We start from the raw sequence: 57671 nt of genomic DNA on the forward strand, positions 1-57671 counted from the left end.
GACCCACGCGTTCCCATCTCGAACACGACCGTTAAGCCCTCCAGCGTCGATGGTACTTGAACCGAAGGGTTCTGGGAGAGTAGAACGTTGCCAAGCACAATAAAGAGCCTTTTTGAGAGAAATCTCGAGAAGGCTCTTTTCTCATTTTCACCAATGCAAAGAACCCGCATCAAGGGGATGCAGGTGATTGCCGTAACTCCTTCTACTTTTACTGCATATAACAGGATGTATCCTTTGATGTAATCTTGATAAGTCCATTTTTCCGATAGGGACGAAAGCGGAAGAGCATCCATAACCGCGGCATCATGATCCAAAAATGAAAGATGGCCAAGTATTTTAGCCAAATATGGGGAATCCATGGGTACAGGATTGCAATGTAAGCTAGACCGATCCAGAATAAGTGCAGCTGTACTTTGCTCACTAATCGAATTGAGGCATTGCCGTCAGGCAAGATCCCGCACCAGAAGATCCCCCATTTGAAGGACCACCCTCTCATGGCGCTTCCAATCGTAAATTGAAAGTAAATGCGCACCAGCAAGGTATGAGCGATAATTAGAATCGGATAGCTAATTAGAATAGCTAGCCAATTCGTTGTATTCAATTGATAGAGTAGTATCGTAACGAGCAGGAGAAAATAGAGAATTATCTTATATACTGCATGGTGCATTCTTTTCATTAAAGTGTAACTATAGATTGTAGAGTTTTTGGAGAGAGTTGGATCTTGTAACGACATGATGACCTCCGTAAGACAATAGAACGTAATATAAGTCTATATCGGCAGAAACCTTCCAAAATATGAGTGCATAGCTAGTTTAGGAGAAATGAGCTTCGGATATACTAATATAATAAAGGATATGCTTACGAAGAAAGTTTTCTTACGAAAACTCTAAGGAGTTGAGGTGATCAGATGGAGGAGAATCGGATCGGGGTATGTATGATTTGTGAGCAGCAGCGAATTGGCGGGATTCGAATTATTACGGCCTTTATATGCGATGAGTGCAGTAGTGAAATGGTTAGAACCGATGTTAGAGATCACAAATATCCTTTTTTTGTGAAACAAATGAAAAAAGTACTTTATACGGATCATGCGAGAACATACACGAACTAAGAGAAAAGCTTCTAGCTAGAAGCTTTTTTGTTTTTTCAGCGGCTATAATCTACTATAGGGGTATCATATAGATCGTTGAAGGAGCAGAATGAATGTCTATGTTTGAAAATAGGAAATCAATAGCCCCCTTATATGAGGCAATGATAGCACACAATCAGAGTCAGCCGTCTAGCTTCCATGTTCCCGGACATAAATCCGGACTGGGAGTTTTAGATGAAGCAAAGCCATTTTTACAAGCGGTGATGTCCATCGATTATACCGAGATAACTGGGCTTGATGATTTACACCATGCTGAGGGAGCTATATTGGAGGCAGAGCAGCTTGCCGCGGATTGTTTCGGAGCTGAGGAGACTTATTTTCTCGTAGGTGGAAGTACGGCGGGCAATCTAGCCATGATTACGTCGGTCTGTGAACGGGGCGATTTGATCTTAGTGCAAAGAAACGTCCATAAATCCGTCATTCACGGACTCATGCTAGCCGGCGCAAGAGCGGTTTTTTTATCTCCTGCATGGGATCATGAGACCGGAACAGCAACTGGCATACATATAGAAGATGTAAAGCTGGCACTTAGACGATATCCTGAGGCAAAAGCCCTCTTACTGACGAATCCAAACTATTACGGACTGGGAGTAGATCTCAGACCATTCGCTCAGCTTATGCATGAACAGGATAAGTTACTGCTTGTGGATGAAGCGCATGGGGCGCATTATGGCTTTCACGAGGAAGTTCCGGCTTCCGCGTTATCAAGCGGGGCTGATGTCGTTGTACAGTCAACGCATAAAATGCTCACTGCGATGACGATGGGAGCTATGCTGCATGTAAAGGGGCCGCGCATAGATCGAGTAGCCATTAAACAGCGGTTAGCCATGCTTCAGAGCTCCAGTCCGTCCTATCCGATTCTAGCTTCGCTTGATTTAGCGAGAAAGAGAATGCATACGGAAGGTAAAGCGTGGATCAGCCGAGGGCTTGGGGTTGTCAAAGAGTTCAGGGCGCTGCTTAATGAGCTAAAAACATTCGGCTATCATTCATATGACTTTCCTAACGTAAAAGATCATGGGTTTTCGACAGCGGATCCCTTCAAAGTGAGTATTTACGACAAAACAGGTACGTTATCGGGCTCAGATCTTCAAGATCTTCTCGAAGCTTGCGGCTGTTTCGTTGAGATGGCAGATGCACGGAATGTCTTGCTCGTATTTTCGCCAGCATCCAGCAGGGATGATGTTTGGAGGGTCTACCAAGCCTTGGCTAACATTAATTTGGACGAACAGTTGCAAAAGAAGGAACTTCTAGAGCCTATCTCGAATATAAGTATATTACCCCCAGATACACAAATTTCGACGCCAATCGCCTTTGATTTGCGAGATTTGCGGAAAACAGGGTCTAACGAGTCCTATGTAAGTACAGTCACGATCCAAGATGCCATTGGAAAACGTTCTGCGGACATGGTAATTCCTTATCCGCCGGGAATTCCATATTTGTACCCGGGCGAAACCATCACAGCATCGGTTGCCGAAGCGCTGGAGCAGCTTGCCATGAACGGAATCCGGTTCCAAGGCACCGCATTTGGACAGACACAAAAGCTAAAGATATACACATAACCATACATCATCTGGTAACACAGCATTCAGGAGGACAGAGTGGAAGGGATATTCATAACGTTTGAAGGGCCGGACGGCGCAGGGAAAACAACGCAATTACGAAGATTGGCCGAGGAGCTTAGGCAAATGGGACATGAGGTCGTGGTTACGAGGGAGCCTGGGGGTACGGCGATTAGCGACAAGATTCGCAGCATCATTTTAGATCCTGTTCATGAAGAGATGGTCGATCAGGCAGAAGTGCTGCTGTACGCGGCATCCAGGGCGCAGCATGTACATGAGCTCATTTTACCGGCGCTCAAAGCAAACAAAATCGTCTTGTGCGATCGATTCATTGACGCCAGCATTGCTTATCAAGCGTATGGTCTGGGTGCGGACTTAGAAACGGTCAGAGAAGTGAACCGGTTTGCCAGTTCCGGTTTGCAGGCGACACGGACATACATTCTGGATGTACCCGTGGAAGTGAGCTTGGCTAGACTGCACCAAAGAGCGGCTGGAACGGAAACTGCTGCACAGCAATTAGATCGGATCGAGCAAAAAAACGTTGAATACCACAGCCGAGTGCGTGCGGGATTTCATCAAATTGCAGCCGATCATCCGGAGCGTGTACGCGTTGTGAATGCGGATCGCAGCCAGGATGAAATTGTCGCAGACATATTATCGGATTGTAACCGTTTGCTAAAGGAACATCTTTCCGTCTAAGGCAAGAAACCCATTATTAGTTTATAATGAAGAGGAGGAATCACCCATGAAACTAGTCGTTGCCGTTGTTCAAGACAAAGACAGTAACCGTCTCTCTAATGCGTTGATTAAAGAGGGTTTTCGCGCTACGAAGCTAGCAAGTACAGGTGGCTTTCTGCGAGCCGGAAATACAACCTTTATGATCGGTACCGAGGATGAGAGGGTACAAGAGGTTATGCAGGTTATCCGTGCCAATTGCAAAATTCGGGAGCAGCTTGTCACACCGGTTTCGCCTATGGGAGGAACGACGGATTCCTACATTCCATTTCCTGTGGAAGTTCAAGTGGGTGGAGCAGCTGTATTCGTACTGCCTGTAGAACGATTTGAACATTATTAATTCAATCTGGAGCACGTAAGGATGGATGAGTCTTGAAAATTAATCCGGGGTGGCAGCCCATCGGTAAGAACGTCAAGGTCAACGAGAACGTCCCGCCGCCACAGCTGGCACCCCGGAATTTCTCGGACATCATGCAGCAGCACGATGAGAAGTTTTCGCAGGAGCAGCTGAACAAAATGATGCAGCAAATAACGCTGCAGGGCGATCGTTTGGCGCGATCGATGACTGTTCGGGAGCTGCGTCAGTACAAACTGCTGATCAAGCAGTTTCTCGAAGAAACCGCGCGTCGCGGTGTGAACTTAAGAGATACGAAGGGCTGGGATCGGCGCGGCCGTTCGAAACGATATAAACTTTTGGAGGAAATCGATCGGGAGCTGCTGGCTTTGGCGGATGAGCTGCTGGAGACCGAGCAGGGGCGGATTGATATTTTGCAGAAAATCGGAGAAATCCGAGGGATGTTGATTAACCTGTTATTTTAAATGGACCGAATGGAGAAGACCACTTATGTCCTTCCAAGCAATACCCGGACAAGCAGCGGCCAAACGGTTGCTGCAGAACGGGCTGCGACAGGACAAGCTGTCGCATGCGTATATTTTTAGCGGACCGGTTGGCACCGGCCGTTCAGAAATGGCGCTGGCTCTCGCCAAAGCTATTTACTGTAAGCATTCAGTTGATGATGCGTGTGGAGAATGTCTGGAATGCCGCAAGGTGGAACATCGTAACCATCCGGACCTGCACGTGGTAGAGCCGGAAGGCGCGTCGATTAAGATCGAGCAAATTCGTGATTTGCAAAAAGAGTTTGCTTACCGGGCTACAGCCTCGGGAACCAAAATCTACGTCCTTCATCATGCTGAAAAAATGACCGTTCAGGCTGCCAACAGCTTGCTGAAGTTTCTTGAAGAGCCAACCTCGCGTGTCGTTGCGATTCTTATTACTGAGAACGGGAATGCGCTGCTGCCAACGATTCAATCTCGTGCACAATGGATCAGTTTTACACCCCTGCCTCGTGATGAAATGGTGCTGACATTGTTACAAGAGGGGTATCCCGCAGCGCTGGTGCAGCCGGCTGCTCATTTAACGGCAGGATTACGTGCGGCAAGGGAACTTATCGCGGCAAATTGGTTTGCAGAAATGAGAACCGTAGTGTTACAATTAGCGAAGGAGACGCTCACACGTTTCCCTTCTTCTATGATTACGGTTCAGCACAAGATTGTGAAGACAGAGCTGGCGGATCACATGTCGAGTTTGTTTGACCTGTTGATTCTCTGGTTTAAAGATATGGTGCAGCTGCGCCTTGAGCGCAGGGACAAGCTTGTTTATAACGACCAGCTGGACTGGATGGGCTCCCTCGCATTCAGCCGGGACGTCTCCGATTGGGTGCGTATGATGGAACAAGCGGTAGATCTGCAAAAACGTCTACGCTTTAACGCCAATTCACAGCTGGTTATCGAGAAAATGCTCGTGGAGATGCAGGGGGTGTAGCATGTATTCGGTAGTTGGCGTCCGCTTTAAGAAAGCGGGTAAAATATATTATTTCGATCCGATCGATCTGCCTATAGAAAAAGAAAGCGCCGTAATTGTTGAAACCGCACGCGGCGTGGAATATGGCAAGGTTGTTGTCGGGAAAAAGAACGTCAGGGAAAATGACGTGGTTCTGCCGCTGAAAAAGGTGATCCGCATCGCGGATAACTCGGATGCCGATTTGGTGGAAGAGAACAAAAAAGCAGCCAAGGATGCGTTCCAAACGTGCCATGAGAAGATCAAAGACCATAATCTTAAGATGAAGCTCGTGGACGTAGAGTATACATTTGACCGCAATAAAATTATTTTTTATTTCACAGCTGAGGGACGTGTAGATTTCCGTGAGCTCGTAAAGGATTTGGCCAGCATTTTCCGGACTCGGATCGAGCTGCGTCAAATCGGTGTACGGGATGAAGCCAAAATGCTTGGCGGTATCGGTCCGTGCGGGCGAATTCTTTGCTGCTCTTCGTTTTTGGGCGATTTTGAGCCGGTATCGATCAAGATGGCGAAGGATCAGAATTTGTCGCTAAACCCGACGAAGATTTCCGGACTTTGCGGACGGTTAATGTGTTGTTTGAAATATGAGCACGATAACTATGAAAGTGCCAAAGACTCGCTGCCGACCGTAGGCAGACATGTCATTACTTCATTTGGTAACGGAAAGGTACTCGGTTTGAATATTAACGAGCGTACCGCTAAGGTTCAGTTGTTTGACCTTGGTAAAGTGTTGGATTTGCCTTTCGATGATGTGGTAGAACAAGAGTAGAGGCTTATTACCGCGAGAAGCTGCGACGTAAGCATGGATGGCACTAGAGGTGAAATCGTGGATAAACAGGATATTTTCGAACAGATTGACGGTATCGAAGAAAGAATGGGCGCCACTTATGAAGAGCTTGGTGCCTTAAAGAAAAGAATCATTTTACTCATTGAAGAAAACAAGCGACTAAGCATTGAAAACCAGCAGCTTCGCAAGCTGATTCGGCAAGAGGAAACGATTGTAGAGCAGCCGGTAGGATTGGCCAAAGAGCCGCCTCCCCTCGTTGGCGCCGGTTACGATAACTTGACCCGTTTGTATAATGAAGGTTTTCATATTTGCAATGTCTATTATGGACACCTTCGAACTGAGGGAGATTGTTTGTTTTGCTTATCCTTTTTAAATAAATAAGTCCGTTTGACCGTAGGGGTGCATGCCTTACGGTTTTTTTCAATAGAAGAACCGGAAAGGAAATGACGGAGAAAACGTATGAAGCAAGTTCCTTTATTGCCCACAGAACGTATTGATGATTTATTGACGCATAATTTGAAAATTATACAGAGTGAGCAGGTATTTAGCTTCTCACTTGATGCCATATTGCTTGCGCGATTTTGCAGTGTAGCTCCTAAGGGGCGTATGATTGATTTATGTACAGGCAACGGCGTTGTACCGCTGTTATTAACAACGCGAACTCGCGCGGAAATCTGGGGAGTAGAAATCCAAGAAAGATTGGCTGACATGGCGGTTCGCAATACGTTGCTCAACGGATTAGAAGAACGGCTGCATATGATTCAAGGGGATCTGCGAACGATTGTGCAGACGCTCGGACACGGGCAGTTTGATACGGTTACCGTGAATCCTCCCTATCTTCCCGTACCAAATGGCGAGCAAAATATCAATGAACATATCGCCGCAGCGCGACATGAAATTCATTGCACGCTGGAGGATGTCATCACAGCAAGCGCCAAGCTGGTCAAGTCTGGCGGTAAAGTGGCAATGGTGCACCGGGCGACGCGACTCGTCGACATCATATGTTTGATGCGGCAATATCGATTGGAGCCGAAGCGCATCAGGTATGTACATGCACGAGCCGGCGAAGAAGCAATGATGGTGCTGGTCGAGGGTTTGAAGGATGGTAAGCCGGAAATTCGGACGCTGGCGCCGCTTATTGTATATGATGAGAATCAGGAGTATTGCCAAGAATTGAAGGAAATCTATTACGGGGGCAGAACCTCTTTGATGTAAATGAAAAAAATAGGAAAGATGGTGGTTGCACTGGGTTTCAATGTGCAAAAAAGTTACCGAGATGATAGGCAAGGCGTAGGTACCTTATACTTGGTCGCAACGCCGATCGGCAATCTCGAAGATATGACCTTTCGCGCGATCCGCACGCTGAAGGAAGTGGACCTCATTGCCGCGGAGGACACGCGGCAAACGCGTAAGCTGCTGACGCACTTCGAGGTCGCCACGCGACTCGTCAGCTATCACGAACACAACAAGCAGGCAAGCGGACCGGAGCTCGTCCGCTTGCTGCTTGAAGGGCAGAGCATCGCGCTGGTCAGCGATGCGGGATTGCCGGCCATCTCCGATCCAGGTTACGACCTGGTGAGGATGGCCGTGGAGCAGGGCGTGCCGGTGGTGCCCATCCCCGGCGCGAATGCGGCCCTGTCGGCGCTGATTGCATCAGGCCTGCCGACAGAGCGGTTTACCTTCGTCGGATTTCTCCCCAGGGAGAAAAAGGATCAGACGAAGGTGCTGGAGGAGCTGCAGCTGGCGCAGGGCACGCTGCTGTTCTATGAATCGCCGCACCGCGTGGATAAAACACTTGCCCGCATGGCGGAAGTGTGGGGGGCGGAGCGCCGGGTTTGTCTCGCCCGCGAGCTGACGAAGCGGTACGAGGAATTTGTCCGCGGCACGATCGCCGAGTGCCTCGCGCATTTAGAACAGTACCCGCCGCAGGGCGAGTACTGTATTATCGCCGAAGGTACCTCGGCTGCAGCGGCGGCAGAGGCGGCCGCCGGCTGGTGGGAGCCGCTGACGCTGAGCGAGCACGTCGAGCATTACGAGCAGCGCGGCAGCGAGCGGAAGGACGCGATGAAGCTGGTCGCGGCGGATCGCGGGCTGTCCAAGCGCGATGTGTACAACGCGCTGCTTGAGCGTTGATGGTGCTCGATTAGGCCGCCGCCACAGCCAGTCTCCAAAAAGCCAGACAAAAAAAGATCTCTAATCCGTGGCCTAGGCCAACTGATTAGAGATTAGAGGAGATATGAAAAAGGTTAGAATTACCATAAGGGATTAGTGCTACTTCTATTATATACTATTTTTCTTATTTTGTCACAGGTGTTGGCATTTCTGATAAACAAATATGGCAAACAATTTTTCCTTTGAAATAGGTTACATTCTCGGCATTGCCGCAGAAGATACATGCAGGCTCATATTTTTTCAGCATGATGCGTTCGCCATCTACATAAATTTCCAAAGCGTCTTTCTCGCCAATACCTAGTGTGCGGCGAAGCTCAATTGGAATAACAACACGACCTAATTCATCGACTTTCCTTACAATACCAGTGGATTTCAACATATATATGCCCCTTCCATTTTATAAATATTTTATCAATATCGTCATCTTTCGACATATCGTCTTGTTTTATGATACCAACCATTCCCAAAATAGTCAACCATATTTTCATATTTTTATACCTATTTACACGAAAAAAGTCACGGTTGACCAAGATTATCAAAATCCTGAAAAACCTTATATATCAAGGCTTTGTAAGTCCTATCTTACAAACTTGTATAGAATAATAGAGCTAATTGGCAGGTATGTATGGGTTCTAAGTTAGTTGTAAAATTGGAATATAGAAACGACACAATTCGACAAATAATGTCGAAAATATGTCGAATTTGATAAAGAAAGGCAGTGAAAAGGATGAAAGAAGAAAAAGTGTTTAAGGATCCGGTTCATAAGTATATTTACGTGCAAGACGCTACGATTTGGGATTTAATTAACACGAGGGAGTTTCAAAGGCTTAGGCGTATTCGGCAATTAGGCACTTCCTATTTAACGTTTCATGGTGCCGAACACAGCAGATTTTCTCATTCTCTTGGCGTATATGAAGTCACCCGTAAAATCATTTCGCAGTTCGAGCGTAATCATTACGAGGATTGGCCGAAAGAGGAACGGCTGCTCTGTCTATGCGCGGCATTGCTGCACGATTTGGGCCATGGTCCTTTTTCACATTCGATTGAGAAGGCTTTCGGCACGAGACATGAGGACTGGTCTTGCCGAATTGTGCTGGGAGATACGGAAGTGAATAAGGTGCTCAGCCGGATTTCTCCGGATTTTCCGAAGAAAGTCGCCGGTGTCATCTGTAAATCCTACAGTGAAGAAATTGTGGTTAGCCTCGTTTCCAGCCAGCTTGATGCGGATCGGATGGATTATTTGCTGCGCGATGCTTATTTCACGGGCGTTAACTATGGAACGTTCGATCTGGAACGAATTCTTCGTGTTATCAGGCCTTACAAAGGACATATTGTGGTAAAAGATAGCGGGATGCATGCCGTTGAGGATTATCTGATGTCCAGGTACCAGATGTACTGGCAGGTCTATTTCCATCCGGTGACCCGAAGTGCGGAGATTTTGCTGCACAAGATTTTTCAGCGTGCTAAACACCTATATGAGGATAACTATACTTTCGGATTTATGGTAGAGCCGATTTTACACCTGATCCAGAATCGACTATCGCTAGAGGATTACTTGCTGCTGGATGAGTCTGTGATGCAAACGATGTTAACGTTCTGGATTATGGAGCAAGATCCTGTCCTCGTGGATTTGTGCAAACGTTTCTTGGATCGCAGGCTGTTTAAATACAGCACTTTCGAAGAGGGGAACAAACGTCTGATTCAGCGAATGGAACAGGCGATGCAGGAGAATGGGCTGGATCCTTCATATTATATGGAGATCGATTTCCCGTCCGATCTTTCTTATGATGTATACCGTCCCGGCGAAAGCGATGAGAAGCTGCCGATCCTGCTATTGGATCATAAGGACAACCTGACGGAGATCACGCATAAATCAGAGATAGTCCGCTCCATTAGCGGCATCCATATGGGTAAACATCATATATATTATCCGGAAGAGCTGCTTGAAGGCTTGAATACGACCACTTATTTAGATCTATGGACGCTGCTAGGCAAGCAAGAATAATGCATACATGATGCTTGGATATACATAAAAAAGGAGAAAACCATGCTAACCGATTCACATACACATTTAAATGCAGAACAGTTTAACGAAGATCGGGATGAGGTCATTCAAAGAGCGCTGGATGCCGGCGTAACCCGCATCGTGAACGTCGGCTTTAACCGGGAAACGATTCCGGGTTCGATCGCCCTGGCTGAACAATATGATTTCATCTATTCGACGGTGGGTTGGCATCCGGTTGATGCAATACATATGCAGCCTGGCGATCTGGAATGGATTGAGGAGCTTTGCAAGCACGAGAAGGTTGTCGCTATTGGGGAAATTGGTCTCGACTACTACTGGGATACGTCACCTAAAGATGTACAGAACCGGGTGTTTCGCGAACAAATCCGGCTTGCGCGTAAATTGGGGATGCCGATTGTCATTCATAATCGCGATGCGCATCAAGATATTCTTCAAGTGCTGAAGGAGGAAAAAGCAGCCGAGGTCGGCGGCATCATGCATTGTTTCTCCGGAAGCTGGGAGACGGCCAAGCAATGTTTGGATATGAACTTCCATATCTCCTTCGGCGGGCCGGTCACGTTCAAGAACGCGAAGCAGCCCAAGGAGGTATTGGCCCAGGTTCCACTGGACCGGTTGCTGATTGAGACGGATGCCCCTTACTTGACTCCGCATCCATTTCGCGGCAAGCGCAATGAAACATCTTACGTTCGGCTGGTCGCCGAGACGGCCGCAGAAATTCGCGGCATGACGGTAGAGGAAATTGCCGAGATTACGACGAATAACGCCATTCGATTGTTAGGTCTGAAGTGAATCGGCGGCATGAAACTTGCGGCGAAGCACGATACCGCAAATAAATGAAATCATGGCGACACTGAGCAATGGCACAAGCGCATAACTAAGCGATGATCGGATTAGCAGTGGGATCGCAAGAACGCAAGTTTGCGCTAGCAACACGCACCAGACTAGAAAAGCGAGCGCTCCTGCCCTCAGGTTGCGATTAAGCGGGTACATCTCTAGCCAGAACGTGTAACGATGGGCGCGTGCAAGCGAAGTCAGCTGAACGATCGAAATCAGGATAACGACGAAGAAGATAACACCTCTTGCCAACTCACTGCTGGAGACGAAGATGGCAAGCATCCCTATTAAAGTAATGCGCAGCACGATGGTGAATAGCTCCGTACGGAGCAATGTTTTCGTATAGATATACATATAAGTGGCGTCCTGTTTAAAAGGCACCCACCTTGTGATCCCGCTGATCCATCTTCGGCGGGTTATTCGCGTACCCAACTGCGGTACGTCCACGAACCAATTGAAAAATGCATACAGCCGTGCTTGCTGCTGTTTTTCTTTGGCAATCAGATAATCCCAGCCGATGAGGAACTTGGATGCAAAATAAGCAGCAGACAGCCAGATGAGAATGAGGATTAGCGCAGTGCCGCTTGCCCACAACAAATTGGATTGAAATTGCAGATAAACGACAACAAGAGTACCTAACCAACGAAAGGTGATCGAAGCCATTCTCACGCGATGATCTGCGAATCGGCTTTCCTGCCAACTCCCAAGCAAGTTCGCAGCTTTCATCAGTATGAGGAATCCGAGCATGAGCCAAATTGGTTGTACGGCGTTTCCTGCGCAATGATGATATAAAGGCCAAAGCACCACCCAAGCGATCAAAGTCCAAAAGGCTTGCAAAGCGAAGCTATATATGAAGGCATTGCGAAAATAGGTCCCCATTCGATGCTCGATGCGAAGCAGGAACATGCGATCCGCATGGCGCAGCAAGGTGCGAATCGGACTGGATGAAAGCAGGGGGACGAGCAGCAGAAGGACGATCCATATATAAGGATAATTTGTCGGAAGACGCTGCAGTATTTTCGCATAATAATAAGAAGAAATAATGACAAGAAACAACATGAAGCCCAGGAAGTTACTGCGCGCCGCATATTGCCAGTATCCCATGGATTCCTTCATATAACGTTCGAAGCGCTGCTGCCATAGGATTTGGGTGTTAACATCCATGTTTTTCATAAAGAATCACCTTGCACGAGTTGATAAAATATGTCGTCTAATGACGCTTGATGGAGGCCTGTTTGCACGCGCAATTCGCCTAAATCTCCTTGGGCTGCCATGTGCCCTCTGTGCAGTACGACATAGTTGTCGCAATACTTCTCGATGGTTGACAAAATATGCGAAGAAATGAGGAAACTGGCGCCTTTTCGCTTCATTTTGACCATCAATTCCAGTAAGGAGCGAATAGCTAGCGGGTCTAACCCGAGGAAGGGCTCATCGATGATATATAAGGAAGGCTCGATTAAGAAAGCGTTCATAATCATGACCTTTTGCTTCATACCTTTAGAGAGGTGACTGGCGAAGCTGTTCAGCTTGTCCTTCATTTGAAACTCTTCTAACAACGCTTCGGATCTCGACAAATACGCATCTTTCGACAATCCGTAAGCCATAGCGGTCAATTCCAGATGCTCCCGTATCGTTAACTCCTCATACAGCTCAGGGCTTTCGGGGACATAAGCATAAGCTGCGCGGTAGGGGATTGGGTCATCGGCTAAAGTGAGACCGTTAATTCGGATACTGCCCTTCTGGGGTTTAAGCAGACCGAGAATGTTCTTGATGGTCGTACTTTTCCCTGCGCCGTTCAGTCCAATTAGCCCCATCATCTCTCCTTGCCGAATCGAAAATGAGAGCTCATGGAGGACAGGCTTGCCTGGTAAATAACCTCCGTAAAGAGAGTCAACTTGTAAAATCGGGGCCATCTCATCGCCTCCCTGTTTAGCAAATTATTGGTATTTTTAAGTCATTTTTATCCAATCCTATTATAAACAAATTCACAAATTAAGCCTAATTTAGGCGTAAGATAGATGAAAATAAGCGTAATCGTGTGTTATAATGAGAAAAACGTACCAATAACCCATATTTGTTTATTAAAATGTCCGTAATTCCTGATTTTCGTCCTTTTTATCCAGAATCGATCACTTTACAGCAGAAGATTTACAGCGTAATATACTTTTCATAATAACTTAATAACCAATTTGCCATTTTTCCATTCGCTGAGTTCCATTATGGGAACGGGGGAACCGCTGTGAGCCAACGGATACATACCGTGCCGGGGTGAACAGATTGAGTATCAGGGGTGAATCTTGGTGTTTGCTTCGCAAACACTTAGTAGGGCGACTCTCACGTCCGAATCCGTCAGCTAACCTCGTAAGCGTTCAAGAGGGGTAACGATTGTCGTGCTATTTGTATTTCACATGCAAACTAAGCCACGGGAAGAGTCCTCTTCCCGCTGGCTTTTTCATATTTCTGAGGATATTTACAGCCATGGGCTCATAGGATGATGAATAGCAAAGGGGGTGGGACTACCAGGGGAGTCGGACATGGACCGCACTGCTACTGGGTAAACTCCGCTGAACAAGCTGGAGGGGAACCATTAAGTTACTACAAATAAACTTAGTCGCGTCAAATCTGATCATGCGTAACACTCGACGGCGGGGCTTTGAAGGAGGACCGAAGAAGTGGGCAGTATCTCATTAACAGAGACCCATGTAAAACGATCATCCAGCATGTCCTTCGCATTGCGATGGAAGCATGAAAACTTGCGTTTGATTTTAAGCTTAGCTATGATCTCAATCGCGATGACTTTCATGTTTTTGGTGTTGTTGTACGGTACGGCTACCAAGAGCGTATCCGTGGTTGTGAATGGACAAGAAACCGTTGTGCATACGAAGCAATGGGTCCTGCAACGCCTACTGGATGAACAAGCCATTAAGATTGGTGAACACGATGTCGTTTCCGCGTCTCTTACGACCACAATCAAGGGCGGCGAGAAATTCGTCATTGACCAGGCTTCGCCAATTCAACTGACTGCTGATGGAAAGACCACCACTGTTTACACAACTGCAAGAACGGTAGAAAGTGCATTGCAACATTTAAATATTGCACTTGGGGAATTCGACAAAGTAACTCCCGGACCGATAGCCTCTCTATCTGCCGGCGATGAAATCAAAATCGTTCGCGTGAAAAAAGAGACAGAGGAAGTAACCGAACCGATTGCGTTCGATACGGAAAAGAAGAGCGATGCATCGCTGCTCAAAGGTAAGGAGCAAACCGTCCAAGAGGGTAAAGAAGGCGTACTCCTGAAAAAGAAAGAAAAGATTTACGAAGACGGTGTTTTAGTCTCGGAAGCAGTTGTGGATGAACAGGTTCAAACGGAAAGTGTAAATAAAATCGTTGCGGTGGGCACGAAAAACCCAGTCGTCGTTTTGTCGGCTTCATCCCCTAGCGTGGATGAAATTTCCAAGAACGGCGTGAAGTTCGGGTATAAACAAATCCTGAAGAATGTGAAGCTGACCGCTTATTCGGCAGGCGTGGCATCGACAGGTAAATCTGAAGGTTCTCCTGGTTATGGTAAAACATACACAGGAACGACCGTTTCGGAAGGCAGAACCATTGCCGTCGATCCGAAGGTGATTCCTCTGGGTTGGTGGGTATACATCGATGGTATCGGCTTCCGCCGCGCTGAGGACATCGGCAGCGGTGTAAAGGGTCAAATGATCGATGTTTATTATGAAGATGAAGGCTATGCCAATAAATTCGGCACGAAGCAAGGCTATACGGTCTATGTGGTTGGACCGAAGAAGCCAACGGAGAATTAAGGAGTAAACGGCTGTCTCAGCGGGTAGAATGAAATCTATAAGGCCGGCAGCCTGGATGAAAGAAGAGGGACCCCCCTCTTCTTTTTCTGCGTTTGATAAGTACTAATCAGGTTTATCATAATGGATGGCGAAGTTGTTGGATCCTTGGTATAGGGAAAGGGATATCTTATGATTAAGGAAGTAATCGTCGTAGAAGGCAAGGATGATACGGCGGCGATTCGCCGAGCGGTCGAGGCGGATACGATTGAAACAGGCGGGTCCGCCATCGGACAGGCTGTATTGAAGCGGATTGCGCTTGCACAGCAACGCAGAGGCGTTATTATATTCACGGATCCGGATCACGCAGGTGAGCGGATTCGGAAGATTGTGGCGGCCAAGGTGCCCGGCTGCAAGCATGCTTTTATTACGCAGGAGCAGGCTGCGTATAAGGGCGATATCGGCGTCGAGAATGCGACGCCCGAGACGATCCGGCAGGCGCTGGCCAGCCTGCGTACGGAATACGACGGCGCCGTCTCCATGCTGACGATGGAGGACTTGATGGCGGCAGGGCTCATTGTCCACCCTGAAGCGGCTTCCCGCAGGCTTATGGTGGGTAAGAAGCTCGGGATCGGCTACTGCAACGGCAAGCAGTTCTATAAACGTTGCGCGATGTTTCAAATAACGCGCGAGGAATTTGAGGCGGCGTTAGAGGTTTTGAAGTAACAGCTTCCGGGAGACTTTGGTGCAATGAGTGAAGTCTCAGGCGGCTTAATGATTTTGCAAGTTTAATTAAGAACCTATAGATAAAAAGAGGGCTATAAGATGAATACATTCAATCGCGTGACATCCGAAGATGTCGCAACTCCTAGCAAGACGAAAGAAATTCTAAAGCGTCATGATCTTGTATTGAAAAAAAGTCTAGGTCAGAATTTCTTGATTGACCATAATATTTTGCACAAAATCGTGTCCGCCGCCGAGCTCGGCCCGGACAAGGGCGCACTGGAGATCGGCCCCGGCATCGGGGCGCTCACCCAGCAGCTCGCCAAGCTGGCCGGCCGCGTCCTGGCCATCGAGATCGACCAACGTCTGCTGCCCATCCTGGGCGAGACGTTGGAGCCTTACCCCCATGCGACCGTCGTGCATGGGGATGTGTTAAAGCTGGATCTGCCGGAGTTGTTCCGGCAGCATTTTGCGGGCGTGGATGGCGTTAGTGTTGTCGCCAACCTGCCCTACTACATCACGACGCCGATCATCATGAAGCTTCTCGAAGAGAAGCTGCCGCTTGAGAATATCGTCGTGATGATTCAAAAAGAAGTGGCCGACCGCATGGCGGCCCGCCCGGGCACCAAAGATTACGGCAGCCTCAGCATTGCCGTCCAGTTCCACTGCGAGGCGGAGCTCGTCACGATCGTGCCCCGCACAGTATTTGTCCCGCAGCCGAACGTCGATTCCGCCGTGATCCGGCTGCGCGTTCGCAAAACTCCGCCGGTCGAGGTGGCGGACGAGGCCTTCTTCTTCGAAGTCGTCCAGGCGTCCTTCGTCCAGCGGCGCAAAACAATCTACAATAACCTCGCGGCGCGGTTCTTTACCAAAGAAACCAAAAGCGAGCTCGAAACGCTTCTGCTCGCCAATAACATCGATCCTCAGCGCCGGGGCGAGACGCTGAGCATGGAAGAGTACGCGCGCTTGTCGTCGGCTCTCCTCGCGCGCGGCTGCAAATAACCCGCACCAAATGCCCAGTTCCGCCATAGGATATGCCTAGGAGGGGATTGAGCGATGAGGCAAGGAGACTTTGTTACCCGTAAATCCTATGGCGGTGACGTCATTTTTAAGATCGAACGCATCGAGCAGTTAAAGGCGGTGCTGCGCGGCGTCGATTATCGGCTGCTAGCGGATGCGCCGCTGACGGACTTGATGGCGGCTAGCGCCGCTGGAACGTTGGACGATCCAAGATTGGGCACATCGCAATTTCGCGAATCCATTCGGCGATTAGCGTTATCTCAGGCTCAGATGCAGGAGAAGAACGAACTCTCCCTAACCCATAAATATAAGGCCGGTTCCAGCTATTTTGAAGTACCCGGGAAAGTACTTCATTTGGATGGAGATCCGGCTTATTTGCGTAAAAGCATGCAGCTTTATGGGGAATTGCGAGTGCCCGTGGAGGGGTATTACATTCCGGAGCCACAGATGCCGGACGCATTGTACCGGCTGTTGCCCCAAATTAAGCCCGAAATTGTCGTTATAACCGGTCACGACGGCATATTGAAGCACCGTAATAGCGGAGAACTGCACAATTTAAGTAACTATAAGAATTCACAACATTTTGTGAATGCCGTACAGATCGCAAGGCAGTATGAGCGGAATCGGGATTCCATGATTATCGTAGCAGGGGCCTGCCAGTCTCATTTTGAAGCGTTACTGCGGGCAGGAGCTAATTTCGCAAGCTCGCCGGCGCGCGTCTTGATTCACGCCCTGGACCCTCTTTGTATCGCGGCTAAGCTCTCTTATACCTCGGTGAAGGATACCATTTCAATGCTCGATATTGTGGATCTAACCGTTACCGGATTGGAAGGTTTAGGCGGCGTGGAGACGCGGGGGAGCTACCGGATGGGTATTCCCGGCATTCAGAATGTGCAGGGAAAGGCGCAAATGCAGTGATTTTTGAATTGTATGAAAAGGCACCTGACTGGCATTTGACTCGAGAGAGTCGATTGCGCGGGAGGTGTTCTTTTTTTTAGGAGAGGAAGGAATGAGAAATATGTGAATAATTTGCGAACTTTGGAGACAACCTATAAGCTAGGTAACTAAAAAATTAGGTGAATATGCCGTTGACAATACGATTGTCGGACTGATATAATATTTGCCCTAGTTTGACATGCCTGTCCGAATCGGTTATAATTGACTAGGAAAGAGGTGGTAGTTGACAATGGCAAAAAATGCGCTGTTGGAGATTAAACGCAGTTTGGAGCCCCATGTCGGGCAGAAGATCATGTTGAGAGCAAATGGTGGCCGTCGAAAGACCATCGAGCGTTCCGGTGTTTTAGAAGAAACCTACCCTTCTGTGTTTATTGTGAAATTGGACCAAGAGGCGCATGCCTTCAAGAGAGTGTCCTACAGCTATGCCGATATCCTCACCGAATCCGTAGAAGTTACTGTTTGTAATGATGACGGACAGGTTCGTATCACCTACATCCAACATTAGCTTAAAGCGTTATGCGTTACTATATGAACAGACCCTGGGGGTCTGTTTTTGCATTTTGTATGGAGACTGCCAATGCGCGACATACTATGTGTAAGGAAGCAAAACTCAGCATATGCTTACGTAGAAAGTTTTACAAAAGCAAAACTCAGCATATGCTTTCGAAGAAAGTTTTACTAAAGTAAAACTCTAAGGAGGTTTCTTATGGGTCGCAGAAGAGGCGTCATGTCAGAAAGTTTTAAATATGAGTTGGCCAAAGATTTAGGATTTTATGATGTGGTGCAGCGTGAAGGTTGGGAAGGCATTCGTACCAAAGATGCAGGAAATATGGTCAAACGTGCGATTCAAATTGCAGAAGAGCATTTGGCGAAGCAATACACGTCCTCGGCTCCTGTAAGTTATGGTTCTGCCGCAACCGGTTATAGCCAACCGAACTACTCAGCGCCTAATACTCCTGCGAATTACGCTCAACAAGGCTATGGACAAGGCGTATATGGATCGACGCAACAAGCGTACTCTAACTATATACCAAATAACACCGCGGGGACGTACAACGTGAATACGTCAATTCCTTATCAAAATCAGCCGTCTGTTCCGGCCATGGATCAGGCTTTGGCGGCAAATCAGCAAGCTGGCCAGGCGGGACAGCGTTCCTATTACAGCTAAAGCGAATGCTTTAGCTTTTCTTTTGCGCTTTTGTTATAATATTTTAACGGCAAACGAGCAAAAGAAGGTGATCCGATGAAGATTTTTGAAAAAGCACCGGCTAAAATCAACCTATCCCTTGATGTTTTACATAAAAGAGAAGACGGTTACCACGAAGTCGAGATGGTTATGACGATGGTAGATCTGGCGGATCGCATCGAAATGCAGGAGCTGCCCCGGGATACGATCATTATTTCCAGTCAGGCTGGCTATATTCCGCTTGATGAAAAGAATTTGGCGTTCCAAGCGGCCAGATTAATTAAGGATCGATATGACGTTAAACAGGGCGTATATATCCATCTGGACAAAAAGATCCCGGTCGCCGCAGGTCTGGCGGGAGGCAGCAGCGATGCCGCAGCGACCTTGCGCGGGCTTAACCGGCTTTGGCAGCTGAACATACCTATGGAAGAGCTGCAGAAGCTCGGAGCTGAGCTCGGATCGGATGTGCCCTTTTGCGTGACAGGCGGGACAGCAGTGGCCAGAGGACGTGGCGAAAAACTGGTGCCGATCGCTTCGCCGCCTCAATGCTGGGTCGTTTTGGCCAAGCCCCCGATCAATGTTTCCACCTCGGAGATTTATGGGAAGCTGAACGCCCGCGAGATTAAGAAGCATCCCTCAACGGCTAATGTGCTGGAGGCGATCCGAGAGAAGCGGTTCGACCGGCTCTGCGACGAGCTCGGCAATATGCTTGAGGAAGTGACGCTGGACTTGTACCCAGAGGTGCGGCACCTGAAAGAATGCATGCAGAAGCTGGGCGCGGACGGTGTGTTGATGTCAGGCAGCGGGCCGACTGTATTCGGGCTCGTCTCCAAGGAAGCGAAGGTGCCCCGTATTTACAATGGGCTGCGAGGCTTTTGCAAAGATGTATACGCGGTGCGGATGTTAACGTGATGGATGGTTGAGAGAGCCCTAGGAAGGGCTCTTTTTTGCCGAAGTCATGGAAGGCGTTTTCATAGTTGTCATTATGTCAACTTAGTGTTAAGTTCGTGTTAATATAATTTTCATGAGATGCTTGAATAAATACGTATAAAAATGGTATATTTTCTTTATATTATTCGGATTTAGGGGGGTAGGGCGATGAAAAAGTTGAAAAGGAGCGCTAGGCTGGTGGAAATGACGCAATACTTGTTATTTCGCCCCCATTCGTTAATTCCTTTAACGACTTTTGCCGAGCGTTACAACTCAGCTAAATCCTCGATCAGTGAAGATTTGGCCATCATCAAGGAAGTATTTGAAGAAGAAGGTTTGGGCGAACTGCATACGCTGGCAGGAGCAGCCGGAGGAGTGAAATTCACGCCAAAGATGCCGAAGGAAGCGTCGCTGAAGTTTATCCAGAATCTATGTTTACAGCTGCAGCAGCCAGAACGGATTCTTCCCGGAGGCTATTTGTATATGTCTGATATTATGGGGCAGCCTCATTATTTGAATGAAATCGGAAAAACGTTTGCATCTGCGTTCGCAGGACGGGACATCGATGTTATTATGACCGTTGAGACGAAAGGCATACCGCTTGCCTATGCGACGGCTTCTTATATGAACCTTCCTGTCGTTGTTGTACGCAGGGATACGAAGGTGACCGAAGGATCTGCCGTAAGCATCAATTATGTGTCCGGATCCAATAAGCGAATTCAAACGATGTCGCTCGCAAGACGAGCGCTGAGAGAAGAATCGAAGGTGTTAATCATCGACGATTTTATGCATGTAGGCGGGACAATTCACGGTATGATGGATCTGCTTGCTGAATTTAAAGCTTCGGTCCAAGGCGTAGGCGTGTTTATGGAGTCCTGCGAGGTGGAAGAGCATCTAATCGATGATTATGTATCGCTGGCCCGATTGTACGGTGTTGATTCCAAGACGAAGCAAATAACTGCGGAGCCGGGCAATTATTTTGACGGCAATAAAGGAGACTTGTAACGATGGAGTTCATTTCAACTCAAGCAGCCCCTGCGGCTATCGGTCCTTACTCGCAGGCGGTAAAGGTAGGTAATTTGCTTTTCACTTCCGGACAGATTCCTCTTGGCCTCGACGGACAAATCGTTCAAGGCGGCATCAAGGAACAGGCTCATCAAGTGTTTGCTAACCTGAAGGGTGTCCTTGAAGAAGCTGGAACCCATTTTGCTCATGTGGTCAAGGCGACGGTGTTTCTCAAAGATATGAATCAGTTCGCCGAGCTCAATGACATCTATGCTTCGTATTTTGGCGACCATAAGCCGGCTCGCTCGACCGTCGAAGTGGCACGATTGCCTCGGGATGTTTTTGTCGAAATTGAGTTAATTGCTGAGATTCCTGTCGAATTTTAACAAAAAGATTAAGATCATATAAATTTATAGAAAATTTCAAAAAAATAAGAAGGAATTTGCCCCAAAATGTGGAATTATACACCCAAGTCTCAGCGATGGAAAAAGGTGGTGAACACAAGTGCAAATTACAGATGTAAGACTCCGCCGGGTCAACTCCGAGGGGAGAATGAAGGCGATTGCTTCCATTACCATTGACAACGAGTTTGTTGTTCATGACATCCGAGTCATTGACGGCAACAACGGCATGTTCGTGGCTATGCCTAGCAAGCGAACTCCAGACGGTGAGTTCCGTGACATCGCTCATCCCATTTCTTCAACAACCCGCGAAAAGATTCAAGCTGCGGTATTAGCTGAATACGATCGTGCAGCTGCTGAAGAAGAAGTGATAGAGGAAGGCGCTTAAATCTGTTTACCTAGAGAGCCCGCGAGGCTCTCTTTTCTTTTTGCGAGAATTAAGCTATATTGGGTGAAGTAATTGAATACAAGGAGTTGAACATCTCTTGAAGCTCATGGCTATTGTACTGGCAGCAGGCCAGGGAAAACGAATGAAATCGAAGCTGTACAAAGTGCTCCATCCGGTCGTCGGCAAACCGATGGTGGGCCACGTTGTGGACACGCTCAAGCATATAGAAGCAGCTAGAACATTAGTGATTGTTGGTTACGGGGCGGAAGCGGTTCAGGATTACTTAGGTGATCGCGTAGAATACGCGCTGCAAGAGCAGCAGCTTGGCACAGGACATGCAGTTCTGCAAGCTAAGGATGCACTTGGCTCCGAAGAAGGCATGACCATTGTGATTTGTGGCGATACGCCGCTTATTTCGGAGGAAACTTTGAAAAGCATGATCGGGCTGCATCAAGATTCGGGAGCCTCTGCGACGATTCTCACAGCGAAGCTGGATAATCCGTTTGGCTACGGCCGCATCATTCGCGGCGAAGATAATCGTGTGGCACGTATAGTGGAGCAGAAGGACTGTACGCCGGAGGAAGCCGCTGTGCAGGAAATGAATACAGGCACTTATATTTTTGATAATCGTAAGCTTTTTGATGCTCTTGCTTCGGTTACGAACAATAATGTTCAAAATGAGTACTACCTCACGGATGTTATCGGTATTTTGGCAGGTCAGGGGGAGGTTGTACAGGGCTACTGCATGGCTGATGTGACAGAGTCGATCGGCGTGAACGACCGGGTGGGGCTTGCAGAAGCCGAACGTTTGTTCAAAGAGCGGATCAACCGTCAGCACATGTTGAACGGAGTTACCATAATCGATCCGGCTAATACGTATATTGAAGTGGGCGTCACGATCGGCATGGATACCGTACTGCTGCCAGGAACGATTTTGCGTGGCAGGACTGTTATCGGTGACAATTGTACGATCGGACCGCAAACGGAAATTATCGATTCGACGATTAATGACGAAGTAACGATTAAGCAGTCTGTTCTGCAGGATGCTTATGTGGATAGTAATGCGAGTGTCGGGCCTTTTGCTTATTTAAGACCAGGTGCGAAGATCGGCAAGCATGTTAAAGTCGGCGATTTCGTCGAGATTAAGAACGCGACCCTTGGTGAAGGTACGAAAGTATCCCACCTGAGCTACGTGGGTGATGCCGTTGTCGGTATGAACGTTAACATCGGCTGTGGTGCGATTACGGTTAATTACGACGGATTTAACAAGAATTTGACCGAAATCGGAGATGACGCGTTTGTCGGCAGTAACGTGAACCTGATCGCTCCCGTACGGATCGGTAATGGTGCATACGTGGTTGCAGGCTCTACCATCACACATGGGGTGGATGACGGGGATCTGGCGATTGCAAGAGAAAGACAGACTAACAAACCGGGCTATGCAGATAAGATTAAAGCGCGCATGAAGGCGAAGAAAAATAACAAAGGGTAAGGGCCGCCCACACTCTATGGTATTAAACACGGAAAAACCGCGCGAAGGCTTTGGATGGAACCTCCTGTGGTTGGGTACGCTATGACTAGTGTTTATCCAACTCTTAGGAGGTTCTTTTTTGATATGGCATTGACGTTAAAGGCAGAAGCCCGTAAGGAAACGACCAAATCTGACATTAAGCAGCTGCGTTCTCAGGGTAAAATTCCGGGCGTAGTCTATGGCAAAAAGGTCCAATCGACGGTCATTGCGATCGACCAGAAGGAGTTGCTGGCGCTGCTGCGTACAAATCCGCATGCCATTGTCGAGATGGACATGCCGGACGGCGGCGGTAAGCAGCCTGTGATGATTAACGAAGTGCAGCGCGGCAAGGTGCATCGGGAGCTGCTTCATGTGGATTTTCATCAGATTAATATGGACGAGCCTGTGAAAACGGTCGTCACTCTCGAATTTACCGGCGAGGCGGAAGGTATCAAAGAAGGCGGTATTTTGCAGATTCAACTCCATGACTTGGAGATTCGCTGTCTGCCTAACCAGATACCAAACTCAATTCCCGTTGATATCACGAATTTGGGGCTTGGAGAGAACCTGCTGGTTTACCAGATCTCGGTTCCGGCAGGGATTGAGGTCAAGTCTGATCTAAACGACCTCGTCGTTACGATACTTGCGCCTCAGAAAGAGGTTGAGCCGGAAGAGGCTCCTGCTGCGCAGGAAGAGAAGGCTGGGCAAGCTGAGGCGGCAACTGAAGCTGCGAAGGAAGAACAGACGGTATAAAGACGTGGCGAAACAGAGGGTGCCCTTGCTCCGAATGCAGGGTATCCTCTTTTTTCACTTTGAGTGCCTTGTTCAATAGCCCGGACGTGAGATAAAAACATGCATACTGCGGTTATAGAATGTATTGTTGACTTTAACAAAATGGGAAGTATAAACTTCTACAAAGCCTATATCCTTGTGTAGGTTTTGATAGTATACTTGGACGGGAATGCCGGCATCTATATGATCTTGAAATTGTAGATCAGTAGAAAGTTGTTGACCGTTAAGATACATAAGCGCTGGCTCACCTGCAACTATGAATTTGATGGTAACTTTTGTTAATCTATTAGGTAGACAACATATATGAGGATTTAGTTCCGCAAAGAATTGATCTTTTATTAATATTATTAAAATTTGATAAAGTTGCGGTCGCATCATTGGGAGGATGAATAAAAATGAAATGTTTCATTGGTTTAGGAAATCCGGGCAAGCAATATGAGCAAAATCGGCATAACATTGGTTTCATGGCTATTGACCGTTTTGCCGCTAAATGGGGAATTCACTCTTTTCAAAATAAAAGTAAAGGTCTGTTAGGAGAAGGTAACGTCAACGGTACGAAAGTGTACCTGCTTAAGCCGATGACGTATATGAACCTGTCAGGTGAAGCGATGCGGGCTTTCCTCGATTTTTACAAAGCAGACTTGGCGGACATCACTATTATTTACGATGATATGGATACGCCTTTTGGCCAGATCCGACTTCGGTATCAAGGAAGCTCCGGCGGTCATAACGGGATCAAGTCGATTATTCAGCATGCAGGGACGCAGAATTTTAACCGGATTCGAATGGGGGTAAACCGCCCTGCTCCAGGCTATAATATCGCAGATTATGTGTTGTCTAACTTCTCTAAAGAAGAGATGAAATCGATCGATCAAGTGCTGGACCTTACGTGCGAAGCCATGGAATTCAGTCTAAGCGAATCGTTCGAGAAGACGATGGCGAAATTCAACAAATAGCGGTCCTAGCACACGCGTTCAGAATAAGTGTATGCACTCCAGGTATCCGAAAATGACAACGGCAGGGTTGGCTAATTTCTCCGGCAGATGGCCATACTAGCATGTAATAGGATATTTGAAGGAGGCATACATATATGATCAAGTATATTTGCAGGCATTGTCACACCTTTGTCGGGGAAATTAATCAGCGAGAAATTACGGAGCAGCAGCTCGGCTTCCATTTCTTGACCCCCGATGAGCGTAGAGATATAATATCGTATAATACGAATGGGGACGTTACAGTCAGAGTTGTTTGCGACTATTGCCGCGAAGCGCTTGAGGCGAATCCGGAGCTGTCGCTGCTGGCAAGTCCGCTGCAGTAATGAATGTTAATGTTATATGTTTTTATGGGGCCCCCGCAAAGTAATGTCTAAACTTATATCGGAGCAATTCACGAAGCATGACCGCTCTGAAAGTAAAGTTTAGACGCCGATCGAGCTAAAGCTCGATGCGGACGGAAGGCCTCGTAGCTCAGCGTCACTTTGTGGGGTTGAGTAGGAATAGCCTAGGCAAGTGTGCCGAGGCTTCTTTTTGTGAGAGGAGTGTACTTGTTTGCAAGCCTTAATTCAAGCTTTTTCTGCGGATACCGACTTTCAAACGATCGTTACAGGTATTCGATCCGAGATGAAAGAGCAGCTCGTTGCCGGACTGACCGGCTCCTCTCGACAAGTGATGATTGCGACTCTTGCGCGAGAGATCTCGCGACCGCTATTCATTGTAACCCACAACATGTTCGCAGCCCAGAAAATCTCAGAGGATTTACTAGAATGTTTATCTGAAGATGAGGTGCTTTTGTATCCGTCCCAAGAACTTCTAGCTACCGAAGAGGCGGCGGCCAGTCCGGAAATGTTGGCGCAACGTATTGATGTGTTAACCAAGCTGGCGGGCGGGTATCGCGGAGTTGTGATTGCTCCCTATGCCGGTGTACGCAGATTGCTGCCTATCAAGCAGGTGTTCGAAGAATCACAGATCACGGTCCAAGTGGGGGACACGGTCCATCTGGATGAACTGCTTCTCAATTTGACGAATCTAGGGTATGAACGTGTGGAGCGGGTCGAGTCCAAAGGCGAGATGAGCGTGAGAGGCGGTATTTTGGATTTATTCCCGCTAACGTCCGCAAATGCGATTCGGATTGAGTTTTTTGATGTAGAAGTGGATTCTATTCGAACCTTCGATGTGAGTGACCAAAGGTCAATTGATAAATTACAGGCGATTACGATCCCGCCATGTCGAGAGATTCAAGCGGATCGAAAGCGATTACAAGCTGCTGCCCAACATGCTTATGAGCTGCTGCAGGGACAACTGGAGAAAATGACGGATCGGGCGGCGAAGGATAAGCTGCTTGAAGGCATCGGACATGATATCGAACTGCTCCGCGAAGGACAGATGTTTCCAGGTATTTATAAATATATTTCGCTCTTATATACGGAAAGACAGACCCTCATGGACTTCATGCCCAAGGATGCGGTGCTGATTATCGACGAACCGGCGCGTTTGCTGGAGACGGCGAAGCAGCTGGAGCGCGACGAGGCGGAGTGGATGATGCATGCGCTGCAAGAGGGGAAGAGCTTGCCGGCTTTTGTGCTGTCCAAATCTTATGAATCCTTGCTGCATCGCCGACCGTTTCCAACGCTCTATTTGTCGCTGTTCTTGCGTCAAGTGCCAGGCATTCAACCGCAGAATATCGTGAATTTCGTCTGCCGTGTGATGCAAAACTTTCATGGACAGATGAATCTCTTGAAAGCGGAGATGGAGCGCTGGAAGAAAAACGGCATCAAAGTCATTTTGCTGGCCAATGGGGAAGAGCGATCCGATCGCGTGAAGCGGGTGCTGCACGATTATCAGATTGAAGAGCCGGAGATCGTGAACGGCAATCTGCAGACAGGCTTCGAGATGCCATCGATTCATCTGGTCGTTATCACTGAAGGGGAGATTTTCACCCAGAAGCAGCGCAAGGCGCGCAAGGTCGAGAAGAAGATGGAGAACGCGGAGCGCATCAAGAGCTATCAAGAGCTCAAGGTTGGCGACTATGTCGTTCATGTGAACCATGGCATCGGAAAATATGTCGGGATCGGCACACTGGAAGTTGGCGGTATCCACAAGGACTACCTTCACATCATGTATGCGGGTGGCGACAAACTGTCCGTACCGATCGACCAGATCGATTTGATCCAGAAGTACGTTGGCGCCGAAGAGAAGGAGCCTAAGGTATACAAGCTTGGCGGTGCCGATTGGGCAAGAGCAAAGAGCAAGGCCCGGGCATCCGTCAAAGACATCGCCGACGAACTGATCAAGCTCTATGCGGAGCGTCAGGCGACCACCGGTTATGGATTTAGTAAAGATAGCTCTTATCAAAATGAGTTCGAAGCGATGTTTCCTTATGATGAAACGCGAGACCAGCTTCGAGCGATCGAAGAGATTAAGCAGGACATGGAGAAGCCGCGTCCGATGGATCGCTTGCTATGCGGCGACGTAGGCTATGGGAAAACGGAAGTGGCGGTGCGCGCTGCCTTCAAAGCAGCCATTGACGGCAAACAGGTAGCGGTGTTAGTGCCCACGACGATTTTGGCGCAGCAGCATTACGAAACGTTCCGTGAACGATTCTCGGGATATCCGTTCAATGTACAAGTGCTCAGCCGTTTCCGCTCCAAGAAAGAGCAGACGGAGGTCATGAAGGGCGTCAAAAAAGGGACGGTTGACGTCGTCATTGGAACACACCGTTTGTTATCGCAGGACGTGCAGTTCAAGGACCTCGGTCTGCTTATCGTGGATGAGGAGCAGCGTTTTGGCGTGTCCCACAAAGAGAAGATCAAGCGGCTGAAGACGAATGTGGACGTGCTGACGCTAACCGCGACGCCGATTCCACGGACACTGCACATGTCGATGCTCGGAGTGCGGGACTTGTCCGTTATCGAGACGCCGCCGGAGAATCGTTTCCCTGTACAAACCTATGTCGTGGAGTACGGGCCTGCTCTCGTGCGTGAAGCGATTGAGCGGGAGCTGGCGCGTGAAGGACAAGTGTATTATTTATACAATCGGGTTCAAGGCATTACCCAGATGGCGGATCAAATTTCGATGATGATTCCGGATGCTCGCGTCACCGTGGCTCATGGCCAGATGGGTGAGCAGGAATTGGAGAAGACGATTCTCGACTTCCTTGACGGCGAATACGATGTGCTCGTAAGCACGAGTATTATCGAGACTGGTGTCGACATTCCGAATGTGAACACATTAATCGTTCATGATGCGGACAAAATGGGGCTTTCTCAGCTCTATCAGCTTCGCGGACGCGTCGGGCGCTCGAACCGGATTGCCTATGCCTACTTCACGTATCAGCGCGATAAGGTGCTGACGGAAGTGGCGGAAAAACGGCTGCAAGCGATTAAAGAGTTTACAGAACTGGGTTCAGGCTTTAAAATTGCGATGAGGGATTTGTCCATTCGGGGGGCAGGCAATTTGCTGGGTGCCGAACAACACGGCTTCATTGCTTCTGTCGGCTTTGATTTGTATTCGCAAATGCTCGCGGAAGAGATCGCCAAGCTCAAGCAGGAGATGGAAGGCCAAGCTGCCGTGCCGGAACCGGAATGGAACACAGCCATCGATATTCAACTGGATGCGTATCTGCCATCTGACTACATCTACGATAGCATGCAAAAAATCGAAATTTACAAAAAAGTGGCTGCCATTCGCACATTGGAGGAAGCTGCAGATTTGCATGATGAGCTCGTCGATCGTTTCGGAGATCTGCCGCAAGCTGTATTCAACCTATTGGCAGTAGCTCGTTTGAAAGCATACGGTTCGGAATACCGAATTGAAACGATCAGCCAAAAAGGGGATGACTACCAGATCAAGGTGCACGCCGATCAGAACGACAAACTTGACGGGCAGAAGTTGTTCTCTCTGTCAAACCGCTTTGAAGGCCGTATCAAGCTTGTAGCGGGGCCGCAAATCAACATCCTTGTTCGCTGCAAGGGGCTTAAACCGGAAGATGCCATCGAGTTGGTGGAGAAATTCCTGGGGCAATACAAGGAGGTTCTGAAAACGAAGGGAGAATTACAAAATGTCGCCAAATCATATTAACAAAAAAACGGTTTACTCAAAGAAATGGATCTTATCGATGGTGGCGCTGCTTCTTGCCTTTTCCGTATTGAGCGCATGCGGTAAGAAGAATCAGGAGGGCGCTGCGACTGCTTCGCCTTCCGCTACTGCGGCAGCAGAAGGAAAACCGACAGATATCATAGCAACATACAAGGACGGCGGCAAAGTGACTCGCGCCGAGTTCGACGCCTTCGTCAACGTGAACAAAATGTTCTCTCCACAGCTTGCGCAGTTTATGACGGACCCTTCTTTTCAACAAGACATGTTGAAACAATTGGTTACGTTCCGTGTCTTGTCTTCGAAAGCGGACGATAAGGTCAAAGCTGAGGCTGATAAGCAAGTGACGGAGCAAATGAAAGCTATTACCGATTACTTCGGCAAGCAAGAAGGCGGAATGGACAAGCAGCTCAAGGATAACAACATCGAGCTGAAAGACATCGAGTCTTTGATGAAAATGAGCTTCTACACGATGGGCAGCATGGAAGGCAAAATCACGGATAAGCAAATTCAAGATTCCTATAATGAACAAGCTGCTGCGCATGCATTCGATATTGCAACGGTGAGTCATATTCTGATCTCTTTGAAAGACGCAGCAACGCAAAAAGATCTGCGTACCAAGGATGAGGCTTTGACTAGAGCGAAAGAAGTAAAGGGCAAGCTGGATAAAGGCGGCGACTTCGCTGCGCTGGCGAAGGAGTATTCCGACGATCCAGGCTCCAAAGATGTCGGCGGTACGTACAAAGATGCGGATATCAACCAATGGGTGCCTGAGTTCAAGGATGCCGCCAGCACACTGCCTTTGAATAAAGTCAGCGATCCGGTGGAGTCTTCATTCGGTTATCACGTGATGAAAGTGGAATCCAGAAGCACGAAACCGCTTGACGATACGCTCAAAACGCAAATCAAGTCTCAGTTAGCTGAGAAATCTCTTTCAGAGTTCGCTGAAAAAGAATACCCTAACTTGATCGAAACGAACAACTTGCCAAAACCGGAAGCAAGTCCTTCACCGGCTGCAAGCCCGGAAGCGAGTCCGGCTGCAAGCCCAACGCCTGCTGCAAAGTAAGAACTTACCAGGATGTCCCATGAGGGGCATCCTGTTTTTATTTGTTATTTTTGGACAAGATAAGTTCAGCAGCAGCTACATAAAGAAAAGTTCCTCGGTGAAGCGTCTGCATAGAAGAATGGGAAGTGAAGAATACTATGGATAGAATTCGAGTTCCCTCCATATCCCGAAACCAAGATTTCATGCTCCAGTCGTATCCAATTCTTCAGAGGAAAGTGAGGCATCTAGAGGTATGAAAGCAACTGGAATTGTCCGTCGGATAGATGATTTAGGGAGAGTCGTGATTCCTAAGGAAATACGACGCACACTTCGCATCCGCGAAGGTGATCCACTCGAAATTTTCGTGGATCGCGATGGGGAAGTCATCCTCAAAAAGTATTCACCCATTGGTGAGCTTGGGGATTTTGCCAAAGAGTATGCAGAATCTCTGTTTGAAAGCACGAACCATATAGCCATGATTTCTGATCGTGATACGATTATCGCGATGGCGGGCGGTTCGAAAAAGGATTATTTTGAAAAATCCATAGGATCTGTGGTGGAAGCTTGTATGGACAATCGCAAAGCCATACTGGAAAGCGCCAGCGGTCAATATGAGATTATTAAAGACGCGAGCGAGACCTTTTCATCGTATGTGGCAGCGCCGATCGTCGCGGGGGGCGACCCTATCGGATCTGTCATTCTGGTCAGCAAAGACGAGAATGTAAAAATGGGTCAAATGGAAATGAAAATGGTGGAGACGGCTGCAGGATTTTTGGCGAAGCAGATGGAGCAATGAAAAGAGAATATTGAACGCACAAGCTTCCTTACCGAGATGCCGACCCTCTGTAAGCGAAGCTTTTTATGTTTAAAAGGCGGATTTTGATATAATATGGCTAGAAGTATCCAGATTGGGGAGGAGTGGGAGGATGGAGGAGACCCACAAGGGAGAGCCCCGTAACAATTCAAGCAAGCAGAGTATGAAGTTGCTCAAAGGTGCTGTTATACTGGGTACGGCGGCTGTTCTATCTAAGCTGCTGGGTACTCTGCAGAAAATTCCACTGCAAAATGTCGCGGGCGATACGGCGTTTGGCCTATATAGTGCGGTGTATCCGCTATATATTCTCATTTTGTTTGCGGCAACGGCCGGATTCCCTGTAGCGGTATCCAAGTTTGTAGCCGAACGAGTTGTTCTTGGCGATGATCGCGGCGCGAGGCGGATTGTTTATGTTTCCGCGATAATTTTGATGGGTACAGGCATTGTACTTTTCTTATTCCTTTATTGCGGAGCGGGACATATAGCGGGATGGATTGGAATCAGCCAGACGAAGAAGGCGATTCAAAGTGTATCTTTCGCGTTATTGTTATCGCCTGTCTTAGCGGTTCTGCGCGGTTATTTCCAAGGCTATCAGAATATGGTGCCGACTGCTGTTTCACAAGTGATGGAACAGCTGATCCGCGTCATTACGATGGTTGCTTTGCTGCTGTATTTGGTTGCATTGGCCTATGATGAAGCCTGGATAGCTGCCGGCGCGACATTCGGATCGGTCACTGGGGCAGGTGCAGGTCTACTAGTGATGTTCGTGTATTGGCGAAAGGATCTGAGTAAACGGCAAGTATCGGGCGAAGCTAAGAACAAAGAAGCCCTCAATTATTGGCAGTGGGCGAAACGAATTACGGTTTACGCGATACCTGTATGTCTAGGCGCTATCGTCGTACCTTTACTGACGCTGGTCGATACGTTTACAATGCCTCGCTTGCTTGAAATTTCGTTTGGAAGCGAGGCCGAAGCCATGCGGCAATTCGGGCTCTACAATCGCGGTTTACCGCTTGTTCAACTAGTGGTTATGATTGCCTCTTCGATGTCAGCGGTACTTGTTCCCGCTATTGCAGAGGCTAAGGTAAAGAGGCGGGGAGGGCTTGTCCGCAGCCAGGCTGAGATGGCTGTACGGCTTGCGTGGCTGATCGGCCTGGGCGCCTCATTCGGCCTGGCTTTTGCAGCAATGCCAATTAACGTCATGCTGTACAAAAGCAGCGAAGCCAGCTGGACCATGGCCTTGCTTGCCTTCACGGCCTTATTCAGCACGCTGAACGCTGTCACGGCCAGCGTGCTGCAAGGCGCCGGCGCGATTCGCACGCCGGCGAACGCCCTGCTCGTTGCCATTGTGCTGAAAGCACTCGGCAACGTCTGGCTGATGCCCCGCTGGGGCATCGACGGCGCCGCGCTCAGCGCGGTGATCGCCTACGCCGCTGCCGCGGGGCTGAACCTGGTGCAGCTGGTCCGCTGCACCGGGGCGCGCTTCGCGCTGCGGCCGTACGCCGTAAGCCCCGCGCTGGGCGTGGCGGGGATGGGCGTCTGCCTCGCAGCGCTGCAGCTGTTGGCCAAGCCTGCTATGGCGGCTTGGCACGTGCCCGAGCGATTGGGCTACAGCGCAATCGCTCTCTTATGCGTAGCCGGCGGCGCGGCCGTCTACGTGCTGGCGCTGCTGCGCAGCGGCAGCATCAGCCGCGAGGAGCTGCGGCTGATGCCGGAGCTGGACCGGAAGCTGGCGCCGGTCCTCGCGAAAGTGCTGCCGCCAGCGGAGCAGCGCGCTGGCACTGTGTCCGACAAGCACTAGTTGTTTTGGCAGCCGCGGCCTAACGATTTGCCATTCATTTCACCATATTCCCATCCAGGAGGTGCTACCAAATGTCCGAACCAAGCATCACGATCGTCGGCCTAGGAACCGGCGACGAGGATCAGCTTACGCTCGGGGTCTGGAAGAAGCTGCAGCTTGCTTCCAAGTCACAAGCCAAGCTTTACTTACGTACCAACGATCATCCGATGGTTCGTATGCTGGATGACAATCAAATCCCATACACAACGTTCGATGCCAACTATGAGGCACATCAAAACTTCGAACGAGTGTACGAGTCCATCGCGGATGAGCTGATCCAGCAGGCGAGGCAGGAGTCCACTGAAATCATTTATGCGGTACCCGGCCATCCGATGGTGGCGGAATACACGGCCCAGCTGCTGAAGCAGCGATGCCCGGAAGCAGGCATCGCCCTAACCCTGCTCGGCGGCGAGAGCTTCCTCGACCAAGCCTTTCTGCGCTTCGGCTTCGACCCGATCGATGGATTCCAATTGCTGGATGCGACTAGCCTTAGCCGCTATACCCTTAATCCTCGATTGCATACAGTCATCGGACAAGTCTATGATACATACACCGCTTCGGATCTTAAAATCAGCCTCATGGAAGCATACCCGGACGACTATCGTGTTGTTGTCGGCCACTCCCTGGGCGTGGCTGGAGCAGAGCAGATCATGGAAGTGCCGCTCTACGAGCTAGACCACATCAAAGGCTACGGCAATCTGTCCCTCGTCTGGGTGCCGAAGAGCGAACAGGACGAAGTTCATTATCGTTCCTTCGGCCGATTGCATGAGATCGTCAGCATCCTGCGCAGCCCGGAAGGTTGTCCGTGGGATCGCGAGCAGACGCACGCGAGTCTCCGCAAGAACCTCATCGAAGAAGCTTACGAGGTGCTGGAAACGATCGATGAGGACGATCCGGATCATATGTGCGAGGAGCTCGGAGATTTGCTGCTGCAAGTCATGCTGCATGCGCAGATGGAGGAGGAAATCGGCACGTTCACCGTATACGATGTGATTTCGACTCTAAATGAGAAGTTGATTCGCCGCCATCCGCATGTGTTTGGCGATCATAAAGCCGGCGATGCGGACGAGGCGCTGGTTAACTGGAATGCGATGAAAGCCGAGGAGAAGCGCAAAAAAGGCATCGATGTCACGAAGCAATCCGTGTTGGACGGCGTGCCTCGCGACTTGCCGGGCCTCATGAAAGCATGGAAGCTTCAGAAAAAAGCGGCCGCAGTCGGCTTCGATTGGTCCGAAGCGCGTGAAGTGCTGAACAAGGTCGAAGAGGAGCTCGGTGAGCTGCGTCAGGCGATGGACAACCAAGATGCTCAGGAGAAGCAGGAAGAGCTCGGGGATTTACTTTTTTCCATTGTAAACCTTGCCCGTTTCCTTAAAGTGGACCCGGAAGAAGCGATCGCGCAGACGAACCGCAAATTCGTGCAAAGATTTTCATATATTGAGGAACAGCTACGTTTAAGAGGCCTTTCTTTTGAGCAAACTGATTTATCAGAGATGGAAACTTATTGGCAGGAAGCAAAAAAAGTTACAAAACTTGAGCGCTGACAGCAGGATTTTGCCGAAAAAAGAAGAATACATAGGTTGGTGTCAGGTTGAATATGGAAATATGACGAGCGGAGAGACTTTGAACTACGTTCAAAGATCCCTATGTCGTATAGAAAACTCGATCTTCAAACATTTTAGGAGGTAAAGAAAACTCATGAACAAAACAGATTTGATCAACAACATCGCAGAAAAAAGCGGACTTACTAAGAAAGACGTAGAAGCGGTACTTAACGGATTCCTTGGTGAAGTTACTGATGCGCTTTCATCCGGAGATAAAGTACAACTGATCGGTTTCGGTACATTCGAAACTCGCAAACGTTCCGGTCGTACAGGCCGCAACCCGCAAACGGGCAGCCCAATCGTGATTGCAGAATCCAAAGTTCCTGCTTTCAAAGCTGGTAACAAACTTAAAGACGCTGTAAAATAATGCGCCTCGATAAGTTTCTCAAAGTATCTCGCCTGATCAAGCGCCGCACCGTGGCGAAGGATGTATCCGATCAAGGACGTGTCTGGATCAACGGCAGAGATGCAAAAGCAAGTACAACCGTGAAGGTTGGAGATGAACTTGCCATTCAATTCGGCCAGAAAAAGGTGACCGTTCGCGTAGAGGCACTCGCCGAGTCGACCCGCAAGGAAGACGCAGCGCAAATGTACACATTGCTGAAGGAAGAGGCTTTTCAACCGGAATAACACGCTTGTTGATCCAATAGCTCGGGATCCCTTGAAAAAGGGTTCTCGGGCTATTTTCATTATTTATCGGGGTATTTAAAGGGGGCTCCCCCAAAAGTAATCGGAATAGGCATCGAAGGATTTCTTCACTTTTGGGGGACTTTTCGAGTTCTAAAAATGGACATCCCTCCATATCGTAGTGATAGATGAAGGAGGGGTACAGGCCATGGTTGATCCCGTGAAAAACAGTAACAAGCGGCAGGAAATCAAAATGTTGAATCGCAAGCTCTTGGAGATCTCCGGAGTTTTGAACGTAGAAAGCTTTGACAGTGAAGAGTTCCTCCTGGAGACGGAAATGGGCTACTTGATGATTAAAGGGCAGAATTTGCACATCAAGAATTTGAGCTTGGAGCAAGGGTTAGTCGCCATAGAAGGATTGGTTAATGAACTGGCTTATGTGGATGGAAGCTCCCAGGAGAAATCCAAGGGATTTTTAGGTAAGCTGTTCAAGTGACCTTGAATGTCCAATTTTATACGATCTTCATGATGATTCTGAGCGGAATTGCTTTAGGTGCGATTTTCGATGTGTTTCGTGTTCTTTCAGGCAAGCTGCGCTTGCCTCGTTGGACGATTCCGCTCATTGATATTATGTTTTGGATTGTGGCGACAATCCTTGTTTTCCGACTGCTTGTTTACAGTAACGAAGGGCAGCTTCGCGTGTTCGTTTTTTTGGGTATTGGGATTGGCATATGCTTTTATTTTGCGCTGCTCAGCCTTTGGGTCATCCGCTTGACGCTGCTTGTAATCCGGATTGTCATTGCGATATACCGGTTTTTCCGCAGGGTTGTCGAACTTTTCATTATTAAGCCGATTATTGGTTTATATCGTCTAACGGTGATAATTTTAGGTTTTTTGGTAGCTGTAGCTATATTCCTGTATAAAATTGTGCTACAATTGCTGTATCCTGTGTGGAGACTACTCCTCTGGATGACTCGGCCATTGCATAAATATTTCGTGATTCCCGCTTGGCTCAAGAAGCTGTCCGGGAAAATCGTCGCGATCTATCGCAGGCTATTCTCAAAGTAGGAGGGCATACTTATTCATGCAAGCTCAAGCAACCGTTCCATCCAAAAGCAGCAGCAAAGGGTCTAAGCGAAGACTTCGTTTTCTGATGATCTTTGTTTTGTGTTTTATGAGTTGGGCAGGCGTTAACATCTGGGGCCAATTCGCTAAGCTGCATGAAAAGCGTAGTGTCGTAGCCAACTTGGAACAGCAGCTCGTAGAGGCGGGTAAATTGAATGATCAAACGAAGAAAGAATTGTCACGACTTCATGACGATGAATATTTGGAACAAATCATTCGCAGAGATTTCCATTATACGAAAAACGGAGAGACGCCTTTAAGTGTCTCGAAGTCGCAATAATAGTTAGGTTGCAGAAGCGGGCAAATGCCTTGTTGACCGTGGTTTCTGCATCGGTTATAATCGGCGTAGCCAGTGTTTTCAACATTTTAAGGGAGGAACATTTTACTTTATGGCAATTGAAGTGGGCACCAAGTTAGAGGGAAGAGTGACGGGGATTACTCACTTTGGAGCATTCGTCGAGCTTGCTGAAGGAGTTACCGGTCTTGTTCACATCTCAGAGATCGCGGACAATTATGTGAAAGACGTTAATGACCATTTAAAGCTTGATGACAAAGTAACGGTCAAAGTGATTAACGTGGACAAGGATGGCAAGATCGGACTGTCAATCAAGCAGACGATTGATAAGCCAGTTGAGGAAAGACCAGCTCGTCCTGAACGACAAGGTGGCAGCTATCAAGGGCGTCCAAGCGGAGATCGTCCAGGTTTCCAAGGACGACCAGGCGGTGGAGAGCGCAGCGGCCCTCCAAGCGGTGGTCCAGGCGGCGGCCGACCAGGCGGCGGTGGTTTCAACCGTGGCGGCGGTGGCGGTGGACGCGGCGGCTTTAATAAGCAGCAAGGCGGAGCCAGACCATTTTCGTTCGAAGATAAAATGTCCCGTTTCCTAAAAGACAGTGAAGAGCGGATTTCGTCTCTCAAGAAGAACACCGAGTCCAAACGCGGTGGCCGAGGCGGAAGAAGAGATTAATATACAAGCACCGAACCACATTCGCATAGGCGGATGTGGTTTTTTCGTTCGATGTTTCCATGTTTGGCCCATTATGTGTAGTACGCTTTGTATCAATCGACATCAATTTACGGGTATCTCCCTCATCCGAGGGACGATAGTTCGGGTCAATCAGACTTTTCGTGATACTCAGATCTCCGCGAGGCAAGACTAGGCAAGGGCTGAAGCAAGATGACAAAGCCGCCGCGGCTTGTCGGAAATTTCTTTGAATCTACCAACTCATTCTGACAAACTTTCTGCTAGATTGTCTCTATACTAGAGAAACAATATCGAGGAAATGGAAGGTGTTCAAGAGATGCAAAGAAAAAGCGTAGTCACAGCGATCGGCGGGCAATGGACGGGGTTTTGGCAAAAAGCGAAAACGAGCGCTTATAGCTCAGCGGTAGAAAATCGGTTCGTACAAGCATTCGTTGCCAAGAAATGGGCGCTGCTGCTCATTGTGATGGGTTTTTTGCTTGGACGAGCTATGATTCTCGAACAGCTGTCTCCATTTGCGTTGGCGTTTTTCGCGGTTATTTATTTTACGAGAAGAGATTTACTGCATTGGGTGGGTGTTGCTATATTTGCGGGCAGTTTGTTATCGCTGCAGGCCCATACGGGCTACATTGTGACAGAGATGATTGTCTTTTTGCTCATACAAAAGGCTTGCGAGAAATATGAACGGTCCGATGTCTCATTAGCTCCGCTTCAGGTGTTTAGCGCCACGTTCCTGGTTCAATTATTTGCAGCACTTGTTGTGTCCAACCTGAGCTGGTACTCCGTCATGATGATCGGGGTGGAATCGCTGTTGTCGCTCGTGCTCACACTGATTTTCATCCAAGCGGTGCCTGTATTTACACTGAACCGTAAAAACTATCATTTGAAACACGAAGAAATCATCTGTCTCATCATCCTGCTAGCTTCTGTGATGACGGGTACGGTAAGCTGGGCCGTCGGTCCGGTTACCGTGGAACATGTCCTATCCCGTTACTTAATTTTGCTCTTCGCACTGGTCGGAGGCGCCCCATTCGGTGCTTCGGTCGGCGTTATTACCGGGCTCATCTTGAGCTTGGCGAATAGCAATGCGATCTATCAGATGAGCTTGTTAGCTTTCTCGGGCATGCTGGCGGGACTTCTGAAGGAAGGCAACCGGCTTGCTGTCGCATTCGGTATGCTGCTGGGCTCCTCGATTCTCTCGTTCTATATGGGGACTAGCGTGGATGTGATTAATTCCACATGGGAATCCCTTGCGGCCGTGGCGCTCTTCTTGTTAACTCCGCGCAGCCTCGTTCAAGCCTTGGCTAAATATGTGCCTGGTACGCAGGAAAATTTGAAATCCCAACAAGATTATGCCAAGCGCGTTAGGGATGTGACCGCAGGTCGCGTGGAACAATTTTCAGAAGTTTTTCGTCAGCTGGCTCGCAGCTTTAAGCAATTAACGACGGAGAATGCGGAAAGCCGCAGAGAGGAAGATGTGGGGCATTTCATGAATGCCGTTGCCCATAAAACCTGTGATACGTGCTGGAAAAAAAATCAGTGCTGGGATCAGAAGTTTTACCAGACGTATACGTATATGACGGATATGATGACGAGTATTGAGTCAAAGGAGGAAATGACGAAGAAGGATATCCCGCAGGAATGGAAAAAAATATGCACCCGTACCGATCAAGTCTTGGATGTGATGAAGAGTCAATACGGCCTTTATAAGAATGATATGCATTGGAAAAAGCAAATTCTCGACAGCCGCCAGCTCGTAGCGGATCAACTTTCGGGAGTATCGCAGGTCATGGAGGATCTGGCCAAGGAGATCAAACGCGAAGGGCAGGAGCTGTACTTCCAGGAAGAGCAAATCCGCAGCGCCTTAGAGGAGCTGGGCTTGTCCATTCACACCATCGACATTATTTCCTTAGACGAAGGTAATGTCGAAATCGAAATCATTCATCAGTATACGAAGGGTTTCGATGAATGCCGCAAAATCATTGCGCCGCTTCTTAGCGAAATTCTCGGCGAGAACGTCGCCGTGAAACGGGAGGAGATGCACGAGCGCGGCGAGGGCTACAGCACGGTCGTCTTCGGCTCCGCCAAAGAATACGAGGTGGAGACCGGTATCGCCGGCGCGGCCAAAGGCGGCGATCTGCTCTCGGGCGACAGCTTCTCCACGGTCGAGCTGGGCAACGGCAAGTTTGCCGTTGCGCTCAGTGACGGCATGGGTAATGGCGAGCGCGCACGGGCGGAGAGCTCGACGGCGCTGAACATCCTGCAGCAGCTGCTGCAGTCGGGCATGGACGAGAAGCTCGCGATCAAGTCGCTCAATTCGGTGCTGATGCTGCGCTCTTCCGATGAGATGTACGCGACTGTCGATATGGCTTTGATCGACATGTACAGTGCGAACACGACGTTCATGAAAATCGGCTCGACGCCGAGTTTTATTAAGCGGGGCAGTGAGGTGATTTCCATCTCGGCGAATAACTTACCGGTAGGGATCCTACAAGATATTGATGTCGATCTCGTCTCGATTCCGCTTCAGTCCGGGGATATCCTTATTATGATGACAGACGGCATCTACGATGCGCCTGGCCCTGCAGTCAATAAAGAGATGTGGATGAAGCGCATGATCCAGGAGATCGATACGACAACGCCGCAGGACTTCGCGGACTGCTTACTAGAGCGGATTTTCCGCTACCACCATGGCGAAGTCCAAGACGATATGACTGTTGTTGTAGCGCGCGTGGAAAAACATCAACCGGAATGGGCGACGTTCCGCTGGCCGGGAGTTACACGTATGGAGCGTCCGAAGACGGTCAGTTAGCATATGTGAGAAAACCTCTATCGAGGCTATTCAATGATGGCGACCGCTCTTCTACCCCACAAAGTGAAGTAATCCTTCGAAGCAAATTCCGAATACTTTGCGGGGACCCCAATAAGGCGGCAGGTTTTATCGCTAATAGGAAAGTGTTTTTCTGGAACCGAAAACTTGTACTTTCTTATGTGGTAAAAAAGCAGTAACAGCAGGGGAGCTGTTACTGCTTTTTCGCATGTGCCGGGCTAACGGATCGACTTCACGCGATATATCCATATCTTCCCTGCCCTATGATTAGACGCTCTCGCAAATGGGAATGCTAGGAAGGTAGCTGCTAGAAAGCTAATCTTGTCTGGTATCAGGGAGGCTAATTGCATGATGAAACAGATTTTACTAATTACAGATGGATGTTCGAACGTAGGAGTTAGTCCGGTAATTGCGGCGGCTCAAGCGCATGCGGAAGGTATTACAGTCAACGTCATCGGCGTTATTGATCAAGGCGAATTAGGAATGCTAGGGTCTGAAGAAATTAGAGAGATTGCTGCTGCCGGAGGCGGTATGAGCAGGATTGTAAATTCAGCTCAACTGTCACAGACGGTTCAGATGATGACGCGTAAAACCGTATCCGCAACGATCCAGCATGCGGTCGGCAAAGAATTGCAAAGCATCCTGGGCCACGCGCAGCTCGAACAACTGCCGCCTCAGCAGCGAGCTGAGGTCGTTCAAGTGATAGATGATATGAGCGAAACTTCTTCCTTAAGGGTAGCTCTGTTGATAGATGCTAGTGCAAGCATGAAGCCCAAGCTGGCGGCCGTACGTGAGGCTATTCATGATTTACTGTTAAGTCTCCGTGCCCGCTCGGGCAAGAGCGAACTGGCTGTGTTCCATTTTCCATCTGCCAAGAACCGTGATGCCGAGCTCGAGATGGATCTCAATTGGACAAATGAGCTTGCAAATCTCGACAAGATGTTCTATAAAATAAACATGAAGGGTACAACACCGACAGGTCCGGCCTTGCTGCAAACGCTGCAGTTCGTGGCGGACAAGCCTTTCTCACAACCGGCCGAGGATGGGATGCTGAGTGACTACGTGGTATGAGGACGCCTTTCGTCCAGGATCAGAAATCCAAGGAAAATGGAACGGTCGCGTGTACGTGGTCGAACGTTTATTAGGTGCTGGTTCTAACGGAGTTGTCGCGCTCGTACGCAGAGGAACGGTCAGATTTGCGCTCAAGGCAGGGCGTGAAACGGTGGATCATCAATTCGAAATTAATTCGCTTCACGCGTTATCTCTTACATCAACGTCGTTCAAGGGCTTTTTGATCGATGTAGACGATATGATCGTACAGGGCAAGGAAGTTCCTTTTTTTGTCATGCGGTACATTGAGGGGATGAACATCTCTGATTTTTTACATAAGTGGGGTAAAGAATGGATCTATGTTATTGGGTCTAACCTTCTCAAGAAGCTGACCGAGCTGCATAAAAGCGGCTACGTGTTCGGCGATCTGAAGATTGAGAATATGATTGTTTCCAATTATGGAGACGTGGACCTGATTGATTTTGGCGGTGTGACGCCCAAAGGCAGAGCCATCAAGCAATTGACGGAGGTCTATGACCGAGGCTTTTGGAAGGCGGGGGAGCGGGTTGCGGATGAAAGTTATGACTTGTTCTCATTTGCTATTTTACTCATAAAAGCGCTGGATCAAAAAAACCGATTAGCTGCTCTATCGAAGTCGCTGCCGCAAAATCGGGAAATTGAACAACTGTATGCGATCATCAAAGAAAATCCGGTTGCGGTTCGTATCGCGCCTTTTCTTCATCAAGCATTGAACGGACAGCTGAAAACCTCCCGGGAAGCTTATCAATATTGGAGGAGCCTCGTTGCAGGTAAAAAGCTGGCCCCGTCACCGCTCAAGCTGCCATGGCTCAAAATATGCTTCGCAGCCTCGTTGTTTATTTTCGGGGCAACTGTCTATATATATTGGTAGTAAAAGGATGAAGCAATAGAAAGGACTGGCGAATGGACACAAACCTTGTTGCCAAGGTGGAATATAGAATCATCCAAGAACAGCTCATTCATCCGGGAGATGGGGTTGTCGTCGCAGTATCAGGCGGACCTGATTCTGTCGCGCTGCTTCATGTCCTATTTGCGCTTTCGGACCGCTATGGCTGGAAATTGATTGTGGCTCATGTGAATCATCGCTTTCGCGGGGCGGAATCGGATGCTGAAGCTGTATTCGTGGCGGATCTTGCATCTCACATGGGGCTTCCACATGAAATCGGTGATATCGATGTACCTGCCTATATAGTAGAAACTTCGCTCAACGGGCAAGCAGCGGCGCGGGAGAAACGCTACGCATTTTTGCATGAGGTTGCGGATCGGCACGGCGCTCAGCGTATTGCTTTCGCACATCATGCCGATGATCAAGCCGAGACGGTGCTGATGCGTCTTCTTCGTGGAACGGGCCCATCCGGACTGGTTGGAATGCCGGAAAGAAGGCTTGAAAAAAAAGTGGAACTGATTCGTCCTTTCCTACGTATATACAAATCAGAACTTGTGCAGTATTGTGCCCAGCATGATATCGCCTATTGCCAAGACAGCAGCAACGAGCTGCGAAAGTATTTTCGCAATCAGGTTCGATTGGATGTGATGCCGATGCTGAAACAGTATAACGAGCAGCTCCCGGAGTCGCTGAACCGATTAACGGAACTAATGCGAGCCGAGGATGACTATTTGGAAAAGGAAGTCGTGCAGATTTATCGCCAAATCGTTGCTCAGCAGCTGGGTGTGTCTCGTTTGAAGAGGTCCGACTTTACAGGACTGCATGTTGCTTTACAAAGGCGTTTGATTAAACTAATATTAAACTGTCTTTGTTTGGACATGGATAGGCTGGATTTTGCCAAAGTCGAGTCGATTCGCGAGTTGATCTTGCAGCATCAGGTTTCCAACCAAGTTCTTGAATTGAATGAGCAGCTTTATATAGTGAGAGAATATGAAGCCATTCAATTTCAGTCGTTTGCACCTTCTCCAAGACCTTATCGGCATCAAGTCGAGTTGAATGTAAACAGGCTGGAACTTCCGGAAGCAGGTGCCAGGCTCGAGTACTCGGTAATCCGCTTAACTTCGGATCATCCGTCCACCCATTCATCCACTGCGATGGATGCCTATTTCGATTTGAATCAGCTTCAATTGCCGCTATTTGTACGGAGCCGCGAAGCGGGAGATCGATTGGAACCTCATGGTTTAAACGGGTCCAAAAAGGTAAAAGATATGTTCATTGATGCCAAAATACCCTTAAGCCGGCGCGATGTCATTCCTATGCTGGTCGATGCAACCGGTCATATTCTCTGGATTGCGGGCTTTCGCAGGTCAAGACATGCTTTGGTAGGGCCGGCAACAGAACGAGTGCTTCATATGAAGCTAGTGCTGAAGTAGGGGTATAAATTTCGTTCGCTTAGATGAATGTTTAATAAGTCCGCTGTCAGACTTTTTAAACAACCTATAGAATGTAAATTTATAAGGTTTCATAATATAATCTAGGAGGTTCATCCTTGTACAGCGACATTCAAGAAGTACTTTACAGCGAAGAGCAAATTCAAGACAAAATCAAGGAATTAGGGGAGCAGCTTAGCATCGATTACGAGGGGAAGAACCCACTGGTCATCTGCGTACTTAAAGGGGCTTTCATCTTCATGGCTGACCTGGTAAAGCAGATTAAAGTGCCGTTGGAGCTCGACTTCATGGCTGTATCCAGCTATGGCGCATCCACGAAATCTTCCGGTGTTGTGAAGATCATCAAAGATCTCGATGTTCCGGTGGAAGGTCGTCACATCCTTATTGTGGAAGACATTATCGATAGCGGTTTAACGCTGAGTTATCTGATTGATGTATTGGAGCGACGCAATGCCAAATCGATTTCTGTCGTTGCTCTATTTAATAAGCCGGCGCGCAGAACGGTGGAGCTGGAGCCTGATTATTCAGGATACGTGCTTCCTGATGAATTCGTTGTCGGATATGGTCTGGATTATGCGGAGAAATATCGGAACCTACCATTTATCGGCATATTAAAACCAGAGATCTATACCAGCTAGTCATGTCCCTAAGCTTGTTCGCACTGCTTTGTTGTAGTGCTTTACCGGGATGTGGTAAAATAAAAAAAGTGTGCCGTTCGAGAGGAGGCCCGGGATGAATCGAATTATCCGGAATACCGGTTTTTATTTGCTTATATTTTTGGTTACGGTCGGTATCGTTCATTTTATTAGTACCCAAAACGAACAAAAGGATCTAATCACGTACGATAAGTTCCGACAAGAGGTTCAGAATAAAAATGTAGAGTCTGTAACGTTGAAATTCGATGGCTATACGTATCTGATTAGAGGTACGTACGCGAAGCCCCCAAGTGCTGACAAGAAGACCTTTGAGACGCATGCCCCATACGATACATTGGTGGTATCTCTGATTGAAGCCAATGGAGTGCCTAACGAAAAGTACGAAACCATGGAGAGAGATAGCGTATGGATTAGCTTCCTCACCTCGATTATTCCGTTTGTCATCATCTTCATCCTGTTCTTCTTTCTGTTGAATCAGGCTCAAGGTGGCGGCGGTAAAGTTATGAACTTCGGCAAAAGCCGTGCCCGCTTATATAATGAAGAGAAAAAACGCGTTACCTTCGAAGACGTGGCTGGAGCTGACGAAGAGAAGCAGGAACTCGTTGAGGTTGTTGAATTCCTCAAAGATCCGCGGAAATTCGCAGCCGTAGGCGCGAGAATTCCGAAGGGGGTTCTGCTTAACGGGCCTCCGGGTACCGGTAAAACGTTGCTTGCAAGAGCTGTCGCTGGCGAAGCCGGCGTGCCGTTCTTCAGTATCTCAGGTTCTGATTTCGTCGAAATGTTCGTCGGTGTCGGTGCATCCCGTGTGCGCGACCTGTTCGAGAATGCGAAAAAGAACTCACCTTGTATTATTTTTATCGATGAGATTGACGCAGTGGGTCGTCAGCGCGGCGCCGGCTTAGGCGGCGGCCATGACGAGCGTGAACAAACGCTCAACCAATTGCTCGTAGAAATGGACGGCTTCGGTGCGAACGAAGGCATTATTATCGTCGCTGCAACGAACCGCCCGGATATTCTGGACCCTGCACTCTTGCGTCCGGGACGCTTTGACCGTCAAATCACGGTAGACCGTCCGGATGTCAAAGGTCGTGAAGCGGTACTGAAAGTACATGCACGCAACAAGCCTCTGGCGAAAGATGTGAAGCTGGATGCACTATCCCGCTATACAACTGGATTCACAGGTGCTGACCTCGAAAATCTGTTGAATGAAGCAGCTTTGATTGCTGCTCGCCGCAACCGCAAAGATATTTCGATGGACGAAATTGAAGAAGCGTTCGACCGCGTCATTGTCGGTACGCAGAAGAAAAGCCGAATCATTAGTGATCGTGAGAAACGCATTGTCGCTTATCACGAAGCCGGACACGCAATTATCGGTTACTACGCCGAGAATGCGGACATGGTGCACAAAGTTACGATCGTTCCACGCGGTCGCGCCGGCGGTTATGTGATGATGCTGCCCAAAGAAGGCGAAGATCGTTTAGTCCAGACGAAGACAGAACTGCTGGATAAGGTAACTGGGCTTCTGGGCGGTCGTGTTTCAGAGGAACTTTACATTGGTGAAATTGGAACAGGGGCCTACGATGACTTCCGTAAAGCTACAGGTATCGTTCGCCGTATGATTATGGAGTTCGGTATGAGTGATAAGCTCGGACCGATGCAGTTTGGCAATGTCCAAGGCCAAGTATTCTTGGGCCGCGATATCGGACATGAGCAGAACTATAGTGACGCGATTGCTTACGAAATCGACCAAGAAATGCAGAATATGATCCGTGGCTGTTATGAAAAAGCTCGCCAAATTCTGACCGAGCATGCGGATCAGGTTCATCTGATCGCGAAAACGCTGCTCGAGAAAGAAACGCTCGACAAAGATGACATTATCGCTTTGTTGGAAAAAGGCAAACTGGATGCAGGCGCTGAAGACGATGAGCTCAAAGTGAACATCCAAGTTCAAAGCCATGAGAACGAAAGCAACAAGCTCGAGTTTGACAAAGATAAAGAGAAGGATTCGAAGTCCAATTCGGATCAATCCGAAGAGTAACATGCAAGGGCAAGTCGTAAATCCGGTGTACACGTTAGGTGTACCCGGATTTTCTGGTTTTTTCGGTGGATTTGCGCATTGACAGGGGATGCGGATATGTGTAAATTAGTTGTAAATCTCTAATTTTAGAGCTATTTGATCATACTAATCATTAGATAGACAGCAAGTATATTCTATGTCCCACATAGGGGAGGAACCATTCATGGAAGCTCTGGCTTTAGAAAGAAAAGCCGAGCAGAATCGCGAACTTAAAGAGCGGTTGCTGCAGCTGAAGAAAGAACGCAATGCCATCATTCTTGCTCATTATTATCAGAGAGACGAAGTTCAAGAGGTTGCCGATTTCCGGGGGGATTCCTTCTTGCTTGCGCAGAAGGCGGCAGAAACTGACGCGGATGTTATTGTATTCTGCGGTGTGCATTTCATGGGGGAAAGCGCCAAGATATTGGCTCCCAACAAGACGGTCATTATCCCGGATGAAAGAGCCGGTTGTCCAATGGCCGATATGGTTAATGTAGAAGGTCTTCGCGCTTTGAAGCGTCAACACCCGAATGCCAAAGTGGTAGCCTACATTAACACTTCAGCTGAGGTGAAGTCCGAAACCGATATTTGCTGTACGTCTGCCAATGCAATTAAAGTTATCGAATCCGTCGATTCGGATGAAATCATCTGGGTACCGGATAAAAATTTAGGTGACTATGTATCAAAATTCACAAACAAAAAGATCATCATCTGGGAAGGTTATTGCAACACGCATGATATGCTAACCGTTAAAGATGTAGAAGAAATGCGGGCACAGTATCCGAATGCGCAGTTCGTCGTTCATCCAGAATGCCGTCCGGAAGTTGTGAAACTAGGCGATTTCGTAGGCAGTACGACGGCTATTATCAAATACTGCCGTGAGTCCGACTGCCAGGAATTCATTGTCGGAACAGAAGATGGTACAGGATACCAGCTTCGTAAAGACAGCCCGAATAAGCAATTCCATTTTGCTACGAAATACTTGGTTTGCCCGAATATGAAAGTTAATAACCTGAAGAAGATTGTTAAAGCCTTAGAGACGATGCAGCCAGAAATCTATGTACCGGAAGATGTAGCTAATAAAGCAAGATTGTCCTTAGAGCGCATGTTACAAGTTAAGTAGCATGCGCTACTCTCTTGTTTAGGTTTGGGGTCCCCGCAAAGTACCCGGAATAAGCTTCGAAGGTCTTCGTCACTTTGTGGGGTAATTTAGGTTTGGGGTCCCCGCAAAGGTAATTATTACTTTGCGGGGGAATTTCGTATGAAACAGGTGAAGCGGCATGATTCCTAGATATCTTGTAGATATAGATTTAGATTCCATTCCTCATGTACATACAGATGTGATCGTCATTGGCGCAGGGATCGCAGGATTGTTCACCGCCCTTCGCGCAAGTGAAACCAAAAAAGTGCTGATGATCACAAAGAAGTCGCTCCTTGACAGCAACACACGCTATGCCCAAGGGGGCATAGCCGCGGTCATCTCCGACGAGGATTCGCCGGAATATCATAAAGAGGATACGCTTATTGCTGGGGCAGGCCTCTGTTCTCCCGAAGCCGTCGATGTGCTGGTCCATGAAGGGCCTAACGGCGTACAGGACCTAATCCGTATGGGTACCCAGTTCGACTTAGAGAACGGGGAGTTCGCTTTAACGAAGGAAGGCGCTCACAGTCAGCGCCGTATTTTGCATGCACACGGCGACGCCACGGGCGCCGAGATTGTACGAGCCCTATCGGAGCGCACGAAGCTGGATCCGAATATTGAGATTTGGGACGATCACTTTGTGATCGACCTGATAACACAGGACGGCGAGTGCTTCGGCGCACTCGTGCAAAAGCCGGACGGCCAGCGGGTCTATGTCCGCGGCAACGCAACGATTCTTTGCTCCGGCGGGGCGGGGCAGCTGTTCCGCTATACCACCAATCCCGACATTGCCACCGGGGATGGTATTGCCATTGCTTATCGCGCCGGCGCGCACATTCAAGATGTGGAATTTATCCAATTCCATCCGACGGCTCTGTGCTATCCCGGCGCTCCGCGCTTTCTCATCTCCGAAGCGGTGCGCGGCGAGGGAGCCTATTTGCGCAACATTAAAGGAGAGCGCTTCATGGAGCGCTACCATCCTCAATTAGAGCTAGCGCCAAGAGATGTAGTTGCCCGGGCTATCGTCGATGAGATTGAGAACAATAAATCTACTTTTGTGTATCTGGACATTACGCACGAAACGGAAGAACTCATTAAACATCGTTTTCCGACGATTTATGAATACTGTTTGAATTATGGTCTGGATATGACCACGGACTGGATTCCGGTTGCACCGGCTGCTCATTATATGATGGGCGGCGTAAAAACCGACCTTCACGGAGAGACTGCCGTACGTCGGCTCTTTGCCTGCGGCGAGGTATCTTCTACGGGCGTGCATGGCGCTAACCGCTTGGCAAGCAATTCGCTCTCCGAAGCTATCGTTTTCGGCAGACGCATCATCGAGCGTATTCAAGAGCTGCCGCCTCTAACCGGCAATCCTACCTTACGGGCGGAGTCGCCCAGGACCGAAAGCCCGAAGCAAGCCGTTGTCGAGAAGAAGCTGAAATTGCAGAAAACCATGCTCCGCTATGCAGGACTGAAGCGCACAGCCAAAGGCTTGCAAAAAGGATACGACGAATTAGCGCGGCAGTTGTCGATCTACGAGACGCAAATGACCAAACGCGAGGATTATGAGTTCGCAAACTTGCTCAATTGCGCATTGTTAACAACAACAGCTGCTCTGCAGCGCGAGGAAAGCCGCGGCGGCCATTACCGCGAAGATTTCCCGGGACGAGACGACCTGCATTGGAAAAAGCATATAGTTTTCAAGCGCGGGGAAGATAGGGTTGAGGAGTGGATATAATATGCTGGATTTAAATATGGAGCTCATTCGTAAAAATATTCGTCTGTGGCTGGAAGAAGATATCGGCACGGGTGATGTAACAACCCTGACAACAATCCCTTTGGAGCACGAGTCCAAAGGGATTATCCACGTCAAAGAAGACGGGATACTTTGCGGATTGCCGATTGCCAAAGAGGTTTTCAACGTTGTTGACCCAACGCTTCGCTTTGAAACCAAAGCAGTGGAAGGATCGTCTGTTAAGAAAGGGACCGTATTAGCCGAAGTTGAGGGGAAAACGCGAAGCATTTTGCTTGGAGAACGATTGAGCCTTAATCTCATGCAGCGCTTGTCAGGTATCGCGACCAAGACATATGAGTTTGTCGAGGCGCTGGAAGGTCTTCCGACCCGGCTTGTGGATACAAGGAAAACAACCCCAGGGCACAGGTTGCTGGAGAAATATGCAGTACGTGTTGGCGGCGGCCATAACCACCGGTTTGGTCTATATGATGCTGTCATGATTAAGGATAACCATATTAAAGGTTCCGGTGGCATTACGCAGGCAATTCAAGCGGCACGCATGCAGATCCCGCATACGATGAAGATTGAAGTGGAGGTGGAGAATTTCGACCAGCTCCACGAAGCTTTAGCGGCAAGCGCGGACATTATCATGCTCGATAACATGGTGCCCGAAAAGATGAAAGAAGCGGTTTCAATAATTAAAACCAAAGCGCCGCATATTGTAGTAGAAGGTTCGGGTTCAGTAACACCACAGACCATCAAACGGATGGCTGAAACAGGTGTCGACGTCATTTCTGTAGGAAGGCTTACATATTCCGTAACAGCGCTAGACATTAGTCTCGACTTGAATGAGCGGAAGGGGACAGCGCTATGATTCTTGTCGTCGATGTAGGGAATACCAATATCGTGCTCGGGTTATACCGGGAACGTACACTGCTGCACCACTGGCGGATCAGCACGAATCGATCTGCAACGGTAGATGAATACGGGATGCTGCTGCACAGCTTATTTCAGCATTCAGGAATCTCCTTCTCACAAATAGAAGGCATCATTATCTCATCCGTTGTACCTCCGCTTATGAATGTATTGGAAAACCTTTGCTTACACTATCTAAAAAGAACGCCATACGTTGTTGGTCCCGGTATCAAGACTGGGCTCAATGTACGTGTCGACAATCCGAAGGAGGTAGGTGCGGACAGGATCGTCAACGCAGTTGCTGCGCTTGAACTATATGGTGCTCCTTGTATCATCGTCGACTTCGGTACGGCGACCACCTATGACTACATTGATCCTTCGCAGCAGCTCGTAGGTTGTGCAATCGCGCCAGGGATCGGGATTTCTACCGAAGCATTGTACCAAAAGGCGGCAAAGCTGCCGAGGATTGAGCTCGTTAAACCCAAAAGCGTCGTCGGCCGCAATACCGTTGCTGCGATGCAAGCCGGGATTATTTTCGGATACGTCGGTCAAGTAGACGGCATCGTGGAACGCGTGAAGCAAGAATTCAATGTGAATCCGACAGTTATTGCTACAGGAGGATTGGCGGAGTTGATTTCAAGCGAATCTCGTACCATTCAGATCGTGAACCCGCTATTAACGCTGCAAGGCTTACAAATGATCTACGAAAAAAATGCATAACGTTGTTCAAGAAAGGAACCAACATGAGTGATTATTTGATACGAGGAACTGCACTCGATGGAAAAGTCCGTGCCTTTGCGGTGCAAACGACCGCCATTACCGAAGAACTCAGCCGCAGACACCAAACGACGCCGACAGCTACCGCGGCTTTAGGAAGAACGGCTGCCGCAGGACTTCTCATGGGAGCTATGCTGAAGGGCGAAGAACATCTCATCATACAAGTGAAAGGCGACGGACCGATCGGCCAAATCGTGGTCGATGCGAACGCTAAGGGTGAGGTTCGCGGCTATGTGGATAATCCGCTAGTTGATCCGCCTCTCAAGGCGAGCGGAAAGCTGGATGTCTCGGCTGCCGTCGGTACGGAAGGATTTTTATACATAACGAAAGATTTAGGGTTAAAAGAGCCTTACAAGGGCAGTGTACCTATCATCTCCGGGGAATTGGCGGAGGATTTCACGTATTATTTTGCTAAGTCTGAGCAAACGCCTTCAGCCGTAGCACTCGGGGTTCTCGTCGATAGAGATCATTCTATTAAAGCTTCAGGCGGATTCGTGATCCAACTGCTTCCGGGGTTGACTGACGAGGAGATTGGTGAGATTGAAGATATGCTCGCTCGTATTCCTTCGTTCACGAGCATGCTGGATGGCGGGCTCAATTTGGAGGAAATTTTGCAAACCGTACTTCCTTCCGTACAGATCATGGATCAGATGGATGTTAAATTTCGCTGCAAATGCAGTCGTGAACGGGTAGAGCAAACATTGATCTCCTTAGGCAAGGCTGAATTACAAGAAATTCTTGACGATGATGGCTTTGCCGAAGTGGTGTGCCATTTCTGCAATGAAGCTTATCGATATGATCGTGAAGATTTGCAGCGGATGATCGACCTGTAGAGCAACAGGATTATGGAAGCAAAGAGGGAATTAGGATGCGGAACGTAAAGCGATTGTGGGGAGTCATCGGCATGCTGGCCGTATGTATTCTTGTGCTCACTTCCTTGTTGATCGCCCGTTCCACGAACCAACCGGAACCCACTCAACCACCTGAGCCGCAGCAGCGGGGTGAGCAGGACAAAGAGCGGGTAGTAGCAACAATTGGAAGCCGTGAAATAACCATTCAAGAGCTTCAGAAGGCGCTAGAACGTCATTATGGTACTGAGCTGCTCAATCAGATGCTGGATCGTGAAGCGATACGTCTGGAAGGAAGCGAATCGGGAACGACCATTGGAAACGCGGAAATCGAACGTGAATTGAGGCGTATGCAACAGGGGTACGAGAGTGAAGATCAGTTTTATGCTTCCATGAAGAACCAATTGGGGATGTCTAAGGAAGAAATTAGAGAAGATGTGAGCAATAAGCTTCTATTAGAAAAGCTTGCAACTAGAAATGTTGTCATTTCCGATGCCATTGTAGATGAATATATCAAGACGCATCCCGATGAGTTCAAGCAGGAGACGGAATATAATATCCAGCAAATTATTGTGTCCACGAAAGAGCAGGCCAATAAGGTATTAGCGGAATTGGCTAAAGGCGAGGATTTTGCGATTTTAGCCAGAGATCGTTCCCTGGATGATGCGACCAATAACAGCGGCGGAGATTTAGGTTGGATAGAAGGGGACGATCCCTTTGTCGCAGCACCTGTTTTAGAAGCGGCTAAACAATTGAAGGTTGGAGAAGTAAGCAAACCTGTTCCTATGCAGCAAGGCTTTGCGATTGTGAAGCTGAAAAATCGGAGAGAGAAAGCGAACCCTGATCGTGCCTTTATCCGCGAAAATGTGCGAAGAGAGCTTGCGCTGCAAGAAGCGCCTCCTTTGAAAGATTTTATCGTTAGTATTCGGAATAAATGGGGCGTTAAGATTATTGACCCCCAATTTCAATAGGCAGCTGTGAAAATGTGGTTGACAACCTGTAAGCGCATTGATAAGATGAAAGTATTAATGCCGACTAAACAACTCGGAAATCATAATTTACTCAATCTGGAGGGGAAATAGCATGGCAAAATTAGTGCAAAGCATTACTGATTTGATTGGGGATACACCGTTAGTTCGTTTGAACCGCGTCGTTCCTGAAGGCAGTGCAGAAGTATATGTGAAACTCGAGTATCAAAACCCGGGTGCAAGCGTAAAGGACCGTATTGCCATCTCCATGATCGAAGTGGCTGAGCAAGAAGGTAAATTGAAGCCAGGCGACACGATTGTCGAGCCAACTAGCGGTAACACAGGAATCGGATTGGCTATGGTTGCAGCCGCTAAAGGATATAAAGCTATTCTCGTTATGCCGGAAACGATGAGCTTGGAAAGACGTAACCTGCTTCGCGCATACGGCGCTCAGCTGGTGCTGACTCCAGGAGCGGAAGGTATGAAAGGTGCGATTCGCCGCGCTGAAGAGCTTCAGGCAGAGAATCCGAACTATTTTATCCCGCAACAATTCAAAAACCAAGCTAACGTGAAAATTCACCGTGAAACTACAGGCCCTGAGATCGTTGAAGCGATCAAAGGCCACGACGGCAAGCTGGATGCATTCGTTTCCGGTATTGGCACTGGCGGTACAATTACGGGTGCAGGCGGCGTGTTGAAAGAGAATTTCCCAGGTATCAAAATTTATGCGGTTGAGCCTGCTGCTTCTCCGGTTCTTTCCGGCGGTAAGCCAGGTCCTCACAAAATTCAAGGTATCGGCGCGGGCTTCGTTCCAGATATCTTGAACACGAACATCTACGATGAAATTATCGCGGTAGAGAATGATGATGCATTCGAAACTTCCCGCCGTGTAGCGAAAGAAGAAGGTATCCTTGGCGGCATTTCTTCGGGCGCAGCGATCTTTGCAGCGTTAAAAGTAGCTAAAGAATTAGGCGCCGGCAAGCGTGTCGTCGCTGTGATTCCAAGTAACGGTGAGCGTTACCTCAGTACGCCGCTGTACCAATTTGAAGAGCAATAAGCAATCACTGCTTAATTGAGAGCCTCCAGCCTAGCTGGGGGCTTTTTTTCTGGGAACCGTTAGAGTATACTAATGGACAACTATATGGAATGCGGGCTGAGGATAAGACCAGATATAACCCGTGTTCAGTACTAATTATCGGAAGAGCAAGTGTTAAGGGGGGCATGAAGTGATCCTTACAACTTTAGAGCAGTGGCGCAATTGGTCCTCTGCATATACAATGCTTCCTTATGTCATTAAGCTGGGGCTGGCGGACGATCGGATTCATTCCTGGCAGGAAGCATGGAAGGAAGCGGCGCCGGACTCATTTGTGCTGGAGAGCGGAAAAGGCGGGCGATATACATTTTTCGGCCTCCATCCTATATCAGCGATCCGCGGAAAGGGGATGAAAGCGGAAATATCCGTTCCTGCTCAATCTTTGACAGGCGCTCCTCTCGATGTCGTCAAGCAATGGATGGCTCCATATCGAAGTCCCAAGGTAGAGGGAGCGCCAAAATTTCTAGGCGGTTGTGTCGGCTACTGGAGCTACGATGTCATCCGCACCATCGAGAAATTGCCTGAACGTGCGGCTGACGATCTCCCAATACCGGACTACAGCTTCGCGATGTACGATCAGGTATGGACGTTGGATCACGTCGATAAAGTCTTATACATCGCAGTGCATGCCCCCCTTGCCGAGGGCCACAAGGGGGATGACGCCTATCTGCAGCAGCTGTATGAGCAGGCGCATCAGCGCGCACAAACGATGCTGAATCGCTGGCATGCGATTCGCGCAAGCAACTGGTCGGGCAGTGGCGCACATGCAACTACCGGCTCAACTGACCAGCCTGCCATCGCGCGCGAGCAGCTGAATATCGATGTAGAGCGCATCGAAGGCATCCGGCCTGCCTTCGGCAAAGAAGACTACATGGATTCGGTGGAGGCCATCCAAGCTTACATCTCCCAAGGTGACGTGTTCCAAGTCAACTTGTCCGTGCGGCAGAGCCGCAAGCTGCACACGACGCCGGAAGAGATTTACGAGGCGCTGCGCGTCGTCAATCCTTCGCCGTACATGGGCTTGCTCCGTTTCGCGGACTTCGCTCTCGTGTCCGGCTCGCCGGAGCTGCTCGTGCAGCTCGAAGACGGCGTGCTGCGCACGCGGCCGATCGCGGGCACCCGCCCGCGCGGCAAGGACGAACAGGATGACCTGCGCCTGGCCGGCGAGCTCATCGACAATGATAAAGAACGCGCCGAGCACGTCATGCTGGTCGACCTCGAGCGCAACGATCTCGGACGGATTTCCCGATACGGATCCGTCCGCGTCAAAGACTTCATGGTCATCGAGTACTATTCCCATGTGATGCACATCGTCTCCGAAGTCGTCGGCGAGCTCGCCGAAGGCAAGGATGCCTACGACGTCATCGCTGCGACCTTCCCGGGCGGAACCATAACGGGCGCGCCGAAGATCCGCACCATGGAAATTATCGAAGAACTCGAACCGGTTCGCCGAGGCCCATATACTGGGTCCATGGGATGGATTGACTATAACGGCAATATGGAATTTAATATTATTATACGCACGCTGGTAGCCGTTCAAGGGATGGGTCATATTCAAGCGGGAGCAGGCATCGTCATCGATTCCGTACCTGAGCGTGAATATGTGGAATCTTTGAACAAAGCCAAAGCGATGTGGAAATCGATAGAATTTAGCGAGCGGAGTATGAGCCGAGCGTGAAGCCCAAGAAAGGCTTACGAGACGAAAGGGGAGCTTAGAATGATTTTAGTGATCGACAATTATGATTCATTTACGTACAACCTTGTTCAATACTTGGGGGAGATCGGGGAAGAAGTCGTCGTCCGCAGGAATGACGAGATTGATCTAGCTGGTGTGGAGGCGCTGAAGCCCGACCATATCTTAATATCTCCGGGTCCGTGTACCCCGAATGAAGCAGGCGTCAGCCTGTCGCTTATTGATCATTTTAAGGGCAAAATCCCAATCTTCGGTGTCTGCCTGGGCCATCAGTCCATCGGACAGGCGTTTGGCGGCGATGTGATTCGCGCCGAGCGTCTGATGCACGGTAAGACCTCGCCTATTTTCCACGATGGGAAAACGTTGTTCGAAGGATTGCCGTCTCCATTCACGGCAACGCGTTATCACTCGCTCATCGTGAAATCCGAGACGCTGCCGGATTGCCTGGAAGTGAGCGCTCGTACCGCTGACGGCGAGATCATGGCGCTTAGACATAAAGAATATCCGATCGAGGGTGTTCAATTCCATCCGGAATCGATCATTACCGACCATGGACATCAAATTTTGCGAAATTTCTTACGCCGTACAGCTAAAACAGGAGCGTAATTCATGATAATCAGCATAAATGGCACTTTATATGAGGAACAACAAGCCGTGGTCTCGGTCTACGACCACGGTTTTCTTTACGGGCTCGGCTTGTTCGAGACGTTTCGCACTTACAAGGGCAGGCCGTTTCTTCTCCCGCAGCATCTCCATCGCTTAGAAGAAGGGTGTAGTGAACTTGGCATTACATACGAACCGAACATCGAACGAATTCAGCAACTTATTTCCAAGCTCCTAGAAGCCAATAACCTTAGCGACGCATACATACGTTTTTCCGTTTCTGCAGGCGTGGATGCGCTAGGACTCCCGTCCGGAGCTTACCAACAGCCTAATGAAATCATTTACATCAAACCGCTTCCTCCAAGGGACGCGAACCTGTACGAGAAGGGCAAAGCGCTGCAGCTCCTTAAACTGCCGCGCAATACGCCGGAAGGCTTATATCGATTCAAGTCATTTCATTATATGAATAACATTCTCGCCAAGAGGGAACTCCAGAACTATGAGTGGGCCAAAGGTGCCGAAGGCTTGATGCTGACTGAGGATGGGTATTTGGCGGAGGGCATTGTCAGCAACCTCTTTTTTATCAAAGATTCCATCATGTTCACGCCATCGCTGGATACGGGAATTTTGCCCGGCATTACCAGGGCTCACGTGCTCAAACTCGCTCAATCGAACCAAATTCATACCCAAGACGGACTGTACACATGGGAAAATCTTATCGATGCGGATGAAGTGTTCATCGTGAACTCGATCCAAGAAATTGTCCCTATCACAACATTGTATACGCCTAGTGGACAAAACCATCCAATAGGACGAAGCAGCGCAGGCCCGATAACGCGCCAACTTATCGAACTATATAACAATCGTTAACCATATAGGAAGTGAAAACCATGAAAATGTTATCCTGCAGAGGACACGAGCTGCCCATTGGTGATCGAACGATCATCATGGGTATTCTGAATGTTACGCCGGACTCCTTTTCGGATGGCGGTCAGTACCTAGCGATTGAAACAGCCGTGCAAAGAGCGCGCCAAATGATCGCGGAAGGCGCAGATATTATCGATATCGGCGGCGAATCCACACGTCCCGGCTCAACTTTAGTCACTGAGGAGGAAGAATTGCGCCGCGTTATTCCGGTCATTCAAGCGCTCAGCCAAGAAATAAACGCGCCTATCTCCATAGATACATATAAAGCCGAAGTCGCCAAACAAGCTCTCGAAGCGGGAGCTCATATCATCAACGACGTTTGGGGCGGTAAAGCCGACTCCCTTATGGCGGGAATAGCCGCTCAGTACGGTTGTCCTTTCATTATCACACATAATCGCACTAACATGGGTTACACGGACTTCCTCAACGATGTTATCGCAAATCTCCAGGAATGCATCGCACAAGCCCAACAAGCCGGCATTCGCAAAGAGAACATCATACTTGATCCGGGTATCGGATTCGCCAAAACTTACGAACAAAACCTTTATCTCATGAACCGCCTCCGCGCCATAGCCGATATCGGTTTCCCCGTTCTGCTCGGCACGTCCCGCAAAAGCATGATCGGCATCGCACTCGGCGGGGTACCTGCTGACGAACGGCTGGAAGGCACCGCGGCTACAATCGCGCTCGGTATCGCCCAAGGTTGCAGCATAGTCAGAGTACATGATGTGCAGGCAATGAAGCGTGTCGCTGTCATGACAGACGCAATCATTCGCACCTAACATACCTATGGAGGCCTCCCGAATATGGATAAAATTACACTCTCACGCATGCAGTTTTTCGGCAATCACGGTGTTTTCACAGAAGAAAATAAACTCGGTCAGCGCTTTTATGTCGATGTAGAACTCCTCATGCCGCTAAATAAGCCCGGTCAATCGGATCATCTTGACGACACGATCAATTATGCGGAAGTTTTTTTCAAAGTCAAAGAGGTTGTCGAAGGCCGCACCTTCAAACTCATTGAAGCACTGGCAGAAAATATTGCATCCGAGCTGCT

General features: G+C 48.8%; 58 protein-coding genes, 1 rRNA gene, 1 pseudogene and 1 riboswitch (1 of these 61 running past the window's edge). Of the genes and pseudogenes, 56 read left to right on the forward strand and 4 right to left on the reverse strand.

Annotated elements, in window-relative coordinates; all coding sequences use genetic code 11:
* A 5S ribosomal RNA gene (gene rrf / locus ICC18_RS31045) occupies positions 1-96 on the forward strand; the annotation flags it as partial.
* A 112-nt stretch (positions 97-208) separates the two neighbouring features.
* Here rrf and ICC18_RS31050 read toward each other — a convergent pair.
* Positions 209-733: a hypothetical protein gene (locus ICC18_RS31050; RefSeq protein ID WP_188178296.1), complete on the reverse strand. Its 525-nt coding sequence runs from the start codon at positions 731-733 to the stop codon at positions 209-211.
* 174 nt (positions 734-907) lie between these two features.
* On the opposite strand from ICC18_RS31050, the gene ICC18_RS31055 reads away from it, so the two are divergent.
* The 10 genes from ICC18_RS31055 to rsmI all read left to right on the forward strand — a co-directional run bounded on the left by ICC18_RS31055 (position 908) and on the right by rsmI (position 8219).
* Positions 908-1108, forward strand: coding sequence for a sigma factor G inhibitor Gin (locus tag ICC18_RS31055; protein WP_188178297.1), 201 nt, complete (start codon positions 908-910; stop codon positions 1106-1108).
* Positions 1109-1200: 92 nt separating this feature from the next.
* A complete protein-coding gene (locus tag ICC18_RS31060; protein WP_223193034.1) occupies positions 1201-2706 on the forward strand; it encodes an aminotransferase class I/II-fold pyridoxal phosphate-dependent enzyme in 1506 nt (501 codons plus the stop codon).
* A 39-nt stretch (positions 2707-2745) separates the two neighbouring features.
* On the forward strand, positions 2746-3405 hold the full coding sequence (gene tmk, locus ICC18_RS31065) for a dTMP kinase (RefSeq protein ID WP_188178298.1): 660 nt from the start codon (positions 2746-2748) through the stop codon (positions 3403-3405).
* Between the two features lie 46 nt (positions 3406-3451).
* Positions 3452-3781 (forward strand): cyclic di-AMP receptor DarA, encoded by a 330-nt coding sequence (darA, locus tag ICC18_RS31070; protein ID WP_079417169.1) that lies wholly within the window; start codon positions 3452-3454, stop codon positions 3779-3781.
* 32 nt (positions 3782-3813) lie between these two features.
* Positions 3814-4260 carry a YaaR family protein gene (locus ICC18_RS31075; protein ID WP_188178299.1) on the forward strand — a complete coding sequence of 149 codons (447 nt, stop codon included), beginning with the start codon at positions 3814-3816 and terminating at the stop codon, positions 4258-4260.
* 25 nt (positions 4261-4285) lie between these two features.
* The gene (gene holB / locus ICC18_RS31080) at positions 4286-5263 is read left to right on the forward strand and encodes a DNA polymerase III subunit delta' (RefSeq protein ID WP_188178300.1); all 978 of its coding nucleotides are present in this window, start codon (positions 4286-4288) and stop codon (positions 5261-5263) included.
* Position 5264: 1 nt separating this feature from the next.
* The gene (locus tag ICC18_RS31085; RefSeq protein WP_188178301.1) at positions 5265-6068 is read left to right on the forward strand and encodes a PSP1 domain-containing protein; all 804 of its coding nucleotides are present in this window, start codon (positions 5265-5267) and stop codon (positions 6066-6068) included.
* Positions 6069-6125: 57 nt separating this feature from the next.
* Positions 6126-6467, forward strand: a complete 342-nt coding sequence (gene yabA, locus ICC18_RS31090) for a DNA replication initiation control protein YabA (protein WP_188178302.1) — start codon at positions 6126-6128, stop codon at positions 6465-6467.
* A 78-nt stretch (positions 6468-6545) separates the two neighbouring features.
* Positions 6546-7301: a tRNA1(Val) (adenine(37)-N6)-methyltransferase gene (locus tag ICC18_RS31095; protein WP_188178303.1), complete on the forward strand. Its 756-nt coding sequence runs from the start codon at positions 6546-6548 to the stop codon at positions 7299-7301.
* An 18-nt stretch (positions 7302-7319) separates the two neighbouring features.
* Positions 7320-8219, forward strand: a complete 900-nt coding sequence (rsmI, locus tag ICC18_RS31100) for a 16S rRNA (cytidine(1402)-2'-O)-methyltransferase (protein ID WP_376745681.1) — start codon at positions 7320-7322, stop codon at positions 8217-8219.
* 163 nt (positions 8220-8382) lie between these two features.
* Here the strand turns inward: rsmI and ICC18_RS31105 are convergent, their stop codons facing one another.
* Positions 8383-8637, reverse strand: a complete 255-nt coding sequence (locus tag ICC18_RS31105) for an AbrB/MazE/SpoVT family DNA-binding domain-containing protein (protein WP_188178304.1) — start codon at positions 8635-8637, stop codon at positions 8383-8385.
* A gap of 348 nt (positions 8638-8985) precedes the next feature.
* On the opposite strand from ICC18_RS31105, the gene ICC18_RS31110 reads away from it, so the two are divergent.
* Together ICC18_RS31110 and ICC18_RS31115 are read left to right on the forward strand one after the other, a co-directional pair.
* Positions 8986-10263 carry an HD domain-containing protein gene (locus ICC18_RS31110; RefSeq protein ID WP_188178305.1) on the forward strand — a complete coding sequence of 426 codons (1278 nt, stop codon included), beginning with the start codon at positions 8986-8988 and terminating at the stop codon, positions 10261-10263.
* Between the two features lie 42 nt (positions 10264-10305).
* Positions 10306-11073, forward strand: a complete 768-nt coding sequence (locus ICC18_RS31115; RefSeq protein ID WP_188178306.1) for a TatD family hydrolase — start codon at positions 10306-10308, stop codon at positions 11071-11073.
* On the opposite strand, the gene ICC18_RS31120 is transcribed toward ICC18_RS31115, so the two are convergent.
* Together ICC18_RS31120 and ICC18_RS31125 are read right to left on the reverse strand one after the other, a co-directional pair.
* Positions 11059-12291, reverse strand: coding sequence for an ABC transporter permease (locus ICC18_RS31120; RefSeq protein ID WP_188178307.1), 1233 nt, complete (start codon positions 12289-12291; stop codon positions 11059-11061). The two genes, ICC18_RS31115 and ICC18_RS31120, sit on opposite strands and share 15 nt — an antisense overlap.
* The gene (locus ICC18_RS31125) at positions 12288-13031 is read right to left on the reverse strand and encodes an ABC transporter ATP-binding protein (RefSeq protein ID WP_188178308.1); all 744 of its coding nucleotides are present in this window, start codon (positions 13029-13031) and stop codon (positions 12288-12290) included. Before ICC18_RS31125 ends, ICC18_RS31120 begins: the two co-directional genes overlap by 4 nt.
* Positions 13032-13313: 282 nt before the next feature.
* Positions 13314-13501, forward strand: a riboswitch (cyclic di-AMP (ydaO/yuaA leader).
* 289 nt (positions 13502-13790) lie between these two features.
* Between ICC18_RS31125 and ICC18_RS31130 the strand changes: the two genes are divergently transcribed.
* The 43 genes and pseudogenes from ICC18_RS31130 to folB all read left to right on the forward strand — a co-directional run.
* Entirely contained in the window at positions 13791-14930 is a 1140-nt protein-coding gene (locus ICC18_RS31130; protein ID WP_312029639.1) for a resuscitation-promoting factor, read from the forward strand.
* 168 nt (positions 14931-15098) lie between these two features.
* Positions 15099-15632: a ribonuclease M5 gene (gene rnmV / locus ICC18_RS31135; protein ID WP_188178309.1), complete on the forward strand. Its 534-nt coding sequence runs from the start codon at positions 15099-15101 to the stop codon at positions 15630-15632.
* A gap of 99 nt (positions 15633-15731) precedes the next feature.
* Positions 15732-16631, forward strand: a complete 900-nt coding sequence (rsmA, locus tag ICC18_RS31140; protein ID WP_188178310.1) for a 16S rRNA (adenine(1518)-N(6)/adenine(1519)-N(6))-dimethyltransferase RsmA — start codon at positions 15732-15734, stop codon at positions 16629-16631.
* A gap of 54 nt (positions 16632-16685) precedes the next feature.
* Positions 16686-17567, forward strand: a complete 882-nt coding sequence (gene yabG, locus ICC18_RS31145; RefSeq protein WP_188178311.1) for a sporulation peptidase YabG — start codon at positions 16686-16688, stop codon at positions 17565-17567.
* Between the two features lie 268 nt (positions 17568-17835).
* Entirely contained in the window at positions 17836-18111 is a 276-nt protein-coding gene (veg, locus tag ICC18_RS31150; RefSeq protein ID WP_163953657.1) for a biofilm formation stimulator Veg, read from the forward strand.
* A 201-nt stretch (positions 18112-18312) separates the two neighbouring features.
* Positions 18313-18483 (forward strand): annotated as a pseudogene (locus ICC18_RS34160) (small, acid-soluble spore protein, alpha/beta type); the annotation flags it as partial.
* Between the two features lie 366 nt (positions 18484-18849).
* A complete protein-coding gene (gene ispE, locus ICC18_RS31160; protein WP_188178313.1) occupies positions 18850-19704 on the forward strand; it encodes a 4-(cytidine 5'-diphospho)-2-C-methyl-D-erythritol kinase in 855 nt (284 codons plus the stop codon).
* A 186-nt stretch (positions 19705-19890) separates the two neighbouring features.
* Positions 19891-20727 carry a pur operon repressor gene (purR, locus tag ICC18_RS31165; RefSeq protein WP_188178314.1) on the forward strand — a complete coding sequence of 279 codons (837 nt, stop codon included), beginning with the start codon at positions 19891-19893 and terminating at the stop codon, positions 20725-20727.
* A gap of 2 nt (positions 20728-20729) precedes the next feature.
* A complete protein-coding gene (locus ICC18_RS31170; protein WP_188178315.1) occupies positions 20730-21113 on the forward strand; it encodes a RidA family protein in 384 nt (127 codons plus the stop codon).
* A 118-nt stretch (positions 21114-21231) separates the two neighbouring features.
* Positions 21232-21516, forward strand: coding sequence for a septation regulator SpoVG (gene spoVG / locus ICC18_RS31175; protein WP_036655543.1), 285 nt, complete (start codon positions 21232-21234; stop codon positions 21514-21516).
* 97 nt (positions 21517-21613) lie between these two features.
* Positions 21614-23008, forward strand: coding sequence for a bifunctional UDP-N-acetylglucosamine diphosphorylase/glucosamine-1-phosphate N-acetyltransferase GlmU (glmU, locus tag ICC18_RS31180; RefSeq protein ID WP_282559215.1), 1395 nt, complete (start codon positions 21614-21616; stop codon positions 23006-23008).
* A gap of 123 nt (positions 23009-23131) precedes the next feature.
* Positions 23132-23779, forward strand: coding sequence for a 50S ribosomal protein L25 (locus ICC18_RS31185; protein WP_188178316.1), 648 nt, complete (start codon positions 23132-23134; stop codon positions 23777-23779).
* A gap of 434 nt (positions 23780-24213) precedes the next feature.
* Positions 24214-24774, forward strand: coding sequence for an aminoacyl-tRNA hydrolase (gene pth / locus ICC18_RS31190; RefSeq protein WP_188178317.1), 561 nt, complete (start codon positions 24214-24216; stop codon positions 24772-24774).
* Positions 24775-24908: 134 nt separating this feature from the next.
* Positions 24909-25136: an anti-sigma-F factor Fin gene (fin, locus tag ICC18_RS31195; RefSeq protein WP_188178318.1), complete on the forward strand. Its 228-nt coding sequence runs from the start codon at positions 24909-24911 to the stop codon at positions 25134-25136.
* 229 nt (positions 25137-25365) lie between these two features.
* Positions 25366-28893: a transcription-repair coupling factor gene (gene mfd, locus ICC18_RS31200; RefSeq protein ID WP_188178319.1), complete on the forward strand. Its 3528-nt coding sequence runs from the start codon at positions 25366-25368 to the stop codon at positions 28891-28893.
* Entirely contained in the window at positions 28874-29974 is a 1101-nt protein-coding gene (locus ICC18_RS31205) for a peptidylprolyl isomerase (protein ID WP_223193036.1), read from the forward strand. Before mfd ends, ICC18_RS31205 begins: the two co-directional genes overlap by 20 nt.
* 232 nt (positions 29975-30206) lie before the next feature.
* Positions 30207-30749 (forward strand): stage V sporulation protein T, encoded by a 543-nt coding sequence (gene spoVT / locus ICC18_RS31210; RefSeq protein ID WP_188178320.1) that lies wholly within the window; start codon positions 30207-30209, stop codon positions 30747-30749.
* Positions 30750-30879: 130 nt separating this feature from the next.
* Positions 30880-32568, forward strand: a complete 1689-nt coding sequence (locus ICC18_RS31215) for a putative polysaccharide biosynthesis protein (protein ID WP_223193037.1) — start codon at positions 30880-30882, stop codon at positions 32566-32568.
* A 71-nt stretch (positions 32569-32639) separates the two neighbouring features.
* Positions 32640-34148 (forward strand): bifunctional methyltransferase/pyrophosphohydrolase YabN, encoded by a 1509-nt coding sequence (yabN, locus tag ICC18_RS31220; RefSeq protein WP_188178321.1) that lies wholly within the window; start codon positions 32640-32642, stop codon positions 34146-34148.
* Positions 34149-34302: 154 nt separating this feature from the next.
* Positions 34303-34575: a non-specific DNA-binding protein Hbs gene (hbs, locus tag ICC18_RS31225; protein ID WP_163953595.1), complete on the forward strand. Its 273-nt coding sequence runs from the start codon at positions 34303-34305 to the stop codon at positions 34573-34575.
* Positions 34575-34838: an RNA-binding S4 domain-containing protein gene (locus ICC18_RS31230; protein ID WP_188178322.1), complete on the forward strand. Its 264-nt coding sequence runs from the start codon at positions 34575-34577 to the stop codon at positions 34836-34838. The genes hbs and ICC18_RS31230 overlap by 1 nt, the downstream gene beginning before the upstream one ends.
* 205 nt (positions 34839-35043) lie before the next feature.
* Positions 35044-35331 (forward strand): sporulation protein YabP, encoded by a 288-nt coding sequence (gene yabP / locus ICC18_RS31235; protein WP_188178323.1) that lies wholly within the window; start codon positions 35044-35046, stop codon positions 35329-35331.
* Complete coding sequence (gene yabQ, locus ICC18_RS31240; protein ID WP_188178324.1) at positions 35328-35903, forward strand: spore cortex biosynthesis protein YabQ; 576 nt, start codon at positions 35328-35330, stop codon at positions 35901-35903. Before yabP ends, yabQ begins: the two co-directional genes overlap by 4 nt.
* A 16-nt stretch (positions 35904-35919) precedes the next feature.
* Positions 35920-36240, forward strand: a complete 321-nt coding sequence (locus ICC18_RS31245) for an FtsB family cell division protein (RefSeq protein WP_188178325.1) — start codon at positions 35920-35922, stop codon at positions 36238-36240.
* Positions 36241-36349: 109 nt separating this feature from the next.
* The gene (locus ICC18_RS31250; RefSeq protein WP_188178326.1) at positions 36350-36925 is read left to right on the forward strand and encodes a S1 domain-containing RNA-binding protein; all 576 of its coding nucleotides are present in this window, start codon (positions 36350-36352) and stop codon (positions 36923-36925) included.
* A 334-nt stretch (positions 36926-37259) separates the two neighbouring features.
* A complete protein-coding gene (gene spoIIE, locus ICC18_RS31255; protein ID WP_188178327.1) occupies positions 37260-39752 on the forward strand; it encodes a stage II sporulation protein E in 2493 nt (830 codons plus the stop codon).
* Between the two features lie 369 nt (positions 39753-40121).
* Positions 40122-40841 carry a vWA domain-containing protein gene (locus tag ICC18_RS31260; protein WP_188178354.1) on the forward strand — a complete coding sequence of 240 codons (720 nt, stop codon included), beginning with the start codon at positions 40122-40124 and terminating at the stop codon, positions 40839-40841.
* Positions 40825-41730: a protein kinase domain-containing protein gene (locus ICC18_RS31265; RefSeq protein WP_188178328.1), complete on the forward strand. Its 906-nt coding sequence runs from the start codon at positions 40825-40827 to the stop codon at positions 41728-41730. The genes ICC18_RS31260 and ICC18_RS31265 overlap by 17 nt, the downstream gene beginning before the upstream one ends.
* Before the next feature lie 32 nt (positions 41731-41762).
* Positions 41763-43178 carry a tRNA lysidine(34) synthetase TilS gene (gene tilS / locus ICC18_RS31270; RefSeq protein ID WP_188178329.1) on the forward strand — a complete coding sequence of 472 codons (1416 nt, stop codon included), beginning with the start codon at positions 41763-41765 and terminating at the stop codon, positions 43176-43178.
* Between the two features lie 116 nt (positions 43179-43294).
* Positions 43295-43834, forward strand: a complete 540-nt coding sequence (gene hpt, locus ICC18_RS31275; RefSeq protein WP_188178330.1) for a hypoxanthine phosphoribosyltransferase — start codon at positions 43295-43297, stop codon at positions 43832-43834.
* Between the two features lie 94 nt (positions 43835-43928).
* Positions 43929-45890: an ATP-dependent zinc metalloprotease FtsH gene (gene ftsH / locus ICC18_RS31280; RefSeq protein ID WP_188178331.1), complete on the forward strand. Its 1962-nt coding sequence runs from the start codon at positions 43929-43931 to the stop codon at positions 45888-45890.
* 202 nt (positions 45891-46092) lie between these two features.
* Complete coding sequence (gene nadA, locus ICC18_RS31285; protein ID WP_188178332.1) at positions 46093-47031, forward strand: quinolinate synthase NadA; 939 nt, start codon at positions 46093-46095, stop codon at positions 47029-47031.
* Between the two features lie 157 nt (positions 47032-47188).
* Positions 47189-48793: an L-aspartate oxidase gene (nadB, locus tag ICC18_RS31290; protein WP_188178333.1), complete on the forward strand. Its 1605-nt coding sequence runs from the start codon at positions 47189-47191 to the stop codon at positions 48791-48793.
* Position 48794: 1 nt separating this feature from the next.
* Positions 48795-49664 carry a carboxylating nicotinate-nucleotide diphosphorylase gene (gene nadC, locus ICC18_RS31295; RefSeq protein WP_188178334.1) on the forward strand — a complete coding sequence of 290 codons (870 nt, stop codon included), beginning with the start codon at positions 48795-48797 and terminating at the stop codon, positions 49662-49664.
* Positions 49661-50425: a type III pantothenate kinase gene (locus tag ICC18_RS31300; RefSeq protein ID WP_188178335.1), complete on the forward strand. Its 765-nt coding sequence runs from the start codon at positions 49661-49663 to the stop codon at positions 50423-50425. The genes nadC and ICC18_RS31300 overlap by 4 nt, the downstream gene beginning before the upstream one ends.
* 23 nt (positions 50426-50448) lie before the next feature.
* On the forward strand, positions 50449-51315 hold the full coding sequence (hslO, locus tag ICC18_RS31305; protein WP_188178336.1) for an Hsp33 family molecular chaperone HslO: 867 nt from the start codon (positions 50449-50451) through the stop codon (positions 51313-51315).
* A 35-nt stretch (positions 51316-51350) separates the two neighbouring features.
* Complete coding sequence (locus ICC18_RS31310) at positions 51351-52301, forward strand: peptidylprolyl isomerase (protein WP_188178337.1); 951 nt, start codon at positions 51351-51353, stop codon at positions 52299-52301.
* A 112-nt stretch (positions 52302-52413) separates the two neighbouring features.
* Positions 52414-53355, forward strand: coding sequence for a cysteine synthase A (gene cysK / locus ICC18_RS31315; protein ID WP_188178338.1), 942 nt, complete (start codon positions 52414-52416; stop codon positions 53353-53355).
* Between the two features lie 169 nt (positions 53356-53524).
* The gene (locus ICC18_RS31320) at positions 53525-55069 is read left to right on the forward strand and encodes an anthranilate synthase component I family protein (RefSeq protein WP_312029640.1); all 1545 of its coding nucleotides are present in this window, start codon (positions 53525-53527) and stop codon (positions 55067-55069) included.
* Positions 55070-55108: 39 nt separating this feature from the next.
* Positions 55109-55690, forward strand: coding sequence for an aminodeoxychorismate/anthranilate synthase component II (pabA, locus tag ICC18_RS31325; RefSeq protein ID WP_188178339.1), 582 nt, complete (start codon positions 55109-55111; stop codon positions 55688-55690).
* A gap of 3 nt (positions 55691-55693) precedes the next feature.
* Positions 55694-56557, forward strand: coding sequence for an aminodeoxychorismate lyase (gene pabC, locus ICC18_RS31330; RefSeq protein WP_188178340.1), 864 nt, complete (start codon positions 55694-55696; stop codon positions 56555-56557).
* 20 nt (positions 56558-56577) lie between these two features.
* Positions 56578-57396 carry a dihydropteroate synthase gene (gene folP, locus ICC18_RS31335; protein ID WP_188178341.1) on the forward strand — a complete coding sequence of 273 codons (819 nt, stop codon included), beginning with the start codon at positions 56578-56580 and terminating at the stop codon, positions 57394-57396.
* A gap of 24 nt (positions 57397-57420) precedes the next feature.
* Positions 57421-57671, forward strand: partial view of a dihydroneopterin aldolase gene (gene folB, locus ICC18_RS31340; RefSeq protein ID WP_188178342.1) — the 5' portion only. The gene runs 115 nt beyond the window's last position; the window shows 251 of its 366 coding nt (coding positions 1-251); its start codon is at positions 57421-57423; its stop codon lies beyond the right edge, outside the window.

The sequence above is a fragment of the Paenibacillus sedimenti genome (assembly GCF_014534655.1).
Classification (GTDB): domain Bacteria; phylum Bacillota; class Bacilli; order Paenibacillales; family NBRC-103111; genus Paenibacillus_E; species Paenibacillus_E sedimenti.

Excerpts from the sequence above, each read along its gene's own strand:
- nadC (WP_188178334.1), top strand. The coding sequence starts at position 48,795 with ATGCTGGATTTAAATATGGAGCTCATTCGTAAAAATATTCGTCTGTGG.
- cysK (WP_188178338.1), top strand. The coding sequence starts at position 52,414 with ATGGCAAAATTAGTGCAAAGCATTACTGATTTGATTGGGGATACACCG.
- ICC18_RS31060 (WP_223193034.1), top strand. The coding sequence starts at position 1,201 with ATGTCTATGTTTGAAAATAGGAAATCAATAGCCCCCTTATATGAGGCA.
- purR (WP_188178314.1), top strand. The coding sequence starts at position 19,891 with ATGAAAAAGTTGAAAAGGAGCGCTAGGCTGGTGGAAATGACGCAATAC.
- ICC18_RS31230 (WP_188178322.1), top strand. The coding sequence starts at position 34,575 with ATGCGCCTCGATAAGTTTCTCAAAGTATCTCGCCTGATCAAGCGCCGC.
- yabN (WP_188178321.1), top strand. The coding sequence starts at position 32,640 with ATGTCCGAACCAAGCATCACGATCGTCGGCCTAGGAACCGGCGACGAG.
- rsmI (WP_376745681.1), top strand. The coding sequence starts at position 7,320 with ATGGTGGTTGCACTGGGTTTCAATGTGCAAAAAAGTTACCGAGATGAT.
- ICC18_RS31170 (WP_188178315.1), top strand. The coding sequence starts at position 20,730 with ATGGAGTTCATTTCAACTCAAGCAGCCCCTGCGGCTATCGGTCCTTAC.
- darA (WP_079417169.1), top strand. The coding sequence starts at position 3,452 with ATGAAACTAGTCGTTGCCGTTGTTCAAGACAAAGACAGTAACCGTCTC.
- pth (WP_188178317.1), top strand. The coding sequence starts at position 24,214 with ATGAAATGTTTCATTGGTTTAGGAAATCCGGGCAAGCAATATGAGCAA.
- rnmV (WP_188178309.1), top strand. The coding sequence starts at position 15,099 with ATGATTAAGGAAGTAATCGTCGTAGAAGGCAAGGATGATACGGCGGCG.
- veg (WP_163953657.1), top strand. The coding sequence starts at position 17,836 with ATGGCAAAAAATGCGCTGTTGGAGATTAAACGCAGTTTGGAGCCCCAT.
- nadB (WP_188178333.1), top strand. The coding sequence starts at position 47,189 with ATGATTCCTAGATATCTTGTAGATATAGATTTAGATTCCATTCCTCAT.
- ICC18_RS31095 (WP_188178303.1), top strand. The coding sequence starts at position 6,546 with ATGAAGCAAGTTCCTTTATTGCCCACAGAACGTATTGATGATTTATTG.
- spoIIE (WP_188178327.1), top strand. The coding sequence starts at position 37,260 with ATGCAAAGAAAAAGCGTAGTCACAGCGATCGGCGGGCAATGGACGGGG.
- tilS (WP_188178329.1), top strand. The coding sequence starts at position 41,763 with ATGGACACAAACCTTGTTGCCAAGGTGGAATATAGAATCATCCAAGAA.
- spoVT (WP_188178320.1), top strand. The coding sequence starts at position 30,207 with ATGAAAGCAACTGGAATTGTCCGTCGGATAGATGATTTAGGGAGAGTC.
- pabA (WP_188178339.1), top strand. The coding sequence starts at position 55,109 with ATGATTTTAGTGATCGACAATTATGATTCATTTACGTACAACCTTGTT.
- hbs (WP_163953595.1), top strand. The coding sequence starts at position 34,303 with ATGAACAAAACAGATTTGATCAACAACATCGCAGAAAAAAGCGGACTT.
- pabC (WP_188178340.1), top strand. The coding sequence starts at position 55,694 with ATGATAATCAGCATAAATGGCACTTTATATGAGGAACAACAAGCCGTG.
- hslO (WP_188178336.1), top strand. The coding sequence starts at position 50,449 with ATGAGTGATTATTTGATACGAGGAACTGCACTCGATGGAAAAGTCCGT.
- ICC18_RS31260 (WP_188178354.1), top strand. The coding sequence starts at position 40,122 with ATGAAACAGATTTTACTAATTACAGATGGATGTTCGAACGTAGGAGTT.
- yabG (WP_188178311.1), top strand. The coding sequence starts at position 16,686 with ATGAGGCAAGGAGACTTTGTTACCCGTAAATCCTATGGCGGTGACGTC.
- rsmA (WP_188178310.1), top strand. The coding sequence starts at position 15,732 with ATGAATACATTCAATCGCGTGACATCCGAAGATGTCGCAACTCCTAGC.
- ICC18_RS31310 (WP_188178337.1), top strand. The coding sequence starts at position 51,351 with ATGCGGAACGTAAAGCGATTGTGGGGAGTCATCGGCATGCTGGCCGTA.
- holB (WP_188178300.1), top strand. The coding sequence starts at position 4,286 with ATGTCCTTCCAAGCAATACCCGGACAAGCAGCGGCCAAACGGTTGCTG.
- ICC18_RS31215 (WP_223193037.1), top strand. The coding sequence starts at position 30,880 with ATGGAGGAGACCCACAAGGGAGAGCCCCGTAACAATTCAAGCAAGCAG.
- ICC18_RS31245 (WP_188178325.1), top strand. The coding sequence starts at position 35,920 with ATGCAAGCTCAAGCAACCGTTCCATCCAAAAGCAGCAGCAAAGGGTCT.
- fin (WP_188178318.1), top strand. The coding sequence starts at position 24,909 with ATGATCAAGTATATTTGCAGGCATTGTCACACCTTTGTCGGGGAAATT.
- ICC18_RS31110 (WP_188178305.1), top strand. The coding sequence starts at position 8,986 with ATGAAAGAAGAAAAAGTGTTTAAGGATCCGGTTCATAAGTATATTTAC.
- ICC18_RS31055 (WP_188178297.1), top strand. The coding sequence starts at position 908 with ATGGAGGAGAATCGGATCGGGGTATGTATGATTTGTGAGCAGCAGCGA.
- ICC18_RS31085 (WP_188178301.1), top strand. The coding sequence starts at position 5,265 with ATGTATTCGGTAGTTGGCGTCCGCTTTAAGAAAGCGGGTAAAATATAT.
- ftsH (WP_188178331.1), top strand. The coding sequence starts at position 43,929 with ATGAATCGAATTATCCGGAATACCGGTTTTTATTTGCTTATATTTTTG.
- folP (WP_188178341.1), top strand. The coding sequence starts at position 56,578 with ATGAAAATGTTATCCTGCAGAGGACACGAGCTGCCCATTGGTGATCGA.
- ICC18_RS31120 (WP_188178307.1), bottom strand. The coding sequence starts at position 12,291 with ATGAAAAACATGGATGTTAACACCCAAATCCTATGGCAGCAGCGCTTC.
- yabP (WP_188178323.1), top strand. The coding sequence starts at position 35,044 with ATGGTTGATCCCGTGAAAAACAGTAACAAGCGGCAGGAAATCAAAATG.
- nadA (WP_188178332.1), top strand. The coding sequence starts at position 46,093 with ATGGAAGCTCTGGCTTTAGAAAGAAAAGCCGAGCAGAATCGCGAACTT.
- ICC18_RS31125 (WP_188178308.1), bottom strand. The coding sequence starts at position 13,031 with ATGGCCCCGATTTTACAAGTTGACTCTCTTTACGGAGGTTATTTACCA.
- ispE (WP_188178313.1), top strand. The coding sequence starts at position 18,850 with ATGAAGATTTTTGAAAAAGCACCGGCTAAAATCAACCTATCCCTTGAT.
- ICC18_RS31050 (WP_188178296.1), bottom strand. The coding sequence starts at position 733 with ATGTCGTTACAAGATCCAACTCTCTCCAAAAACTCTACAATCTATAGT.
- ICC18_RS31185 (WP_188178316.1), top strand. The coding sequence starts at position 23,132 with ATGGCATTGACGTTAAAGGCAGAAGCCCGTAAGGAAACGACCAAATCT.
- ICC18_RS31205 (WP_223193036.1), top strand. The coding sequence starts at position 28,874 with ATGTCGCCAAATCATATTAACAAAAAAACGGTTTACTCAAAGAAATGG.
- ICC18_RS31300 (WP_188178335.1), top strand. The coding sequence starts at position 49,661 with ATGATTCTTGTCGTCGATGTAGGGAATACCAATATCGTGCTCGGGTTA.
- ICC18_RS31250 (WP_188178326.1), top strand. The coding sequence starts at position 36,350 with ATGGCAATTGAAGTGGGCACCAAGTTAGAGGGAAGAGTGACGGGGATT.
- ICC18_RS31115 (WP_188178306.1), top strand. The coding sequence starts at position 10,306 with ATGCTAACCGATTCACATACACATTTAAATGCAGAACAGTTTAACGAA.
- ICC18_RS31105 (WP_188178304.1), bottom strand. The coding sequence starts at position 8,637 with ATGTTGAAATCCACTGGTATTGTAAGGAAAGTCGATGAATTAGGTCGT.